This is a genomic window from Sphingopyxis sp., assembly GCF_034380315.1.
Lineage (GTDB): Bacteria > Pseudomonadota > Alphaproteobacteria > Sphingomonadales > Sphingomonadaceae > Sphingopyxis.
In genome coordinates this window covers 171,515-226,482 of the sequence record NZ_JAXMPB010000002.1, presented here as the reverse complement: position 1 = coordinate 226,482, position 54,968 = coordinate 171,515, and the positions used below count along the sequence as shown (strand labels likewise).

Genomic DNA, 54,968 nt, shown 5'->3' with positions numbered 1-54,968 from the left:
CAGCCAGGCGGCGCCATCCGGCCCGGCGGGCGGCTGCACATGATGGTGGATATTGCCGTCGCCGAGGTGGCCGAAGGAAAGGGCGCGAACGCCGGGAAAGGCGGCGGCGAGTCGCTGAGGATTTTCGGCGATGAAGGCGGGCATCCGCTCGACGGGCACGCTGATGTCGTGCTGAAGCGCAGGCCCCTCGGCGCGCTCCGCTTCCGAAATCGAATCGCGGATGCGCCAGAAATCCTCGCTCTCGCTGTCGTTCTTGGCGATGGCGGCATCATCGACCAGCCCTGCCGCAAGCGCGGCCGTCAATTCGGCCTCGATCGCGGCATTCAGCGCCGCATTGTCGTCGCCCGCAAGCTCGACAAGCGCATACCAGGGCGAGGATCGCGCGAGCGGCGAGCGTGTCTGGGGAATGTGGCGAAGCACGGCGTCGAGACAGCTGTGCGGCAGTATCTCGAATCCTTCGAGTTCGCGCCCCAGCGCGGCATCGAGGCGGCGGAGCAGGTGCAGCGCCGCCTCCGGCGTGGCCAGGCCCACCCATGCGGTTTGCCGCGCGGCATTCGCCGGCACGAGCCGCAGGCTGGCCGCCGTCACGATCCCCAGGGTCCCTTCGGCCCCGCAGAAAAGATGGCGCAGGTCATAGCCCCGATTGTCTTTCTTGAGCGGGGCCAGCCCGTCAAGGACGCTGCCGTCGGGCAATACGGCCTCGATCCCCGCGACCAGCGCGCGCATCGTGCCGTGGCGCAGCACCTGCGTTCCGCCGGCGTTGGTCGAAACGAGGCCGCCGATCGTCGCCGACCCCTTGCCGCCGAGCGTAAGCGGAAAGCGCAGCCCGTCGGCCAGCGCGGCGTCGTGAAAATGCGAAAGGATGACGCCCGCCTCGGCGACGGCGATCCGCGCATCGACATCCAGCGTTCGAATCCGGTTGAGCCGCCGGGTGCTGAGCAAAAGCTGATGCCCCGATGCGTCCGGCGTCGCGCCGCCGACCATGCCGCTGTTGCCCCCCTGCGGGACGATCGCGACCTGCGCCTCGGCGCACAGGCGCACGATCGCGGCGACTTCCGCGGTCGTGGCGGGCGATAACAGCGCCGGGGCCGCACCCTGATATTTGCCGCGCCAGTCGGTCAGCCAGGGCGCGATCGTCGCGGCGTCGGTGGTAAAGCCTTTCGGCCCCAGCAGGGATGCCAGATCGCCGAGCAGCGAGGCGGAGGGTGGGCGCGTCATGGCGGTTGGCTCCGGAAAAATGGCACGTCAGGGCGTGATGGGCCTCGACAGCAGTTCATTTGATGTTCAATCATGGCTGCTATTGGGGGCGATGGACGAATATTGAACTTTCGTCCAGCCGACATCGGAGCGGAAATTTTGGACATGCCGTATGACCGCATCGCGCACTGAAGGGGCGTTCGCATCGCCGTGTTGAGTTGGGCCGCCTTTCTGTTCGCGGGCGCCGGCCCCGTCGCCGACGCTGCGCCGCCGGAACCTTTGGTGTCGGTGGTGTTGCCGATCCCCGAATCCCAGACCGCCTCCTATTGGCAGATGGTGATCGAGCAACAGTTGATCATTCGCGTCCCGGCCCGTCGTTCGTCGCTCAACAATTTCGTCGCAACCCCGCGCGCCCCGACGCGCCCGCGCGAGCAACCGATTGTCTGGAAGGAAAAAAAGGCGCCGAAATGCGTCTCGATGCGCAATATTCTGGGGATGCAGGCGACACAGCGCGACAGCATCGACCTGATCACGCGGCAGGATCAGCGGCTGCGCGCCCGCCTGAATCGCGGCTGCCGCGCGCTGGATTTCTATGCCGGCTTCTACATGGAGGGGAATAAGGACGGAAAGCTGTGCGAAGGGCGCGACCAGATCCATGCGCGCACCGGCGCGAAATGCGAGGTCGACAAGTTTCGCCTTTTGGTTCCCGTCCCCCTGGAAGAGGATTGACGCTGCGCAACGAAAAATCGCGGCGTTTCGTCGGCTTTTCTTGACTTTTCCTCTTCGCTTGCCCAATGGCCCCGGCAGCAACGGCTTGCGTGGGACGCCGTGCTGAAACAATTTCCGGACATGATGACCCTATGAAATTTGCCGACATCGGCCTTTCCGACGAACTTTTGCGCGCCGTTACCGAAGCGGGCTATGACGAACCGACACCGATCCAGGCGGGGGCGATCCCCTCTGTCCTGATGATGCGCGACATGATCGGCATCGCCCAGACAGGGACCGGCAAGACCGCGTCCTTCGTTCTGCCGATGATCGACATTCTGGCGCATGGCCGGGCGCGGGCGTTGATGCCGCGCTCGCTGATCCTCGAACCGACGCGCGAGTTGGCGGCGCAAGTCGCGGAAAATTTTGAAAAATACGGAAAGTATCACAAGCTTTCGATGGCGCTGCTCATCGGCGGCGTCCAGATGGGCGATCAGGTAAAGGCGCTGGAAAAGGGCGTCGACGTGCTGATCGCGACGCCCGGCCGCCTGATGGACCTGTTCGAACGCGGCAAGATATTGCTGACCGGCTGCAATCTGCTCGTGATCGACGAAGCGGACCGTATGCTCGACATGGGCTTCATCCCCGATATCGAAAATATCTGTACCAAACTGCCGGCGAATCGCCAGACGCTGCTGTTCTCGGCGACGATGCCGCCGCCGATCAAGAAGCTGGCCGACAAATTCCTGTCGAACCCCAAGACGATCGAAGTCGCGCGTCCTGCCAGCACCAACGAGAATATCACCCAGTTCCTGGTCAAGACCAGCGAGCGGGGCAAGCGGGAAACCCTTCGCGGTCTGCTCGAAGAAGAAGATATCGGCACCGCGATCATCTTCTGCAATCGCAAGACCACGGTTCGCGAACTGGCGAAATCCTTGCAGCGCCATCGCTATCATGCGGGCGAAATCCATGGCGACATGGACCAGTCGAGCCGTATCGCCGAACTGGAGCGCTTTAAAAAGGGCGACATCAACATCCTCGTCGCCTCCGACGTTGCGGCGCGCGGTCTCGATGTAAAGGGCGTCAGCCACGTCTTCAATTTCGACGCGCCGTGGCATCCCGACGACTATGTCCACCGGATCGGACGGACCGGCCGCGCCGGGGCCAAGGGCCGGGCGTTTACGCTCGTCTCGCCCTCGGACGACGAGGCGATCGACAATATTCAAAAGCTGACCGGCACCAAGATCGATGTGCTGGCGCGCGCCGACAAGGGTGAAAAGCCCGGCGAAACATCGGACAATGCGGGCGATGCGGACGAGCGTCCTGCCCGCGGCAAGCGCGGCGCGCGTTCGGGCAAGGGCAAGGCCGAAGGCGGCGATCGCCCCCGCAAGGTCGATGCCGCAAAGGACAAGCCGGCTCGCCGCGATGACCGGCGGAAAGCGGCCCCGCGCCGCGAACGCGATGATCTCGACGGCCCCGACGATGGCTGGAACGGTCCGGTTCCGGACTTCCTGTCGGTCGGTTTCAACGGCTGAGAACACGGGCCACCGGAAACGGCGGCCCTCCTTCTCGGGACCCGGCGCTAGAGCCGGACGAGCATCTTTCCGATATTGTCGCCGCTGAACAGGCCCAGAAAGGCCTCGGGAGCGGCCGCGATGCCGTCTTGGACGGTTTCGCGCATCGTGACCGCGCCGCTCGCGATAAGCCCGCCCATGTCGGCGTAAAATTCATCGACGCAATCGGTGAACTGGTCGGTGTAGATAAAGCCTTCCATTCTGATCCGCGCCGGAATCGCCCGGATCAGATATTTCATCTCCTGCGCCCGACCGTCATTATAGACGTCGATCATGCCGCAGATCGCGAACCGCGCGAAATCATTGGCGGTCGCAAAGGCGGCGTCGAGGTGCTCGCCGCCGACATTGTCGAAATATACGTCGATTCCGGGCTTTTCGAGCGTGCGCAGCGCCGCGGCCAATTGGTCGAGGACAGGCCCGGCCTTGTAATCGATCGCCGCATCGGCGCCGAGCTCGCGGACCCACTCGCATTTCTCGGCGCCGCCAGCCGATCCGATCACCGTCATTTCGCGCGCCTTGGCGATCTGGACGACCGCCGATCCGACCGCGCCTGCCGCCGCCGAGACAAAGATGGTGTCTCCGGGTTTGGCCGCAGCGATACGCAGCAGCCCGATCCACGCCGTGCCGCCGGTCAGCCCCATGTTGTGGAGGAAGGTTTGCGGCGACATCCCTGATTGCAATGCCGCCTGGGGCAACTTGCGCGGCATCAGTTCCAGCCCGATCGCGCCCCCCTCGCGCCAGCCGCCCATGTGCAGGATGATGTCGCCGGGGGCAAAGCCGTCGAGGCGGCTCTCGATCACTTCGCCGATCGCGCCGCCGGTCATCGGCTGATCGATCTGGAAGCTCGCGGCATAGCTTTTGGCATCGTTCATGCGCGCGCGCATATAGGGATCGACCGACAGCCATCGATTGCGGACACGCAATTGCCCGTCGGCGAGCGGCGCGTCGGGAATGTCGCGAAGGGCGAAATTGTCAGGGGTCGGCAATCCTCGCGGACGGCTCGTCAAACACCATGCTCTTGCCATAGCTTACCCCCCTGATCCGGAAATGTGACCGATGGACAGGCTATTGGTCAGAAAGCCGTTGCCACTGTCAAGCTGTGTCGGTAAGACCCCGCCGGTCGCGGGGCCGTAGCTCAGATGGGAGAGCGCTGCAATCGCACTGCAGAGGTCAGGGGTTCGATTCCCCTCGGCTCCACCAGACCCGACCGACAATCGCCGCCGCGCGCGTCCATCGCATCCTTGTCCGACATCCGTTGTTCGCTCTATCGCCGTCTTTCGAGCCACCAGCTCTGGCGCCAGCCATAGGGGCTTGCGACGGCGACGCCGCGTGCGTCGGTGGCGGGGCGGAAACGAAAGCGTTCCTCGATCAGGCGACAGGTCGTGCTATCCAGCGCTGCATCGCCGCTCGACCGAACGGTCCGGCATCCGCTGACGCGCCCGCTGGGCTCGACGGTAAAGCGGACCTCGACATCGCCGCCGACCTTCGCCTGGCTTGCCGCGCGCGGATAGTCGCGGTCGCGAATCGTTCCGCTTTGCCAAATGGGGCGCGTACCCGCTCCGGACCCGTTTCCCGACCCTCCGGCGCCGGTGCCGTCGCCGCGTCCGCCCGCCCCCGATCCGGGGCCGGGATTGGGCGTTGCTCCGGCCGAATCATCGCGGCCGATCCCCGGTTGCGGGGCTGCGGCGACGGGGGGCGTCACGGGCGGCAGCTTGGGCTTGGGCGCCAGGACGGGTGCCGCTTTTGCCGTCTTGTTCGCGGCCGATGCCTTGCCGCTTGGCGTGTCGCGTGCGGCGGGGTCCGGTGTCGGGGCGGGTGTTGGCGCGGGGGGCGGGGCGGGGATCGATATGGCGGCGATCGTTTCGCTCACCGTCCGGACCATGTCGATGTCCAGCCCGCGCGCCAGGATGAACCCGGCCGCCGCGACGGCAAGCAGGGCCGCGGCGCCCGATGTCGCGCGCTGGCCCCCTGAAATTCGACCCGTATAGACCATGGCCTCTCTTTCGCGGGCGCAAGGGCGCTCGCCGAGGGGCCCGGTTTACAGGAAATCGTCTAACGTGGAGATGAACCGGTCGAACTGGTCGTGGTGCAGCCAGTGGCCCGCATTTTCGAACTCGATCACCTTGGCGGTATGAAAATGGGCGAGGCGGCCGTCGCGTTCGGGGTTCGATGCCCAGCTGTCCGCCCCGTAAAGCAACAGGGTCGGGCATGTGATGGCCGACCACAGCGATTCGATATCGGCCTGGGGCACGTCGAATCCCGACCAGATGTTCAGATAATTGTCGAACTTCCAGCTCCAGCTGCCGTCTTCGTTGCGGTTGATGCCGTGAACGGTCAGGTGGCGTGCCTGTTCGGGGGTCAGATAGGCATTTTCCGACATCATCCGGTTCAGCGCGTCGTCGAGCGTGGGATAGCGGCGCGGGATGCGTCCCGCCGCCTGGCGCTTCTCGTCGATCCATTTACGAAAGCGCGCGGCAAAGGGGGTGGCGGCGCGTTCGTCGAGCATCTTGGGGGAGGGGCCAAGCCCCTCGATCGCGACCAGCTTGCGGACATGGTCGGGATACAGGCCGGTGTAGCGCAGCGCGATATTGCCGCCCATCGAATGGGCGACGATCGTGACCGGCGCGAGGTCCAATTGGTGAACCAGCTGCGCGAGGTCATACACAAAGCCATACATATCGTAATTGCCGTCGGGGGACCACGCGCTGTCGCCATGGCCGCGCAGGTCGGGGGCGATGACATGGAATCGATCGCGCAGCCTTTGTGCGACCCAGTCCCAGTTGCGGCAATGGTCGCGCCCGCCATGCACCAGCAAAAGTGGCGGTGCCCCTTCGTTTCCCCAGTCGACATAGTGCAGTTTCAACCGCTGGGAAAAGAAGCTGTTCGAAGTCGGGCCGGTACTTGCCATCGCGTCGTCCTTGCTGTCTGTTCCAGTTTCAAAAGGCGACTGATCTCGATCCGTCAACCCCGCATGGCCGGGAAGGATCGAAATCTTTACGAAAGACACAAAGGAAAAAACCAATGAACACCTTCACCCCCCACCTGCTGGTAGGCAAGACCGCGTTTGTCGCGGGCGGCACGAGTGGGATCAATCTAGGCATCGCAAAGCGTTTCGCTGCGTTGGGGGCGAGGGTGGCGGTCGTCGGCCGTGATCCCGACAAGGCAGCACGGGCGGCAGCCGAAATCGGTGATGATGCGCTAGGGTTGTCGGCGGATGTGCGCGACTATGACGCGATTCGCGCCGCGATGGAGAGCATTGCGGATCAATTGGGTGCGCTCGATATCGTCGTATCGGGCGCTGCCGGGAACTTTCTGGCGCCGATCCTCGGAATGTCGGCAAACGCCTTCCGTACGGTGGTTGATATCGACCTCAACGGCACCTTCAATGTTTTTCGCGGCTGTCATGACCTGCTCAATCGACCGGGGGCCTCGCTGATCGCGATTACGGCGGGTCAGGCGGTCAATGCCGCCGTGCTACAGGCCCATGCTTGCGCGGCCAAGGCGGGTATCAATCAGTTGGTTCGGGTCCTGGCTCTGGAATGGGGACCGGATGTTAGGGTTAACGGCATTTCGCCGGGACCGATCGCGGACACCGAAGGAATGAAGCGCCTTGCTCCGGACGAAGCCGCACAGGAGGCGCATTATGCGCGAATTGCGATGAAACGATGGGGACGAATTGATGAGGTCGCCGAGGCTGCTGTGTTCCTCTGCTCCCCCGCCGCAAGTTATGTCACCGGGACGATACTCGACTGCGATGGTGGCAGCCAGATCGGCAATGCTTCGCGAATCGATCTCGCGCGAGGCATGACCTGATGGTCCGCGATTGGGTCAGGGATGTTCCCAAAGATAACGATAGGTGAAGTCGAACAGATCGACAGGGCGAAAAAAATCACCTGCCCAGAACATCTGATGCGTTTGCGGCGACAGGCGAACCTTTGCATCGCACGCCAGCTTTTCGACAAGGCTATACCAACTCGGCCGATAACCCGAGATCCACGGTCCCGCTTCGGTCGCCCGATCGATCTTGCCGTTGCGCATAAACGCATAGCCGTCGGCCATGCGCAGCCGGTACCCCGCGCAATCATACTGCAATGTATAAAAAACGAACTCGTTGCCTTGGCTATCTTCGGCAGTCTTGCTTTCATAGGCAACCATGACATCGATCTCGACGGGCGCGTCGCGGGCCGCACCCGTGGGCCGCGCCTTCATGTCGGCAAACCACAATCGACGGTTCGGCGCCTCGCCGGTTCCGAATACGCCATACCAGCATCGTTCCATGGTCGCGAGTTTGCAGTCGCGAAGATCTTCGACCGCGAGTTGCTGCCTTATCTGGTCGCGTTCCGCCTCGCTTTGATGGGCTTGAGCGGTGGCAGCCGGCACAACTGCCAGCAGCGCCGCGGCGGCGCGCAACAGCAGGGCGCTCATTCTATTTCTCCCAGGGCGGTCTGCGGTTTGTCGGGGCGTACGTCGACCACCTTGACGATAGGGTGGTCGAATTTCGACACCGTGTTCCGATAACGATATATCGGTTCGCTGACCGATGTGGCGCCGCTGATAAACCAGCCATTATAGTCAAAGAATGTTGTCGTTCGGACCTTGCCTGTGTCGTCGGCGGTGATGGTGGCGGCCTCATAGGGGACGGCAGTCATCAACAGATAGCGGCCAGGCTTTAGACCGCGAAAACGAAAGAAGCCGTCGTCGTCGGTAAAGGTGCGCGCCTTGTAGCGAGCGGCGACCCCAAGCTCGGTCGCGATGGCTGCGGGATTGTTACCGAACTTGCGAACTGCGGCATCGATGGCGGGGGTATGGGGAAAGAGGTACACGACCTCATTCTTCGTGACAATCCGCTCGGTTTTTCGCGTGGCGCGCTTCTTTTCGTCGATCTCGTAGCGGGTTTTGCCTGGGCGTCCCGAAAGGATATGCTCACCGACATTCATCGCCGCCTGGACGGACGCGGTATCTTCGGCCCGACTTGGCTGGGCGCTCGCTGGCACTGTGGACAAACCAAGCACGGCGGTGGCACTCGAAGCGACTAAGGCAGATAGGGGCAGGTTGGTCATGCCCGAAGCTGTAACAAGGTGGGGTCGTTCCTGTCCCGCCGGACGGCGCATTGGTACATTTGCGCGCGGCCGTGAGAAGGCTATCAGAACATTCTGGACAGCAAAAAGCCCGAGGGTCGAAAGACCATCGGGCTTTTGAAATGGTGGGCGTGGCAAGGATTGAACTTGCGACCCCTGCGATGTCAACACAGTGCTCTACCACTGAGCTACACGCCCACACGTTTGGGGTGACGCGGCCCTTAAAGGCGTTGGCGCGGGCTGGCAAGCCCTTCGCGCCCGCCGGGCGAAATTATTGTTGGTTTGATCGGTCTACGCGGCCAAACAGATTGTCGACCTCGCGCACCAGATCCTTGAGGTGAAAGGGCTTCGACAGCAGCTTCGCCTGAGGCACATTTTCTTCGGCGCGCAGCGATACCGCCGCAAAGCCGGTGATGAACATAACCTGGGTCTGCGGCGCGACCTTCGCCGTGTGCTGGGCAAGCTCGATACCGTCCATCTCCGGCATCACGATGTCAGACAGAAGCAGGTCGAACGTGCCCGAATCAATGTAGGGGACGGCTTCCGTCCCGCGATCAACCGCAGTGACATGATAGCCGGCGCTGGTCAGTGCGCGCGCGAGATACTCGCGCATCACATCATCATCCTCGGCCAGCAATATACGAATCATGCTGAGAAATTCCCCTGGTCCCGCCGTGGTGCCTCTCACCTTCCGTGCGGCATAATGCAACGAAGTGCGTAATAGCGCGAGAGATTTAACAAATTGCCGTGACACTGGATTTTCCGGATCACTTTTGTCACCCATGGTGCATGGCACCATCTTCCACCCCGTCCGCGGCTATTGCCGTCAACCGCCCTGTGTGCGCCGGACCGGTTGTCGTTTCGGTTCCGCACGCGGGACGCATCTATCCGTCCGCATTGATAGCGGCAGCCCGGGTGGACCAGAAGATATTGGAACGGCTGGAGGATCGCTGGTGCGATCGGGTGGCAAACGACGCATCTGGCGCCGGAGCTACTGTCGTTCAGGCGCTGTGGGCGCGGGCGGTGGCCGACTGCAATCGCGGCGAGGGGCAAATGGCTCCAGCCGAGGTTGCTGTGGCGCTGCGCCCGCAATTTTCGGCGCCAGGACGCAAGGAAAGGGCTGGCCTCGGTGTCGTTCCGACCCGGCTAGCAGAATCGGGGCCATTGTGGCGCCGCCCTATCGATGCCGCCGAACTCGCCTGGCGCCTTGAGGGCGTGCATCGCCCCTATCACATTGCATTAGAGGATGAACTCGATGTGGCCCGCCGCCGGCATGGCCATGCGGTTCTTATCGATTTGCACAGCATGCCGCCGATACCGGCTGGCCAGCCGGGACACGGAGCACGTATTGTCGTCGGCGATTGCTTTGGCGAATCATGCGATGATTGGCTGACCGAACTGGTCGTGGGCATGGCGACATCGCTGGACGTCGCGGTAACGCGCAATCAGCCCTATGCTGGCGGTCATATCGTTCGGCGTCATGGTCGTCCCGCCCGGCAGGTCCATGCCGTACAAATCGAAATTGACCGCACCCTCTATCTGACGCCTGATCGCTTGCCGGACGTTGCGCGTACCGCCTGGCTGGCGCGTTGGTTCGCCACCTTGGTTGGCGAGGCCGGGCAGGCATTTCCAAGGAACGCTCAGCCGATAGCAGCCGAATAAAAAACCACCTCGTGCGTGAAGCACGAGGTGGCCAGGGTCCAGGGAGGACGCACCCACGTCTTGCGACGGGGGTACTCACCGCGGTGGAAAGGGGGAAACCACGGCGGCGTAAGAGCAATCTAGGATGGGATGCATCCGGTTACAAGGGGCAGGGCGATTTCTCGCCCCGCCGCCCGTTCATGCGTCGAGTCGCATCAGCATGTTTTCGAATGGAAGCCCATGATCATCCTCCGGGCGCCTTGAGATTTCCCGAAAACCCAAGGCGTTGTAAAAGGCGCAGGCGCCCGTGTTGGCGGTATAGACTTCGAGCGACAGTTCGCCCTTCAGCGCGCGAGCGTGCGCAACCAGCGCGCGTCCGGCGCCGCGTCCCTGTACGTCGGGGTCGATGAACAGTCCGCCGATGAAGTTGTCGAGAAGCCCAACAAAACCGATCGGTTTCCCGTCGACGCAGGCGACCCAGTTTTCGGCTTTCTCCAGATAGACGTCCTCAATCAGCTTGCGCTGCTCGAGGATCGTTTCCTCGCCCAGGAAATTATGGGCTTTCAGCGATGCGCGATACCAGATCGACGACAGCTCGTCCTTGTCCGCAGCCTGATAGGCGCGGATCACTACGTCATTATTTTCCATGATGTTTCCACGAATTTTCGATGCGCAAAAATAGTATCGGCCCATCGGCCGACAATGTTTCCGCCGAAGCGGTCCAAATCTACTTTCTGCGCATCAAGCTCCGTGGTTGTCCGTCAGGCCCTGACAGGTCTGATCAGAAAAATAGACTGGTCGGGGAGAGAGGATTCGAACCTCCGGCCCCTGCCTCCCGAAGACAGTGCTCTACCAGGCTGAGCTACTCCCCGACCGATCGCTTGCACCGGCGGACCGGTGCGAAGGCAGGGCGGTCCTCTAGACGCGACTTTCGCGACTTTCAAGCGCCAATCGCGCGCGAGTACACATTGCCCTATAAAAGGCCGCAGCGACGGAAACTGAAATGGCCGCTGTTCACGAAAATCAGATGATCGGCCAGCTCGATTCCGAGCGCATTGAGCAGTTCTGCGGCTTCGCGCGTGCAGTGACGGTCGGCCTTGCTGGGCCAGGCGGCACCCGACGGATGGTTATGTGCCATCAGGACGCGGCAAACATTCGTCCCGGCAATGGCACGCCAGCAGCACGCAGGCACCCGGCATTTCGTGAGTTCGTGACCGCGCGCTTCTTCGCAATATTCCATCCGAAGAAGTCGCTGATGCCTATCAAAGGCCAAAAGCAACACGGCCTCGCGGCCTCGCGGAAAGCGCGGGCGCAACAGGTCTTGCGCGATCGAATCCTCCGACTGGCGTGGTACGAAACCGTGCCACATGGCCGAGTCCGGTACATGCTCGATCGATTCGGCGACAATCATGGCCGCAACCTGCGCGTATCGCGCGATGCGGCCAATCTCCATCTACGCCGTTACGGAGGTTGTCGGTCACGCCCTTGTCGTGCGGCGAGGTGCGCCGTAGCAAAGGGCAGCAAAGTTGGGAGCCTGTGTTGACTGATTCCGTCCATTATGAACTGCAATATCTCGATCTGATGCGTCGCATCTGGGAGGAGGGCGATGAGCGCGTGGATCGGACAGGCGTTGGTACGCGTTCGCTTTTTGGCCAAACGATGCGCTTTTCATTGCGGGACGATGCGATCCCGTTGCTGACGACCAAGCGCGTTTACTGGAAGACAGCGCTGCGCGAGATGTTGTGGTTCCTGACCGGCGATACGAATATTCGGCCGCTGGTCGCGCAAGGAGTGCGAATCTGGACCGATTGGCCGCTTGACCGCTTTCGGCGTGAAACGGGCGAAGTCATCTCGGCTGAGGATTTTGAAGCGCGGATATTGGGAGATGCCGATTTCGCAAGGCGGTGGGGCGACCTTGGCCCTGTGTATGGCCATCAATGGGTGAACTGGCCGCGCTATGAACCAGTGGGCGGCGGGCTGTTTCGGCGTGCCGAGCAGGGGTACGATCAAATTTCAGAACTGATCGAGTCGCTGCGGAGTAACCCCGGTTCGCGGAGGCATATCTTCACGGGCTGGAACGTCGCGGATATTGGCCGCATGGCATTGCCGCCCTGCCATATGACCTATCAATTCCATGTTCGCAGCGACGGCGGTTTATCGTGCCTACTGTTTCAGCGGTCCTGTGATTTGGGGCTGGGTTTTGCTTTCAACGTTTTCGAGGCCGCGCTTCTGACACGGATGATCGCACAGCAATGCGATCTGCATGCGCATGAACTGGTGTGGACCGGCGGCGACGTGCATTTGTATCTTAATCACGCCGATCTGGTGCGGCAGCAGGTCAACCGTATTCCGCATGGGGAACCGAAGCTGCGTATTCTCCGGCGACCGGAGACGATTTTTGCCTATCGTTTTGAGGATTTCCTTGTCGAATTCTACAGTCCGCAAGCGCATATCGCGGCACCTGTTGCAGTGTGAGACTGCCCATTGCACTCCGCAGGAGAAGGTAATAATATGTCGCTATATTGAAATATAACTAGACGGCGTGATGATTCGCGCTGAAGGGATGAAGATATGCCTGAAACGCATCGGCGTCCGGCGCGCAATTTGCCGCCATTGTCGCTCCACGTTCCCGAGCCGCGCTATCGCCCCGGGGATACCCCGGATTTCAGCGATATCGAAGTTCCTGCTGTCGAGGCTGCGCTACGACCGGAAGAAGCAGCCAAGCCCGACACGATGCGCGAGTTGTCATACGGACTCGTGCGTGTCCTTGATTTCGATAGTCAGGCGAAGGGCGCATGGGATCCCAAGCTGACGCCCGAGCGCCTGCGTGCGATGCTCCGCTATATGATGCTGGTTCGTGCTTTCGACGATCGGATGTTCCGCGCTCAGCGGCAGGGCAAGACCAGCTTTTACATGAAGTGTACCGGCGAAGAGGCTACCTCGGTTGCATCGACGATGGCGATCGATCGCGCCGACATGTGCTTTCCCAGCTATCGCCAGCAAGGCATTCTTATCGCGCGTGAATATCCCCTGATTCAAATGATGAACCAGATTTATTCGAACCGCGGTGACCATCTGCTCGGTCGCCAGTTGCCGATCATGTACTCAGCGCCCGAGTATGGCTTCTTCAGCGTTTCGGGCAATCTTGCCACGCAGTATCCGCAGGCGGTAGGCTGGGCGATGGCCTCGGCGTCCAAGGGCGACAACCGGATCGCGACGGTATGGTGTGGAGAAGGATCGTCGGCGGAGGGTGACTTTCACTCGGCGCTGACGTTTGCGGCGGTTTATAATGCGCCGGTTATTTTCAATGTGGTTAACAACCAATGGGCAATCTCCAGCTTTTCCGGCTTTGCCGGGGGTGAGCGGACCACCTTTGCGGCGCGTGCGATCGGTTATGGCATCGCCGGACTGCGTGTTGACGGCAATGATCCGCTGGCGGTCTATGCCGCGACGCAGTGGGCGGCCGACCGGGCGCGCACCAACAATGGACCGACGCTGATCGAGCATTTCACCTATCGCGCCGAAGGTCACAGCACCTCGGACGATCCCAGCGCCTATCGCGCCGCGCAGGAATATTCCGCCTGGCCGCTCGGCGACCCCGTGGTGCGGTTGAAGCAGCATCTCGAACGCCTGGGCGAGTGGGACGATGCGCGGCACGAAGCGCTTCGCACCGAGCTCGAGGAGATTGTGAAGACAACGCAGAAACAATCTGAAAAACTTGGTGTTTTGGGGCATGGCATGCACCAGCCCTTTGAAACCATGTTCGAGGATGTGTTCGAGGAAATGCCCTGGCATCTTCAGGAGCAGTGCGAACAGATGCTTGCCGAACAGCGCGCCAAGTTCGGTCCCGACTGGAGGCCGGAATGATGGTTGCTGAGGGTGAGGCTGCGATGAAAACCATGAACATGATCGAGGCGATCAACAGCGCCATGGACATCATGCTCGATCGCGATCCGAATGTGGTCGTGATGGGCGAGGATGTCGGTTTTTTTGGCGGCGTGTTCCGCGCCACGGCCGGCCTGCAGAAAAGGCATGGCAAGACGCGGGTGTTCGACACGCCGATCAACGAGTGCGGCATCATCGGGGTCGCGGTGGGCATGGGCGCCTATGGCCTGCGCCCCGTCCCCGAAATCCAGTTCGCCGATTATATCTATCCGGGGCTCGACCAGCTGGTCAGCGAAGCGGCCCGGCTGCGCTATCGTTCTGCGAATGATTTCATCTGTCCCATGACGGTGCGTACCCCCTTTGGCGGCGGCATCTTTGGCGGTCAGACGCACAGCCAGTCGCCCGAAAGCATCATGACCCACATCTGCGGGGTCAAAACCGTGATCCCGTCGAACCCTTATGACGCGAAGGGGCTGTTGATTGCGGCGATCGAGGACAATGACCCGGTCGTATTCCTGGAGCCCAAGCGCATCTATAACGGCCCGTTCAGCGGCTATTACGACCGTCCGGTCGAGCCGTGGTCGCGCCATGCGGCGAGCGCGGTGCCCGAGGATTATTATCGTATCGAACTCGGCAAGGCGGCGACGGTCCGCGAGGGCGAGGCGGTCACGGTGCTCGTCTATGGCACCATGGTTCATGTCGCCAAGACGGTCGTCGAGGAGCAGGGTGTCGATGCCGAGATCATCGACCTGCGCACGCTGTTGCCGCTCGACATCGGGGCGATCGAGGCGTCGGTGAAAAAGACCGGGCGCTGCCTGATCATCCATGAAGCGACCCGAACGTCAGGTTTTGGCGCCGAACTGGCTGCGCTGGTTCAAGAGCGCTGCTTTTATCATCTCGAAGCGCCGGTCGAGCGTGTGACCGGGTTCGACACTCCCTATCCGCACAGCCTGGAATGGGCTTATTTTCCTGGGCCGGTGCGTATCGCCACTGCGCTTGAAAAGATTTTGAAGGACTGACGCCATGGCTCGCTATTCCTTTCGTCTTCCCGATATCGGTGAAGGTATCGCCGAAGCCGAGATCGTCGCCTGGCACGTGAAAATCGGCGATCGCATCGAGGAGGATGCCCAACTCGCCGACATGATGACCGACAAGGCGACCGTCGAGATGGAATCGCCGGTTTCGGGCACCGTTGTCGAACTCGCAGGCGAAGTCGGCGAGATGGTGGCGATCGGATCGACGCTGGCGGTTATCGAAACCGGCGCCGAGGACGGTGCAACGGACGATCCATCGTCAGATAAAATTCTTGAAAAAGAAAATGTTGAGGAAGAGACTTTAACCTCGAAAGAGGTTGAATTTATAGATCCGCCGGTCGCTGTTGTGGTCCCGACCCCGACCCCGACCCCGACCCCGACCCCGACCCCGACCTCGGCCGCTGCTGCTGTTGCTGTTGCTGCGCCGTCAGCTGACCGTCATGTGCTTGCATCCCCTGCGGTTCGGGCTCGCGCGAAGGATTTGGGGGTCGACCTTGGCAAGGTGAGCGCCGATGGCGACCGCATTCGTCACGCCGACCTTGATGCCTATCTGCGGTACAATGCGGGGCAGGGGTATCACGCCCCGGGTGCCTCGCGCGCCCGCGCCGACGATCCGATCAAGGTGATCGGGATGCGCCGCAAGATCGCCGAGAATATGGCTGCGTCCAAACGGGCGATCCCGCACTTCACCTATGTCGAGGAAATGGACGTGACCGCGCTGGAAGCGATGCGCGCCGACCTCAATGAAAATCGCGGAAATCGACCGAAGTTGACGATGTTACCTTTTCTGATTGTCGCGATCTGCCGGACGGTCCCGGCGTTTCCGATGATCAATGCCCGCTATGACGATGAAGGCGGGGTGGTGACCCGGCATGGGGCAGTCCATCTGGGTATGGCAACGCAGACCGACGCCGGGCTGATGGTGCCGGTGATCCGCGATGCCCAGGACATGAATGTGTGGCAATTGGCGTCGGAAATCATCCGTTTGGCGGAAGCTGCCCGTACCGGAAAGGCCAAGGTCGAGGAGCTGACCGGCGGAACATTGACCGTCACCTCGCTGGGTCCGCTGGGCGGTGTTGCAACCACGCCGGTGATCAACCGCCCCGAAGTTGCGATCATCGGGCCGAACAAGATCGTCGAACGCCCGGTTTTCGATGGCGACGACATCCGCCGTGCCAAGCTGATGAACCTGTCGATCAGCTGCGACCACCGCGTCGTCGATGGGTGGGATGCCGCCAGCTTCGTTCAGGCGCTCAAAAAGCTGGTAGAAACGCCCGTACTGCTGTTTGCCGAGTAAAGTGATGTACGGGTGCGGAAATGCGCCCGATGGCACTCAGCGGCGCTTAAAATCGATTTTTTGAGGGGCGGGCATCGGGTCAAAGGCCGAGGCCCGCCAGACTGTGCTGGTCGAACTTCAGTTTGAAAGTGACGTAGGCGCCCGACCGCGAATAGCGGGATCCTTCGAAATCGCGGTCGCGAAAGCCTGAAAAATTGTAGCCGAATACAATGTTGACATTGTTTTTCGGCGCAATTGCGATGGTCGGCCCACCGGTCCAGGCAGCGGTATCGGCACCGGTTCCGACGCGCACCGTCCCCGATGCGCCAACATCGACATGCGCGCTGAGGTTGAAACGGACATCGGCACCGATCAGATTGGACCAACCGCTGACATCATCGGTGCCAAAGCGATCGAAACTATAGCGCGTGCCCCAGAACAGGCCGAATTCCGCGCGTTCCAGCCATTGCCGCTGGTCCGTGCCCAGGCGCCCCCGTTCGCCAAGCGGGCTCCAGTTCACCGAAAGACTGTTGAGCAGGCGGCGGCTTTCCGCATTGCCGTCGATGGTCAGTGCAGCGCCGCCGATGGGTCCCGGCCGCCCCGCGATCGCGTTTTGTACCTTGTCCAGCCGGACCTCCGCCTTGGTCAGCCATGAAAGGCTGGAGGCGGCGGGACGGTGCGCCCAACTGAGTTCGAGGCGCAGCGTTCTGGTGCTGGGCGCAGATGCGCCCCCGTCTGCCACCGTCCAGTTCAGCAACGCGCCGAGCGCCCGCCCTTCGCCCAATTGGCGCAAACCGCCGATCGTCAGGCCGTACCGATCGACGGTTTCGCCGCCCCGATATTCGGCACGGCCCGTCAACGTCCACCGTTCCGCGCGATAGGTCGCCCCGGCACTGATAGCTGTGAAATCCTCTGTTAACATCGCGGAATTTCCCAGAAAACCGCCTGATGCTATCGGATTGTTTACATTGACAACATCGGTGGAGGTGATGCCGCCAAGCGTTTTGTTGCCGTCCAGAGACAGATCGGCCGACCAGCGTTCGCCAAGCCGAAGTGATTGCGAAAGGCCATAGGCGGCGAAGCTGCGCGGCCCATATTCGCCGATCTGCTGGCGATTGGCGGTGGCTAGCAGACGCGCGCCGCCCCAGGGCGTTAGATCAAACCCGAGCCGCGCCGTACGAGCCCGCACGCTGCTGCCGTCCGCGATCTCGTAGCTTCCGATCAGATTGACGTCGCGGGCGACCGCAAAACGTGCGCCAAAGCGGTGCCGTGCCGGAAAATCGATGCTGGCATCCTTTCCATCCAGCGCAAATTCGGTTTGGGCGTCGAGTTCGAGCCGTTTTGCGAGCAGGCGCCGGGTCGCGCCGATCTGGACGATCGACGAACGGTTGTTCGTGCCGTCGGCCAGCCGGTCGGAAGTGTGGGTGAGGCCGGCCCTGAACGCCGTCGCATGGCCTTCATACTCGGCAAGCGCGCGGATCGCCCGGCGCCGCGTGGCCGCGACCGCATAATCCTCCTGCCACACGCTTGCGGTCAGTTTCAGGGCACGGCCAGCGCGCAGCCGCGCGTCGATTCCGACCTTGCGCAAACCGTCCTCGCCCCGGTTGAGCTGGCCGACGCCAAAGCCGTTGCCGCGCTCACGGGCATAGACCAACAGGTCGGCGTTCTTTCCATGATGCTCGACCTCCACCAGCCAGGCGGTTGCTGCGGCGCTCGCGCCGGCGACGGCAGCGCGCCGCTTGGCGTCGGAAAATGCCAGTTCTGCGTGGATTTCGGTCTCGGCATACGGTTGATAGCGCAGGTCGATGCCCCCCAGGTCGGTCCGCATATCATTGTCGCCATCGCGGATCAGCGTTGCACCGACCTGCAGGCGTTCGTCGTCGCTGCGATAGCGGATGCGCGCGCCCGCGTTCACGACGCGTTCGGCTACGCCGGTGGTTTCATAGTCAGCGACGATGAACTGGGGATCGAGCCCTGACGACCGGCTGAGCAACGGCGAGCGGAACCGGATGGTTCCGGACGAATAATCGATGTCATAATCAATATGTCGCGTCATATTAACGCTGTTAACTATGCGTTCGCCGTGAAATCTGTCGCGGGTTTCGATCCGGATCCGTTCGCTGTTCGGTACGATATCGCGCGCGCCGAGCCGATAGGGGCCGGCCAGTCCGCTCCCCTGAATTTCGTCGCGGCGAAAGCGGTGCGGGGTATCGGCCACAAAGACCGAGGCGGCCACATTTTTGCCTCTGTACTCCGCTTTTCCGCCATTCAGCGCGCGTTGATAGCGCGCAAGCCGGGGTTCGGCGATGCCGGTTTCGAAGTCGCCGAACATGGCATAGAATTGCGGCCGTTCGAGGCGAAGATAGAGTTTGCGGACCGACACCGCGTCATGGCGCGTTTCATTCCGGTCAGCATAGATGGTGTAATAGGCCCGCGGATCGATGACCCCGCCGAACCGGGCGTCATCCTCGTCCTTGTCGCTGTCATACGCCAATGTCATCAGCCACTTTCCGCGAACGCGGCCCTTGGCATAAAGAGCGAGACGGGTGTCAACATGGAGCGTGTCGAGCGTTTCGGCCATCGTCTCCATGCGGTCGTCCAGCATGTTGTATCCAAGGGTGCCCGCCGCAAAGCCGACGACGGTCCACGGTCGATCGCCGGGGTCGAGCCAGGCTTCCAGCGCCTGTTTCCGTTCTGCGCCGTCATCCCGAAAAGCGAAGTCGATGGTGATCGTGCCCGACGCCGTGGTGGGCTCCAGCGCGATATAAGCCATTCCATCGTCGCCCTCGACCCGCCATGTCGGCCTGGCGCGTTCCAGACCGGCGAGTTGGCGGGCCTGTTGCGCGTCGACCTCGACGGCAGGGAAATAGGGGGAGGGGACGCCAAACTCGCCGGTCAGACCGTGCCGAACGGGCATGCCGGCGCGGTCGGTCAATCGAACGGCGATGACCGGTCGGGTGACGCCGTCGGCGACCAGCAACGATTGCTCTGGCACCAAAGTCGCGCGCATCGGTGTGATCGAATAATGGACATCGCGGCTCAGTCGCGCGGTGATAACGTCGTTAACATCGCGGATATCGGCGCTGAGGCGGTTGCGTCCCTCTTCAATCTCGATCCCGCGCCACAGGCTGACCGCGATCGACCCGTCGGGCGATTTCTGCGTCCCTTCGAAACTGAGCGGATCGACGGGTTTGCCGTTGATGCGCAGCGCTATGGTCTGGCCGGGCAGATGCTTGATCGCGGCGCGAATAGCTTTCGCACGCGGATTATGGTCTGGTGCGGGGAAGATCCAGCCTATGCCGGCGGCTTGCCCTGCCAGCCAGTCGCGCCCGGCACCCGCGGCCTCGGCATCGCCCATGGGTTGCGGGCGCGTCAGCGGCGCAAACCGGGCCGGGGCACGGGGCGGCGCGGCCTCGGCGCGGAAATCGGCGCGTTTCAGCGACCCGCCGCGCCCTTCGACAAAGCGGGAGATCGCGCTTCCGGCCGACTGGGGCGATTGGGCGCAATCGACCGCCTGACGATCGAGGGGCAATGTCGAGGGGTCGATCTGCACCACATGAAGCCCGGGGCGGACGCCTTCGAAATGATAGCGGCCATCTTCGTCGGTGACGGCATAGCTGCCGTCTTGCATCATCACGCGAACTCCGCCGATTCCTGCGGCCTGCTCCGGATCGATGCGGCAACTGCCATCGGTGATACGACCGATGATCGTCATGCGATCGGCAATCCGGTCGCGCTTGATCGCCACGACGGCTTCGGCCACGTTGCTGGACGATCCGCGGTCATCGGCGGCCGTTGCGCGGTTCAGCGCGCGTCCGGGCCGGGCCGTTACCGAAATTTCGGCTAGATAAGTCAGCAAGACGCTCTTCGACGGAGCGATCGCTGGAATGGTGATGGTAAAGTTGCGGCCGTCCGGTGACGGATTCATGGCCATGTGAACGCCGTCAACACGAAGGCTCTCTGCGCGCAGGCGTATTCCAGCGGGCAGGATATCGCGAACGGTGACGGCGCCGGTAAAGCGCCGGGCGTCGCGATTGCTGATCTCGATGCGATACTGGATGATATCGCCCGGAACGGCGACATCGGTCGATGCGGTCTTGCGAAGCACCAGGGGCAGCCCTGGTTGATCGACGGGAATGTCGACGCGAACCGGGGCCGGGCTGTCGAGCGTGAAGGGGCGTCCATAGCTCGCTGCCGAAATTGCAAAGGCTTCGCCATTGTCGGGACGGCGGAGCGGCGCGAGGCTGGTAGGGTCGGATGCGGACGGCGCCTTGAAAGGCGCCGGGGGCTCGACCAGCAGCCGATAGGTTCCGGGCGCGACGAAGGGAAAGCGGTAGTCGCCCGGCGGGACATCGTAAACCGTTCCGCCTGCATCGGTCACGCGTTCGCCGGTCACCACGGTCGATGGATAGGCGGAAACGCCGTCGTCGCCGTAAACGAGGGCAGGCTGGCCGGTCGCGGCATCGAGCAGCGTGACCCGGCTGCCCGGTACCGCAGCGCCGTCGCCGCTGTCGAACACGATCCCGAACGGGTCGACCAGAAAATCGATCGCGGCGAGGGCGACGAGGTTGCTGCTGTCGAGGGCGGTTACGCGGAGCGACAGATGGCTGCCGGACCGGACCGAAAGGCGGCAGTCGCCCGGAACAATGGCGGGGGGGATGCCGACCGTCGGGATGATGCCTGTGAATTTCCCGCTGTCCGCGGCGGTTTCGGTAAGGATGATCTGTTCGCGGTCGCCATTCTCGAGTTCCAGAAGACCGGGCAGGGTGTCGGCAATCGTGGAATCGCGATTGGCGGCCGCGAGTTCCAGTCCGACGACGAGCAGCTCACCCGCATGGAAGCGATCGGTCCGATCGAGGGAGGCGGGAGCCGTCGGCAATCCGGCATAGACGCCGCCGATCGGAATCATCGACGTTGTGCCGCGTTCCGCTGGTCCGGCCACAACGCAGGCGGTCGGCGACACCGGCATTGCTACTGTGCCGCCTCCCCCCGTCATGCGATAGGTCGTGATCGTCGGCGCCGGGGCAGGGCGGGGCGTCACGGCGATATCGACCTGGTTCGAACGGATATGCGCGGCCGCCCCACCGGCAGTCCAGTCAGCCGACGCAGTGTTGGAAATCAACTGCGCATCGGCGGGCATGCCGAGCAGCAAAGTTGCTGCGGCCGCTGCAAGTCCGGCAAAGGACAGGTGTTTTCGGATGGGGCGCATGATCGCGATCCCGGAGGGAGGGCGCGCGCTTCGGCCGCTTGTGCCAGCGCGCGCGCCCGATCCCGGACGGGTTAGTTGACGGTGGCCTGGAAGATCAGCGTGCGGGTCGCGCCAGCGGCAACGCTGGCAATCGTGCCCGATACGATCGGTGCCGCATAGCTGCCGCCCGCGACGCCATCGGCGTTACACGTCCCGCCGGTGACAGTGCCGTTGAGGCGGATCGTGCCCGCCACGAAGGACAATTGCCCCGGAACACTGTCGTTGATCGTCACCGACGACGCATCGGCCCCGCCGCCCGCATTGGCGACGGCAATACAATATTCGACCGTCGCGCCGGGGATCATCTTGGGATTGCTGGTCCCGTTGAAGGGATCCGAGACAACCCGGCTTGACTTTGTGACGGTCAGCGTGGCGGTGCGGACGGTGTAGTCGTCGGCGTCGCTGTGCGAGGCGTCGCGATTGCCGTCGTTGACGCCGATGCCATCGGCAAAGACCGTATCCTTGCCCGCCGTGTTCGCGCCGCTCGTCTGGCTGACGGCCGCGCCCTGCGTCCCGCCGCCGCCGCCTTCGAGAGCGGTGGCGCGAAGCTGGACGCCCGCGATTGCCCCGGTGGCAAGGCCCGTCGGGATATCGGCCACGACGAAAAGACGGATCGGCGTGTCGGGCGCCAGTTCGTCGATATAGGTCACGAGCGCATCGCCAGGGTCGTAACTGCCGACGGTGCCGGTCGTGCCATTGTCCCGATAGACGCGGACATTGGTGACGTTGAAGGTGTCGGTGCCGCCATGCGTGGCGGTGCCACCGACGATCTGCGATGCCGTCAACAGGAAGTCGAGTATTTCGTTCGAGCTGTTGGTCAGTTGAAAGGTCGTTACGGCGCTGGTTTCACCGGGAACAACGAATGTGGTGGCATCTGCCACTTCTTCGACAAGGAGGTTTATCTTGCGGTCGACGACAAAGCTGTTCGACGCGCTCTGCTGTCCCTGTGCGACGCCGCCGACCTGATAGTCGACGGTTGCGGTATTGGTAACGGAGGTACCCGCGGTCGTCCCGGCCGCCATGGCCGGGATGCTGGCGGCGCCCCACAGCGCCGCCAGTCCGAGAGTGCCCATGTAAGTCAGCTTGCTGGTCATGCGCTGAACTCCAAGGCTATGTCGGTTGCCTGATCCCCACCGCCGACAACCATTAAGCGGTTTGTTTCAGGAGGTTATTTGACAACCCCCCGAAACAGCAGTTTCCCGGTTCCCCCGGCTGGAATGGGCTTTTGAAACGCCCAGCGAACATGGGTGACGTCGGCGGGCTGCGCCGCGCGGCGCGATCCGTCGGCCATGGCGATGGTCAGTTCGGGAAGCGGTCCCCACTGTCTGCCGCCGTCGACCGAAACCAGGGGCTGCGAATCCCCGGCATCGGTAAATCGCACCGCCGACGGCATGGGATTGGTAATCACGAACTTGTCCGCGGCTTGGGCACCGGCGTTGCGATAGTTGAGCACGAAGACGAGTCGGTCGCCTGGAACAACGACTTTCGGTTCCTCGAGCAGAACGCGCTGGCGCCCGTTGGCGTCGGTTTGCACCCGTTCGACAAAGACGCTGTTTTCGAGCGCGACCTGATTGGCGGCCAGAGCCGGAACCGACACGAGTGTTGCGGACAAGAAGAGCAGGGCGTTACGCATGTACGTCTCCATCAATTGATAGTGGTACGGAAAGTGACGGTTCGGGTCTGTCCGCCAGCGATGGTTCCAAGAGCGACGCTGATCGCCGCGCCGTTGTAGGTGCCGGCGTCGCCGTCGGCATTGTCGGTCAGGCCGCTGCCGCCGAGCGTCATCGAGCCTGCGACATAGCTGGTGTCCGCTGGAATATTGTCGTTGATCGTCAGCCCGGTGACCGAGCCGCTTCCCGCCACATTGGCCGTGATCGTGTAGGTTATGACAGCGCCGGGCACCGGATCGCTGCCGCCAAAGGGATCGGCCACCGATGCGCTTTTGATAAGCGCCACGGTCGCGGCGGACACGGCGTAGGCGCCGCTGTCTTCGCCATCGGCACCGGTCGCGCCGACCACAGCATCCCCGCCGCCTTCGCCCGCACCGGCAAAGCTGGTGCCAGGCGTCCCGGTGCCCGTGTTGGCGGCCGCAACCAGGCTGACGATACCGCGATCGCCATCCCCAACCGTGGCTGGCGTCGCCGCGACGACGAAAATTGTCGCGCTCTGTTCGGGGTCGAGCAGCGGGCCGTTCGAACCCGCTATATATAGGGTGTCGGTCGCGGGATCGAAAACGCCATCACCATTGTCGATATAGATATGCGTGACGCTGGGATCATAATCGTCGCCGCCGGCATTCGCGATGGGTGTCAGGGTGAAGGCTTCCTGTCCGTTACCCTTGTTGGTCACGGAAAAAGTCAGCCGCTGGCTCGTCGCCCCCGGAGCTGTCGGAACGTCGGCGGGATCGTTCGATGCCACGGTGACATCGAGCAATTCGTCGACAAGCAGGTCGATCTTGTTCGAATCGACGCTTTGCGTTCCGGCCCCATTGTCGAAGCTGGCGGTGGCGGTGTTGCTGATCGTCGAACCGGCACGGGTTCCCGCAGCCTGAGCGCTCGGCACGAAGGCCGCAGCCGTCGCGGCCGCGATAATGAAAAGAGAGGATGGAAGAAGCCGATGGTTCTTCGCGCCCCCCACAGGCGCTGATACCATGTTGCATACTCCGAATGGCTGGTCCTGCGCCATTCATCCGGGAAAAAGGGAAACTTCTAGTTAAAGCGTCGGCAGGAATTGCGTTTCTGTTCCATTATGGGACGGCGAAGCGATTGGGGTGGCGCTTTCTCTGGCCGCTGGCGCCAACGCCGAAGGTCGCGTAGGAACGGGGCTGGCAATGAAAGGAGCAGGAGACGTGGCCGAGGACAGGGGGACGAGGGACCAGCGCCCGCCGCGGATCAGTCCCCTGCAACAGATCGAGATCGACGATTTCCGCCGCGATCGGCTGCTGGCGGCGTTGACGCTCATTCTGGGTGCCGCCTTTTGCCTGGGTCTTCCCTTCGCGCTCCAGGCCGGAGCGGAGTTTTTCCTTCCGCTGACCGCCGCGATCGTGATCGCGATCGCGCTGGTGCCGTTGCTCGAGTGGCTTGAACGGCGCGGCGTGCCATCCAGCCTTGCATCTTTTCTGTCGCTTGCAGCCTTTCTTGCGCTGGTCAACGCGGCCCTTGCGATCATCGTGGTGCCGGCCACGGGCTGGTTCGCCCGCCTTCCCGAATCGATCCCCCGGATTCAAAGCAATCTGGCGCCGCTGATCGACTTTTATTCGACGCTGCAGAAATTTGTCGATCGAACCTTGATGTCGGTGGCGAGCGGGACCGAGGCAACGGCGCAGGCCGTGGCCGCCACGGCGCCGACCTCGGTGGTCGATTATTTCATCTCTGCGGCGCCCGCGGCGGCGATCCAGCTTTTTTTCGCGGTGCTCGTCATCTTCTTCTTCCTGGCGGGGTGGACACGGCTGCGCAAAGGCACGATCCGCCGGCGGGGCAGCTTTGACGGTGCGATGCAGACGGCCCGCGTGATTCAGAATGTCGTCGATGCCACCGCCGATTATCTGGCCACCATTACGATGATCAACGCCGTGCTGGGCCTGATCGTCGCATTGCTGTTGTGGGCATTGGGCATGCCGTCGCCTTTCATGTGGGGCGGAATCGTCAGCATGTGCAATTTCGTGCCCTATCTGGGACCGATCGTCGCGGCTGTCCTGTTGGGACTGGGCGGTCTGATGACTTTCGACGCGGTCGGCATCGCGCTTTTGCCCGCAATCATCTTTATCGGTGTGCACACGGTCGAGGCGAATCTGATCACGCCGCTGGTGCTGGGCAAGCGTTTGACGATCAATCCCTTGCTGATTCTCGTCTCTTTGAGCTTTTGGGGATGGGTGTGGGGCGCCCCCGGTGCGTTGCTCGCGGTTCCGCTGCTGCTTATTTTGCAGACGGTACTGCAATCCACCGGGACACCGGATTTGGCGGGTTTCCTGTTCGAACGGGGCACGCTGACCACCGCGCAGGAGATGCGCGACCGATTAAATCGAAGCGAGAATGAAAGCGACGGTTGACAGGTCGGGGCGCGGCGCATATTGGCGCGTCTCCCAAGCCCAAGCGGGTGTAGCTCAGTTGGTTAGAGCGCCGGCCTGTCACGCCGGAGGTCGCGGGTTCGAGCCCCGTCACTCGCGCCATTTCCTGTCTGTTATCAGCAGGATGGCGCGCTTGGTTTCAACGAAGGTACAAGTGGACGCCGCCCCTTTTGGGGCGGCTTTCCGCGTTCAGCGGTCAGCGCTTTTCGGGTTCAGCTGCGCCAGCAGCCCAGCTCCATCCAGCGCAGCAGCGGCTTCAGCGGAAGTATCCAGACAATTCCTGCCGCCAGATAGAAAATGGCCTGAACCAGCACCGGCCAGGCGCCGACCCACGGGGACAGGCTGCCGATGATGATCGCCCAGACGAGAATCAGGGTCAGAATCATCGCCATGCCTACGGGCTTGCGCCAGCTGGGTTGGGGATTCGCGGGTTCGTTACTCACAGCCTGTCTCCAAAACGCATGAACTCCTGCTCGGTCAGCACCGCGTCCAGTGGGGCGTCGGTCGATTCGACCGGGACCGAGTCGATTTCCTGTACCGCCCACCCGATCCCGATGCGCAGCGCGCCGGGATGAGAAGCGAAGAAGCGGTCATAATGGCCGCCGCCCTGGCCAAGCCGCCCGCCTGTCCGATCGAACCCGACCAGCGGGCAAAGAATCAGGGTTGGCTGAACCTCGGCGCTGTCATCGGCGGGCTGCGGGGTGCCCCAGGGGCCTTTCGTCAAGGGAGCTGCTGGATCCCACCGCCGGAAGTTCATCGTCGCAACGCGCGCGGCGTGGTAGGGCAGGGCGATATCGAACCCGCCCAGCATGGGCAGGATGTCCGGCTCGTCACCCCAGGCGGCATAGGCGCCGACAATTTGATGTTTGCTGGCAATTGCGAGCAGGGGCGCGGGAAGGGCGCGAAACGCGACCATGCGGGCCATGTCGCCCAGTCCCTCGGCAAAATGGCGTCGCCGAAAGCGCAGTCGCTCGCGAAGTCTGGCCTTTTGCTCGACCGGGTCGGCCGACATGTCGGTCATGGCCGTCTCCGGGCTTTCTCAGGCTGCTTTCCAGCGGGTTGGCGGGACCACCATGGGGTCGTTTGCCGGAAAATCCTCTGACGCCAGTAACGTCAGGTGGGGGCCATGTACGTCGGACCAGGGTCCGGGCAGGGACGGCTCCCTTGGATGATGTATCGCCTCAGGGATATTCGCAGCGGCTCGTGCCGGGCAGTACCCGCCGCCGCCTATGTAGGCGCGCCCTGCGCCGTGCTCAAGCGCTTTGCGTGTCAGGCAAGGCGCTCGACCTCTGCCGCCAGCGTTTCGATGCGATCCGCGATCGCCAGCAGCGCGCGATCGTGGGACGGGCGCGCGGACGGGACGGTTTGCGGCCCGGCTGGCGGCGCGGCTGGCGACACGGGCTGGCTTTCCGCCGCCTTCCTGAGGGCGGCGATTTCTGCTCGAGCGTTTGCGAGCTCGCCGCGAACCTCCGCCTCGCGGCTTTCGGCGAGCGCGACGGCGGCGCGCAGCGAATCGGATTGCGGCTCGGCCTTGTTGACGCGCGCCTTTGCCTCCAGCGCTTCGTCGGCCAGCATCAGCGCCGAAAACAGCAGCTGCCGCACTTCGGTGCCGCCGGTGATGCCGCGCGCCTTTTCATCGACGATGGCGGCGAGCTGAATGAGCTGCTGCTCCTGCCCGTCGGCGCAATGGACGTCATAGGCGCGTCCGGCGATGGTCAGGCGGACATCAGCCACGATCAGCCTCCGCTATCAGTCGGTCGAGCTCGCCGATAACCGCTACAACTTCGGCTTTTAGCGCCGATTGTTCGGACGTCGGTGGTGGTATCGGCGCCGCCGCAGGGCGGCTCGCGCGATCGGACAGCGCCTTTTCGATGCGGCTGAGCGCGCGCTCGATACGCCCGATGGCCAGGCTGGATTCGTCGAGATCGAGTTCCATGCCCAACAGGTTAGCAGTCGGCACAGGCCGGTGCAATTGCCTGTCGCGACCGGCCTGTCGCCGCCGGACCGGTACGGAAGGGCGGGATTTTATGCGCCGGGCGGTTGACTCCTGTCCCCACGGCCGCAAAGGGCTTTCCGCATCACATCCGGGTGCCAGGTCGAACCCCGGCGCCCGCCCGACAGCCCAGCCAATTCCGGGGGACAAATGACACTGCCCGAACGCCAGCTCGCCAACGCGATCCGCGCGCTTTCGATGGACGCCGTACAGGCCGCGAACAGCGGTCATCCGGGGATGCCGATGGGCATGGCCGACGTTGCGACCATTCTGTATTCGGACTATCTGAAATTTGATCCGGCCGCGCCGCGCTGGGCTGATCGCGACCGATTCGTCCTGTCCGCCGGGCACGGATCGATGTTGGCTTATGCAACGCTGCACCTCGCTGGCTATGCGCATCCGACGATGGACGAGATCCGCAACTTTCGTCAGCTCAGCAGCCCGTGCGCGGGCCACCCGGAGAATTTCGAGCTCGCGGGTGTCGAAACCACGACCGGTCCGCTGGGGCAGGGGCTCGCGACATCGGTAGGCATGGCGATTGCCGAACGGCACCTCAATGCGCTCTATGGCGACGATCTGGTCGACCACCGGACCTGGGTGATCGCTGGCGATGGCTGCCTGATGGAAGGCATCAACCACGAAGCGATCGGGCTCGCCGGGCATTTGCAGCTCGGGCGATTGATCGTGCTGTGGGACGACAACAAGATCACCATCGACGGCGCCACCGACCTTTCGACCAGCGAGGATGTGCAAGCCCGCTATGCGGCGACCGGATGGCACGTCGAAAGCTGTGACGGGCATGATCCCGCCGATATTCGCCGCGCGATCGATGCGGCGGTTGCAGATCCGCGCCCGTCGCTGGTCGCCTGCCGCACCGTGATCGGCTTCGGCGCGCCCAACAAGCAGGGCACGTCGGCGACCCACGGCTCGCCGCTCGGTGCCGATGAAATCGCCGCCGCGCGCGAAGTGCTTGGCTGGACGGCCGAACCGTTCGTGATCCCGGCCGACATTGCCGAGGCGTGGAAAGGCTTCGGCGCGCGTGGTCGATCGGCACATGCCGAATGGTCGGAACGCCTTGCAAATAGCGAAGAGAAAAAGGAATTCGAAGATCGACTGGCCGGAAATGTCGTGCCCGGCGCGGCCTTCAAGGCTTATGTTGATTCGCTGGTCGCCGAACCGCCGAAGGTGGCAACGCGCAAGGCGTCGGAAAACACCCTGACGGCGCTGACGGCCGATATCGCGTCGCTGATCGGTGGAAGCGCTGACCTGACGGGTTCCAACAATACCAAGACTTCATCAACCAAGCCGCTGACAAAAGGCGATTATTCTGGGCGCTATATTTATTATGGCATCCGCGAGTTCGGCATGGCTGCGGCGATGAACGGCATGGCGCTGCACGGCGGCCTTATCCCCTATGGCGGCACCTTCCTCGTGTTTGCCGACTATTGCCGCGCCGCGATCCGCCTGTCGGCGCTCCAGCGTCAGCGCGTCGTCTATGTGATGACCCACGACAGCATCGGGCTGGGGGAAGATGGCCCGACGCACCAGCCGATCGAGCATCTCCAGTCGCTACGCGCGATGCCGAACCTGCTCGTGATGCGCCCCGCCGATGCGGTCGAAACCGCCGAATGCTGGGCGCTCGCGCTCGCGCAGCAGGCGCGACCGACTTTGCTCGCGCTGACCCGTCAGAATCTGGCGCCGCTGCGTCATGACGTCACGGAAAACCTGTGTGCCAAAGGCGGTTATCGCCTCCGCGCCGCGGCGGCTGCGCGCAAGGTCGTGCTGGTCGCAACCGGGTCGGAAGTGTCGTTGGCGCTGGATGTGGCCGACAAGCTTGAGGCCGCGGGCCAGGGCGCCGACGTGGTTTCGATGGTCTCGACGGAATTGTTCGACGAACAGGATGCCTCCTATCAGGCCGATATCCTGCCTGATGATGCGCTGATCGTCTCGATCGAGGCAGGCACCACCTTTGGCTGGGAACGCTACACCGGCCGCGACGGCCTGCGTTTCGGCATCGACAGCTTCGGCGCCTCGGCCCCGATCGACGACCTCTACTCGCATTTCGGCCTGACCGCCGACGCAATCACCCCCCAGATCATGGCAAAGCTCGGCGCGTAAGCACCGGCGATACCCCTCGCAGAAAGGACGTTTCGACATGGCAGTAAAAGTCGCAATCAATGGTTTTGGACGCATTGGCCGCCTGGTGGCCCGCGCCATCCTCGAACGCCCGGATTGCGGGCTCGAACTGGTCGCGATCAACGACCTTGCCGACGCCAAGGCCAATGCGCTGCTGTTCAAGCGCGACAGCATCCACGGCCCGTTCCCCGGCGATGTGTCGGCGGATGGCGACACGATGGTGGTGAACGGCAAGGCGATCCGCGTGACCAAGGAGCGCGACCCCGCCAACCTACCGCATGCCGAACTCGGTATCGACATCGCCCTGGAGTGCACGGGTCTCTTCACCGACGCCGAAAGCGCGGGCAAGCATCTCGCCGCCGGTGCAAAGCGCGTTTTGATCTCCGCGCCGGCAAAGGGCGTCGATCTGACCGTCGTTTACGGCGTGAATCATGACAAGCTGACCGCCGATCACAAGATCGTTTCGAACGCCAGCTGCACCACCAACTGCCTTGCCCCGGTTGCCAAGGTGCTGAACGACAGCGTCGGGATCGAACGCGGCCTGATGACGACGGTGCACGCCTATACCAACGATCAGAAGATCCTGGACCAGATCCACAGCGACATGCGCCGCGCGCGTGCCGCGGGCATGTCGATGATCCCGACCACTACGGGCGCTGCCCGCGCGGTCGGTGAAGTCCTGCCCGAACTGAAGGGCAAGCTCGACGGTTCGGCGATCCGCGTCCCCACCCCGAATGTCAGCCTGGTCGACCTGACCTTCACGCCGAAGCGCGACACGAGCGTCGAAGAGGTCAATGCGATCCTGAAGGATGCGGCCGAAGGCGCGCTGAAGGGCGTCCTGGCCTTTTCCGACGAACCGCTGGTATCGATCGATTATAACCACTGCCCGGCCAGCTCGACGATCGACAGCCTTGAAACGGCGGTTCTCGAAGGCAAGCTCGTTCGCGTCGTCAGCTGGTACGACAATGAATGGGGCTTCTCGAACCGCATGGTCGATACCGCCGGGGTGATCGCGAAGCTGATTTAAAGCTGTCTATGTGCCCCCGCTTCGGCGGGGCACAACGACAATTGGAGCAAGAATATGGCCGATTTCAAGACCCTCGATGACATTGGTGATGTGACGGGGAAGCGGATACTGGTCCGCGTTGACTTGAACGTCCCGATGATCGACGGTGCGGTCAGCGACGCAACGCGGCTTCAGGCCGCGGTGCCGACGATCCGCGAATTGTCGGCCAAGGGGGCGATCGTCCTTTTGCTTGCCCATTTCGGTCGCCCCAAGGGTGCCAAAAATCCGACCCAGTCGCTCAGCCTTGTTATGGGCGGCCTGGAAGACGTGCTCGGCCATTCGGTGATGTTCATCCCCGATTGCATCGACGAAGGGGCGAAAGCCGGGATCGCCGTGCTGGCTCCCGGTGACGTTGCGGTGCTTGAGAACACACGCTTTCACCCGGGCGAAGAAAAGAACGACCCCGCTTTTGCTGACGCGCTGGCTGAAGTCGGCGACATCTATGTCAACGATGCATTTTCCGCCGCCCATCGGGCGCATGGCTCCACGGAGGGGGTCGCACGGCGACTTCCGGCTTTTGCCGGACGCGCGATGGAAACCGAGCTGAAGGCGCTCGACGCCGCTCTTGGCAATCCCGCGCATCCGGTCGCCGCGGTGGTGGGCGGTGCCAAGGTTTCGACCAAGATCGACGTCCTGCGCAATCTGGTCGGCAAGGTTGACCATCTGATCATCGGCGGCGGTATGGCAAACACCTTCCTTGCTGCGCGCGGGGTTGATGTCGGAAAATCGCTTTGTGAACATGACCTTGTCGATACCGCCAACGCGATCTTCGACAGTGCGGATGCTGCGGGCTGCACCATCCACCTGCCGTATGATGTCGTGGTGGCTAAGGAATTCGCTCCCAATCCGCCGACCCGCACCGTCAACGTTCACGAGGTCGCGGCGGACGAGATGATCCTCGACGTTGGCCCCGCCGCCGTCGAAGCGCTGGGCGATGCCATCAAGAATTGCCGTACGCTGGTATGGAACGGCCCGCTTGGCGCGTTCGAAACCCCGCCGTTCGATACGGCGACTGTCGCGCTGGCACGAACCGCCGCGGCGCTGACCCGCGAAGGGTCACTGACCTCGGTTGCCGGCGGCGGCGACACCGTGGCGGCGTTAAATCATGCTGGGGTCGCGGATGATTTTACTTTTGTTTCAACGGCAGGCGGCGCTTTTCTCGAATGGATGGAAGGCAAGCCGTTGCCAGGGGTGGAAGCGCTGGCGCGATAAGCGCTGATCGGGCACCAGCCTGTTTTCGGCAATGTACTTGGCGGTCGAAGACGCCGCGATTTCGATCGTCAGTGGTATCGGAGAGTGTCACGCGGTCCAGCGGCATCCGATCGACGTGATATGCCGCGCCTGTTTCAGGCGCTGAGATTATTGGGCAATACCCGCCGCCCGCGCATTGCATCCGATCGGGCGGGGGGCTATGCGCGCCATCACATACGTATGCAAATAACCGGAGACGTTATGACGACCGCCAATGCCGAGATGCTGGAACAGATCAAATCGGGGCAGGGCTTTATCGCCGCACTCGACCAGAGCGGCGGTTCGACGCCCAAGGCGCTGAAGGGCTATGGTATCGGAGAGGATGCCTTTTCCAATGACGAGGAAATGTTCGGCCTGATCCATGCTATGCGCAGTCGCATCGTGACCGCGCCCTGCTTCAACGGCGAAAAGGTCATCGGTGCGATCCTGTTCGAGCGCACCATGGATGGCGAAGCGGACGGAAAAGCGGTGCCGACCTTGCTTTGGGAACGCGGCGTCGTACCGTTCCTGAAGGTCGACAAGGGGCTGGAGACCGAGGCCGATGGCGTTCAGTTGATGAAGCCCAATCCGGACCTCGACGCATTGTGCGAGCGTGCGGTTGCGAAGGGTGTTTTCGGCACGAAGATGCGCAGCGTCGTAAACCTCGCCAACCCTGCCGGGGTGAAGGCGATTGTTGAACAGCAGTTTGCGGAGGCGGCACGCATTGCCGGGCATGGCCTGGTTCCAATCATCGAACCCGAAGTGAATATCAAGAGCGGCGAACGCGATGGTGCGGACCGGCTGCTGCTCCAGGAACTGACCGCGGCACTCGACAATTGGGACGGCGCCCCGGTGATGCTGAAACTGTCGATTCCCGCCGAGGCGAATTTGTTCGCTTCGCTGGTCGATCATCCCAAGGTGCTGCGCGTCGTTGCCCTGTCGGGCGGCTTCGCCCGCCCCGAGGCTTGCGCCGAACTGGCCAAAAATCGCGGTATGATCGCAAGCTTCAGTCGCGCGCTGCTCGAAGATTTGCGGCACCAGATGGACGACGCCCAGTTCAACGCCTCGCTTGGCGGTGCGATTGACGAAATTCACGCGGCCTCGGTCGCCTAACGACATGGCCGCGGCGCTTTCGCCCCGGCTTCAGCAAATAGTGGAAGCCCTGCCGCTTGCGGCGGGGCTTCGTATTTTGGAGATAGGGTGCGGTCCGGGCGCCGCGTCGCGCGCCATCGCTCAGCGGATCGGCACGGGACATATCCTCGGGATCGACCGATCGGCCAAGGCCATCGCCCAGGCGGCCGCGCAATCGGCCGAACTGATTGCGTCCGGGCGGATGTCCTATCGGCATGTCGCCATCGAGGATCTTGAACTGGAACCGGGGGAGGCGCGTTATGATTTCGCCTTTGCCGTTCGTGTCGGAGCGCTTGACGGCCGCCATCCCGCAGCGGGCCTTGCTGCCACCACCCGGCTGAAGGCCGTGCTGAAGCCCGGAGGGCGCCTGTTCATCGATGACGGCAATCCCCTTCGCGAGGTTGATATCGGAGGCGGGGTATGAACGAGCCGACCTGGAGCGCGGTCGATGCATATATCGGCGACAAGCTGCTCGGCGATGATCCTGCCTTGTCCGCGGCCTTGGCTTACAACCGCGAGCAGGAGCTTCCGCCGATCGACGTGTCTCCGGCTCAGGGAAAGATGCTGTTCCTCCTGGCCCAGATGGCGGGTGCACGTCATATCCTGGAGATCGGGACGCTCGGAGGATATTCGACGATCTGGCTTGCGCGGGCGCTGCCCGATGATGGCCGGGTCGTGACGCTGGAAATCGATCAGCGCCATGCGGATGTCGCGCGGACCAATCTGGAACAGGCCGGGCTGGCGGACAAGGTCGATATTCGGGTGGGGGACGCGCATGACAGCCTGGCGGCGATGGTCGGTGAACCGCCCTTCGACTTCGTGTTCATCGACGCCGACAAGCAAGGAAATGCCGCCTATGTCGATGCCGCCATCCGCCTGGGACGGCGGGGTGCGACGATCGTTGTCGACAATGTCGTGCGCGAAGGTGGCATCCTTGACCCCGCAAGCGACGATCCCCGAATAGAGGGCACCCGGGCCTTGTTCGACATGCTGGCGGGCGATCCCAGAATCGACGCGACCGCGGTGCAGACGGTCGGCGTGAAAAAGTGGGACGGTTTCCTGTTGGCGCGCCTTTGCTGACCCACGCCTTGCGCGTTCGGATCACATCCTTATGCTTTTGGGGATGGGAAGGGGGTCTTTGATGTTTCGCAATTTCCTGTTTCTGGCGGGTGTTGGTATCGCGCTGGTGGCGATGCCCGCCTCGGCGGCCAAGCGTCCCGAGCTTCGCGGGGTCATGGATAATATTTTCGCCTTCCTCGACCTGCCGGACGAGGTGCTCCGCGAACTGGATGCCACGAATCCAACTATCGGTGTGTCGGTCGATGTCGATCCGCAGGGGCGTGCGGTGTCCTGCGTGCCGGCCGTGGGGAAGGGCCCCGCCTATCGGGTCGCGGCGTGGTTCTGCGGCAAGCTGCGAGAACCAGGCAGGGTTCCCTTCATTCCGGCGATGGACGATAATCGTCGGCCCGTTGCCGGGAAATGGTCGCTATACATGAAGTGGTCGAATATTGAGCGGCGCTAGAATCCGCCGTCGAAACGCATCGAAAAACGATAATCGGCAGGAGCGATCACGCTGTCCGCCCTCTTGGCAGGAAGAACCGATTCGAGCAGCAGGCTGCCGTCGGCGATCTGCGAGCGTTCGCCGAGCGTCACTTCGAAGGGCTTTTTCTCGCCCGTCGGACGCAGCCACAGCATTTTGACGCGCACCCGGCCCGCCCAGACGCATAGCGTGCCGACGGGGCAGCGACTGTCTTCCAGCACCGCGACCGGCTGGATGATCGGGCCGTCGGCAAAGGCCGCCTGGCCCAGCGCGACGTTGCGCCCATTGGGAAGCGGGGTCGGTTGATTGGTGGTGGCGCAGCCCGACAGGGTCAAGGCGGCGAGCGCGGAAGATAAAAGGGGCAATGCGTTCTGCATTTGCCCGCCAATGGCAGCATCGCTATGAACCCGCCATGACCACGATCACCTGCCAGCTTTACCTGATTTCGCCGCTAGATGTGGGGGAGGATTTCCCCGCCAAACTTGCCGAAGCCCTGTCCGCTGCGCCGGTCGCGGCGTTCCAGTTCCGGGTCAAGGGGGTGAATCAGCATGAGGCGGCTCGGCTAGCGGAACCCCTTCAGGCGATTTGCGCCGACCACGACGTCGCTTTCATCGTCAATGACGATATGGCGCTGGCCAAGCGGATCGGTGCCGACGGCGTGCATCTGGGGCAGGGCGATGGCGACCCGCGGGAAGCGCGGCGCCTGCTCGGCCCCGATGCGCAGATTGGCGTTACCTGCCATGCAAGTCGGCATCTGGCGATGGACGCTGGAGAGGCGGGAGCGGACTATGTCGCGTTCGGCGCCTTTTTCCCGACCACGACCAAAGAGGTGGAGCATCGCGCCGAACCCGAAATTCTGCGCTGGTGGCAGGGATTGTTCGAACTGCCCTGTGTGGCGATCGGCGGCATAACGCCGGAGAATGCCAAGTCGCTGGTCGATGCGGGGGCCGATTTTCTGGCTGTATCGAGTGCGGTCTGGACCCATGCGGAAGGGCCCGGTGCCGCTGTGCGCGCATTTGACGCGATTTTGTCAGCTCGGCCTATTGACTAGGCGGCGTTCCGCACACCCCGCATGGGGCGAGGGGAGCTTGCGGCGGCTTCGCGGCCTGCGCTCCACCCGAACAGACCGGCACAGGGGGCAGAGCCGCGGAGCGGTTTCGTATCGACCGGTCGAATGGGGGCGGGGCTGCATTTGGTGGTCATCATGCGTTGCTCTATGACAGCGGGCCTTCCCCGGTTATTGGATCGATGCGACAAAGCCGTTTCAGCGGGGCGCTTTTGGCGCAACGGTCCAATCGGCTTGCCTCTGACGTTTCTGGAAGCTAAGGGGCCGCTTCTATGACCGGCGCGCCGATGCGCGTCGGCGGCTCTTTCCATCCTTGTTGAATGTGAGTGTGCGCGATGAAGATCACCGGCGTTGAAATCCGTCCCGGCAATATTATCGAATATGAAGGCGGCATCTGGAAAGTCACCAAGATCCAGCACACCCAACCGGGCAAGGGCGGCGCCTATATGCAGGTCGAAGCCAAGAATCTGATCGACGGCCGCAAGCTGAACAATCGCTTCCGCAGCGCTGATACGGTCGAAAAGGTCCGTCTCGACACCAAGGATTTCCAGTATCTGTACGCCGAAGGCGACGATCTGGTGTTCATGGACAAGGATACATACGAGCAGATCATCATTTCCAAGGACGTCGTCGGCGAAGCCCACGAATTCCTGCAGGACGGTATGGAGGTTGTCCTCGAACTGTGGGAAGAGCGCCCGATTTCGGTCGAACTGCCCGAACAGATCGAAGCCACGATCGTTGAAGCCGACGCCGTGGTGAAGGGACAGACCGCATCGTCGTCGTATAAGCCCGCGATTCTCGACAATGGCGTGCGCGTGATGGTGCCGCCGCATATCACCAGCGGCACGCGCATCGTGGTCAACGTCTATGACCGCGAGTATGTCCGCCGCGCGGATTGACGAAGATCACCCCCGCCAAGGCTGGGGTCGTTATGGATTGATATTGCCGACAGCGATCCCGGTTCTCGCCGGGATGACGTGTTGGAGGGAAGCATTATGGCCATTTCCGGCATCATTACCGTTATGGAACGCGCCGCGCGCAAGGCCGGCACCAAGCTGCGCCGCGATTTCGGCGAAATCGAACATCTGCAGGTGTCGCAAAAAGGGCCGGCGGATTTCGTGTCCAAGGCCGATCAGGCCGCCGAGCGTACGCTGTATGACGAACTGACCCATGCGCGTCCGGGCTGGGGTTTTCTGATGGAAGAAGCAGGCGAGATCGAGGGGGACCCCGGCAAGCCGCGCTTCATTATCGATCCGCTCGACGGCACCTCGAACTTTTTGCACGCCATTCCGCAGTTCGCGATTTCGATTGCCGTGCAGGAGCCCAAACTCGGCGGCGGCTGGGGCGACATAACCGCCGGGCTGATCTACCAGCCGATCACCGACGAAAGCTATTGGGCAGAGCGCGGCCGTGGCGCATGGTTGCACGACCGGCGGCTGCGGGTATCCTCGCGGCGCAATCTTAACGAAAGCCTGATCGCCACCGGCATTCCCTATATGGGGCACGGCAATATGGCTCAGTGGAGCCGGATTTTCGGTGCGGTCGCCCCCGAAGTCGCGGGCATTCGTCGCTTTGGAGCGGCCAGTCTCGATTTCGCCTGGGTCGCAGCGGGGCGTTTCGACGGTTTCTGGGAAAGCGACCTGTCGATCTGGGATGTCGCCGCCGGCATGTTGCTGGTGCGCGAAGCCGGCGGTTTCGTCAGCGATTTTCGCGGTGGTGATCGCGCGATCGAGCGCAGCGAATTCATTGCGGGCAGCGGGGCTGTCCATTCCAAGCTGCAAAAGCTTGTGGCGGGCGCACTGCGCAACGCCTGACCGACTTAATCGGTCTTCCCCGTTCCTGGCGTCTTGGCGCTGGGGCGGGGATTCGCCCGTTCGAACACATATTCGTCGAACCGCGACATCAACTCGAGCCAGATGTCGATATTGTCCTTGAACAGGTCGCTGGACATCGGCCTGCCGTCGAAATTGACGTCCATTTCCAGAACAGCGTCGCCGTCACCGTCAACATAGGCGCGTCCAAATCGGTAATCGCGCGACCATGCGTTGATCCGCTCCAACGGAAAGGGGCGACCGATGGTGAAGCCGATATAGAATTGGATGGCCGAGCAGGGCGTCGCACGCACGCCTTCGCCGCAATCGAAAAAATAGACCAGAAATTTCCGGTCCTGATAACCGGACACAATGTAGCGATCGCCGCTTTCGTCGGTCTTGATCTCTGCCGGACGGTCGGCTGCCTTGAGCGCTTCGGCGATGGCGTGCGGTTCGGGGTGGACCTGGCCGGTCGAAGCCTGCGCGGCCTCTGCTGCACGCGCTGGGCGTTCGGCATATGCGGACTGGGTGATTGCCGCCGCCAGCGACAACCCCAGAACGCGCCGTCTCCACCCCTCTCGCATCGATGGTCCTATTTTTCGAAAATGAACTCGCGGTACGAATCCATCAGCGAAGCCCAAGTGTTGAAGCTTTCGCCGACATTCTCGCGCGGAAGGCCCGCGAAATCGAGGTCCACGTCCATTTCCAGCACCGGGTCGCCATCGCCGTCGCGATACGCGCGCGCAAAGCGCTTTTCTTTGTTCCACTGGTTGAGCCGTTCGAGGTTGACGTCCTTGGCGTCGCTGAACCCCATATAATATTGCAGCGTCTTGCAATTCTTGTTCTCGGTGCAATTCATGAACAGCACCAGGAACTTCAGGCCGTCGCGGTTGCTTTCGATATAAGGGTCGTCGCCGTCCTTGCTGACGAGCGTGGCGGGCCAGCCACGCGATTCGATTATCTTCTTAATCGTATCGGGGTTGGTCGCATTGACCAGTTCGGCCTGTGCCGGCGTAGCAGCAAAAAGCGCGGCAGCGCTGGCCGCGACAAATGTACCAAAGGCAAAATCTCGCATGAAAACTCCCCAGAATTGAACCCGGTCCGGGATAGCCCGGCCTCGCAACCCGCAGTCGGCCTATCACAGTCGGGTCGGGCCTCGCCAGCGCCCTTTCTCCCGGCCAGCGCAAAGGGCATAATTTCCTGCCCGCAGTGCTTGCGACCTGTGGCGCGCTGGCCTAAAGCGCCCGCAACGAAGGGTGGCCGACCACCCCGATAGTTGCACAACTGGACTGCGAGTTCCCATGGTCGATCTGACGCAATATCTGCCGATCCTGATCTTTTTGGTCATCGCCCTAGGTCTGTCCGCCGCGTTCGTCTTTCTCCCCATGGGGGTGGCAAGGCTGACGGGCGCGCACAAGCCCGACCCGGCCAAGCTGACGGAGTATGAATGCGGCTTTCCCGCTTTTGAAGATGCCCGCAGTCAGTTTGACGTGCGATTCTATCTGGTCGCCATTCTGTTTATCATTTTCGACCTGGAGGCCGCCTTTCTCTTTCCCTGGGCGGTTAGCCTGGAAGAGATCGGCTGGGCCGGTTGGGCGACGATGATGATTTTCCTGGCCGAACTTGGTGTCGGCCTGATTTACGCATGGAAGAAAGGGGCGTTGGATTGGGAATGAGCAACAGCACCATCCTGATGCCCGGCCAGATGCCGGTGGCGCCCGGGACTGATCCCGATATGGGCTATTTTAACGATCTCAATAACGAGATCGGCGACAAGGGCTTTCTCGTCACCTCGACCGAGGATCTGTTCAACTGGGCGCGTACCGGTTCGCTCTGGTGGATGACCTTCGGTCTCGCCTGTTGTGCGGTCGAGATGATCCACGTCAACATGCCGCGTTATGACATGGAACGGTTCGGCGCCGCGCCGCGCGCATCGCCGCGCCAGTCCGACGTGATGATCGTCGCGGGCACTTTGTGCAACAAAATGGCCCCGGCGCTGCGCCGCGTTTACGACCAGATGTCGAACCCCAAATATGTCATTTCGATGGGCAGCTGTGCCAATGGGGGCGGTTATTATCATTACAGCTATTCGGTGGTGCGCGGCTGTGACCGTATCGTGCCCGTGGACATCTATGTCCCCGGATGCCCGCCGACCGCCGAGGCTTTGCTCTATGGCGTGATGCAATTGCAGCGGAAAATCCGCCGCACCGGGACGATCGAACGCTGATGACCCATCCCGCTCCCCTTGTTGCCCGCCGCGAAGGCCTGGGCGCCGATCTGGCGAAATTGCTGGGCAAGGATTTGCTCGCGCATGATTTTGCCGCCGACGAAGACAGCGTGACGGTGCGCCGCGAAGCCATCGAAGGCGTCATGGTGATGCTGCGCGATGAGCTGGAATATCAGCAGCTTATGGAGATTGCCGGGGTCGATTATCCCGACCGCGCCGAGCGGTTCGAGGTTGTTTACCACCTGCTGAGCGTCACCCGGAACCACCGCCTGCGCGTCCGCGTCGCGACCGATGAGGCGACCCCGGTGCCGACGATCGTGACGGTATGGCCGGTGGCCGGCTGGCTCGAACGCGAAGTGTTCGATATGTATGGTGTTCTGTTTGGTGGCAATCCCGACCTGCGCCGTATTTTGACCGATTATGGCTTTCAGGGACACCCGCAGCGCAAGGATTTCCCGCTGACCGGCTATGTCGAGATGCGCTATTCCGAAGAGGATAAGCGCGTCGTTTACGAACCGGTGCGGCTGGCGCAGGATTTCCGCAGCTTTGACTTCCTCAGCCCGTGGGAAGGCGCCGATTATGTGCTGCCGGGCGACGAAAAGGCCGGCGGAACCGGCGAGGCGCCGGGCAAGGGCGCCCCGACCCCGATGACCGCCAAGCAGGTGGAAAAGGCGGACGAGAAGGCCGCCGGCAAGGCTGTCGATGCCGAAAAGGCGCCGCCGCCGCCGACGCCGAAGACCACCGATAGCCCCGCGCAGACCGGTGCGGGCGCGAAGGCCGACAAGGCCGCCGCCAAGCCGAGCAAGGATGGCGCCAAGGCGAAGGCTTCGGCCAAGGCCAAGACGCCGGCAACCGCCAAGGCCGAAAAGGCGCCCGCCAAGCCGCGCAAGCCCAAGGCGCCCAAGGATTCAGGAGGTGACGCATGACCGACGCTCCGCAGGTCAAGCATCACGGCAGCGACATGTTCGAAGGCTATCCGGTCGATACGGCCGATACCGCCGGCGATCAGGTCGTCACCAATTACACGATCAACTTTGGCCCCCAGCATCCGGCGGCGCACGGCGTGCTGCGCATGGTGATGGAACTCGACGGCGAGATTATCGAGCGCGTCGATCCGCACGTCGGTCTGCTCCATCGTGGCACCGAAAAGCTGATCGAGTATAAGACCTATTTGCAGGCTTTGCCCTATTTCGACCGGCTCGACTATTGCTCGCCGCTGGGCATGGAGCACAGCTATGTGCTGGCGATCGAAAAGCTGCTCGACCTCGAAGTGCCCGAACGCGCGCAGTATCTGCGCGTGTTGTTCGCCGAGCTGACGCGCATCTGCAACCATATGCTCAACATCGGCAGCCACGTCATGGACGTTGGCGCGATGACGCCGAACCTGTGGGTGTTCGAGCTGCGCGAGGATTGCCTGAACTTCTTCGAACGTGCGTCGGGTGCGCGAATGCACAGCGCCTATTTCCGTCCCGGCGGGGTCCACCAGGATGTGCCCGAAAAGCTGCTCGTCGATATTGGCGAATGGTGCGAGACGCGCCTGCCCAAGCTGTTCGGCGACGCGATGAGCCTGGTGATGGACAATCGCATCTTCAAGCAGCGCAACGTCGATATCGCGACGGTGAGCAAGCAGGATGCGCTGGCCTGGGGCTTTTCCGGCCCGATGATCCGTGGCAGCGGCATCGCGTGGGATTTACGCAAGTCGCAGCCCTATGACGCCTATGCCAAGATGGATTTCGAAATTCCGGTGGGGACGAAGGGCGATTGTTACGACCGCTTCATCGTGCGCGTGCAGGAAGTCTATCAGTCGGCGAAGATCATCAAGCAGTGCCTGCGCGACATGCCCAGCGGCCCGATTGCCAGCCTCGACCGCAAGGTCGTGCCGCCGAAACGCGGCGAGATGAAGCAGTCGATGGAATCGCTGATCCATCACTTCAAGCTTTATACCGAAGGCTTTCACGTCCCGGCGGGCGAAGTCTATGTCGCGACCGAAAGCCCCAAGGGCGAATTCGGCGTCTATCTGGTCAGCGACGGCACCAACAAGCCGTACCGCTGCAAGATCCGCCCGACGGCGTTTTCGCACCTGCAGGCGATGGATTTCATGTGCAAGGGCCACATGCTCGCCGACACCACCGCAATCATCGGCGCCATTGACGTCGTATTTGGAGAGTGTGACCGCTAATGGCCGACGCACCCAATATCCCAGACGAAGCCGAAGTCCGCGCGCGCTGGGGCGCTTTTGCGTGGACCAAGGAAAATGCCGAGAAGGCGAAGGCCGTCATCGCGCGCTATCCCGCGGGGCGCCAGCGTTCGGCGGTGATGCCGCTGCTCGACCTCGCGCAGCGGCAGGTCGGCGCCGAAACACAGACGCAGGGCTGGCTGCCCGTACCGGTGATCGAATACGTCGCCGCCGCGCTCGATATGCCGTTCATCCGCGCCTATGAGGTCGCGACCTTCTACACCATGTACAATCTCGCGCCCGTCGGCCGTTATCATGTCCAGGTGTGCGGGACGACGCCGTGCCTGCTGCGCGGGTCGGACGATGTCATGGCCGCGTGCAAGAACCGCGGCATGGTGAAGGGCAAGACCACGCCCGACGGGTTGTTCACGCTGACCGAGGTCGAATGCATGGGCACCTGTACCAACGCGCCGATGGTCCAGATCAACGACGATAATTTCGAAGACCTGGATTATGACAGCATGACGCGCATCCTCGACGATCTGGCCGCGGGCAAGGCGCCCAAGGCGGGCACGCAGAATGCCCAGCGTCACACGAGCGAGCCCGAAGGCGGCCCGACGACGCTGAAGGACATGGTGTCGTCAAACCACGACTATCGGAAGGAGTGGTAAGCGATGCTCGCCGACAAGGATCGCATCTTCACCAACCTCTATGGCTTTCAGCCGTGGAACCTGAAATCCGCGCAGGCGCGCGGCGATTGGGACAAGACCAAGGATTTGATGAGCCGCGGCCAGGACGCGATCATCGAGGAAATCAAGGCGTCCGGCCTGCGCGGCCGCGGCGGCGCGGGTTTTCCGACCGGGCTCAAGTGGAGCTTCATGCCGAAGGAGCCGCGCGCCGAACGCCCGAGCTTCCTGGTCATCAACGCCGACGAGTCCGAACCCGGATCGTGCAAGGACCGCGAGATCATCCGCCACGATCCGCACAAGCTGATCGAAGGGGCGCTGATCGCGGGCTATGCGATGCGCGCGCGCGCGGCCTATATCTATATCCGCGGCGAGTTCATCCGCGAGGCCGAGACTTTGTTCGCGGCAGTGCAGGAGGCGTATGACGCCGGCCTGCTTGGGAAGAATGCGGCAAAGTCGGGCTATGATTTCGACGTCTTCGTCCATCGCGGCGCCGGGGCCTATATTTGCGGCGAAGAAACCGCGATGATCGAAAGCCTGGAGGGCAAGAAGGGCCAGCCGCGTCTGAAGCCGCCGTTCCCGGCGGGCGCGGGCCTTTACGGCTGCCCGACGACGGTGAACAATGTCGAAAGCATCGCGGTCGTCCCGACGATCCTGCGGCGCGGCGCGCCCTGGTTCGCAAGCTTTGGGCGCGAGAACAACAAGGGCACCAAGCTTTTCCAGATCAGCGGCCATGTCAACAAGCCGTGCGTCGTCGAAGAAGAGATGGGCATCACCTTCCGCGAACTGATCGACACGCATTGCGGCGGCATTCGCGGCGGCTGGGACAATCTGCTCGCGGTGATCCCGGGCGGTTCGTCGGTTCCGCTGGTTCCGGCGGCCGAGATCATGGACGCACCGATGGACTTCGACGGGCTGAAAGCCGTCGGTTCGGGCCTCGGCACCGCCGCCGCGATCGTGATGGACAAATCGACCGACGTGGTTCAGGCGATCAGCCGCATCAGCTATTTCTACAAGCATGAAAGCTGCGGCCAGTGCACGCCGTGCCGCGAAGGCACCGGCTGGATGTGGCGCGTGATGGAGCGGCTGCGCACCGGTGACGCCGACATCAGCGAGATCGACACTTTGTTCGATGTGACCAAGCAGGTCGAGGGCCACACCATCTGCGCGCTCGGCGATGCTGCGGCGTGGCCGATTCAAGGCCTGATCAAGCATTTCCGCCCCGAAATCGAACGCCGCATCCGTGAGAATGGCGGCGCGCTGGAGGCAGCCGAATAATGCCTAAAGTTACCGTAGATGGCGTAGAACTCGACGTGCCGCAGGGCGCGACCGTTCTGCAGGCGTGCGAGATGGCGGGGAAGGAAATTCCGCGCTTTTGTTACCACGAGCGCCTGTCGATCGCCGGCAATTGCCGCATGTGCCTGGTCGAAGTCTCGCCCGGGCCGCCGAAGCCGCAGGCGTCGTGCGCGCTGCCGACCGCCGAAGGGCAGGTGATCAAGACCGACAGCCCGATGGTCAAGAAGGCGCGCGAAGGGGTGATGGAGTTTCTGCTCATCAACCACCCGCTCGACTGCCCGATCTGTGACCAGGGCGGCGAATGCGATTTGCAGGACCAGTCGGTCGCCTATGGCCGCGGTGCCTCGCGCTATGACGAGAATAAGCGCGCCGTGACCGAGAAATATATGGGGCCGATCGTCAAGACGGTGATGACCCGCTGTATCCAGTGCACGCGCTGCGTCCGATTTGCGGAGGAAGTCGCGGGGGTCGAGGATATCGGCGCCATCTATCGCGGCGAGAATATGCAGATCACGTCGTACCTCGAGCGCGCCGTGGCGAGCGAGCTGTCGGGCAATGTCGTCGACCTGTGCCCGGTCGGCGCGCTGACGTCGAAGCCCTATGCCTTTGAAGCGCGGCCGTGGGAGCTTACCAAGACGCTCGGCATCGACATGAGCGACGCGGTCGGCACCAATGTCCGCATCGACAGCCGCGGGCGCCAGGTGCTGCGCGTGCTGCCGCGCGTCAACGACGACGTGAACGAGGAATGGGCGAGCGACAAGACGCGCCACCATGTCGACGGCCTGATCCGTCGCCGCCTCGACCGCCCCTATGTCCGCAAGGACGGTGGGCTCGTCGAAGCGAGCTGGGCCGAAGCCTTTGACGCGATCAAGGCGGCGAACGCCGGATCGTCTGTGGCGGCGATCGCCGGCGACATGGCCGATTGCGAAACGATGTTCGCGGCCAAGGCGCTGGTGAATGCGCTGGGCTCGACCCTGCTCGAAGGGCGCCAGACCGGGCTCGACTATGACGTCACCAGCCTGTCGGCGGTCAATTTCAACACGACCATCGCCGAGGCTGAAAATGCCGATGTGATCCTGCTCGTCGGCACCAATTTGCGCTGGGAAGCGCCGCTGATCAACACCCGCATCCGCAAGGCGGTGTGGAAGAAGGGGGCAAAGGTCTTTGCGATCGGCCCCGAAAAGGATCAGACCTACAAGGTCGAATGGCTCGGCGACGATGCCGCGCTGGTCGCGAAGCTGCCCAAGGCAGCGGCCGACGCGCTGAAGGGCGCCGAACGTCCGCTGATCATCCTTGGCGGCGGCGCGCTCGCGGTGCCCGGCGTTCATGGCGCCGCGCTGGCGCTCGCGAAGAGCGTCGATGCGGTCAAGGACGGCTGGAACGGGTTCAGTGTCGTCCATATGGCGGCGAGCCGCATGGGCGGGCTGATGCTCGGCTATGCGCAGCCCGGCGGCATCAAGGATATTGTCGCGGCCAAGCCGAAGCTGGCCTTTTTCCTCGGCGCCGATGAGGTCGATTTCACGGCCTTTGCCGATACGCTGAAAGTCTATGTCGGCCATCATGGCGACAAGGGCGCCCACGCCGCCGACGTCGTCCTGCCCGCCGCGGCGTGGACCGAAAAGGATTTCACGACCGTCAACACCGAAGGCCGCGTCCAGCGCAGCGACAAGGCGGTGTTCGCGCCCGGCGACGCGCGCGAGGATTGGAGCATTTTCCGCGCGCTCGCCGATGCGCTGGGCGTGAATGTCGGTTTCGACAGCTTTGACGCCTGCCGCGCCGCGATGGTCGCGGCGGTGCCGGCGCTCGGTGTCGAAGGGCTGGCCGATTATGGCTGGTCGGCACCCAAGCTCGATGCAAAGCCTGAGGCGCGCGCGATCCCGTCGCCGATCAAGGATTTCTATCTCACCAACGCCATCTGCCGCGCGTCGCCGACGATGCAGCGCTGCTCGGACGAACTGATCCATGGCGCCCAATTTGCGGAGGCCGCGGAATGACCCCGGTGCATGCCATTGCGTCCATGCTGTTCGTCGGCATGGGCTATGCCGTGTGGCGTGGTTTCAATCCGCGCGGCAAATCGGAAAAGCCGGGCCCGCATAACGGCTGGCGTAACCAGGACGGGGCAGGGCGATGACCGAATTTTTCCAATCCCTCGGCATGTCCTATGAATGGGCGTGGGGCGTCGCGACCGTCGCGGGCATCCTGCTCATCGCGTTGCCGCTGATGCTCAGCGTTGCGATGATCATCTATGCCGACCGCAAGATCTGGGCGGCGATTGCGCTGCGCCGCGGTCCGAACGTCGTCGGCCCCTTTGGCCTGCTCCAGTCGTTCGCCGATGGCCTGAAAGTGTTCCTGCAGGAAACGATCATCCCGTCGAGCGCGAACCGCGGCCTGTTCCTGATCGCGCCGATCATTACCTTCACCGTCGCGCTGCTAGCCTGGGCGGTGATCCCGTTCAATTCGGGCGCGGTGCTCGCCGACATCAACGTCGGGCTGCTCTATATCCTCGCGATCTCGTCGCTCGGCGTTTATGGCGTGATCCTGTCGGGCTGGGCGTCAAACTCGAAATATCCCTTCTTTTCGGCGCTGCGCGCGTCGGCGCAGATGATCAGCTATGAAGTGTCGATCGGTTTCATCCTGATCGGGGTCGTCCTGTGGGCCGACAGCTTCAACATGAACGAGATCGTCAAGGCACAGCAGGGTCACGGGCTGGGGATCGTCAACGCCTTTGGCTTCAACCTGCTGCTCTTTCCGCTCGCGATCATGTTTCTCATTTCGGCGCTTGCCGAAACCGCGCGCGCGCCGTTCGACTTGACCGAAGCCGAAAGCGAGCTCGTCGCGGGCTATCAGACCGAATATTCGTCGATGAGCTTCGCGCTCTTCTGGCTCGGCGAATATGCCAATGTGCTGCTGATGTGCACGCTCAATGCCATCCTGTTCTGGGGCGGTTGGCTGCCGCCGATCGATTGGGCGCCGCTTTATGCCGTGCCGGGCATCGTCTGGCTGTTCGCGAAGATCCTGTTCTTCTTCTTCGTCTTCAGCTGGATCAAGGCGACCGTCCCGCGCTACCGCTATGACCAGCTGATGCGGCTGGGCTGGAAGATCTTCTTGCCGATCTCGCTGATCTGGGTCTTCCTTGTGTCCGGTTATCTGATGCTGACGAGGTATGGGGCATGATCGGGGTTCTCGCACTGACCATCGAAACACCGCCAGTTCACAAATTGGCCGCTCCGGTTATCAATCTGGAGGCGCACTGCCAGATGTATACAAAAGGGCAGGCCCAGTATGATTTGCGGGCCTCACTGAAAGCTGTTCCGGGACAAGGGCATCAGTGGAAATTGGACGGTCCAGCCAGTCCCTACCCGATATTTGATGGGAACGGCTGGCCGGGGCGCAATATCGATTCCCGAACATATCAGTTTGATGTGATCAAGGATCGGAAGCGCTATCGCTATGCCCTGCGCATGGCATATTCGGGTTTCATCAGGGATGAGCCGACAGCCAGAAATGCGGTCATGACTGTATCGGAAGACCGTGACGATACATTTCTATTTGTCGCAAGCGGTATTTGCGACGTTGAAACTTCGAGGCAGTCTATTCAATGACCATCGCCCACTTCGTCAAAACCTTCACCCTCTGGGAGTTTGTGAAGGCGCACGCCCTGACGCTGAAGTACTTCTTCAAGCCGAAGGCGACGATCAACTATCCGTTCGAGAAGAACCCGCTGAGCCCGCGTTTCCGCGGCGAGCATGCGCTGCGGCGTTATCCGAACGGTGAGGAACGCTGCATCGCGTGCAAGCTGTGCGAAGCGGTGTGCCCGGCGCAGGCGATCACGATTGAGGCCGAGCCGCGCGACGACGGTTCGCGCCGCACGACGCGCTATGACATCGACATGACCAAGTGCATCTATTGCGGTTTCTGTCAGGAAGCCTGCCCGGTCGATGCGATCGTCGAGGGGCCGAACTTCGAATTCGCGACCGAAACGCGCGAGGAACTGCTGTATGACAAGGCCAAGCTGCTCGCCAATGGCGACAAATGGGAACGCGCGATCGCGGCGAATCTTGCCGCCGACGCGCCCTATCGATAAGGCGCGCCGCACATGATTCAGCTTATCGCCTTTTATCTTTTCGCCACCATCGTCATCGCCGCCGGTGCGATGGTGATTTTCGCGCGCAACCCGGTCCACAGCGTCATGTGGCTGATCCTCGCCTTTTTCAACGCGGCGGGGCTGATGCTGCTCGCGGGCGCCGAATTCATCGCGATGCTGCTTGTCATCGTCTATGTCGGGGCGGTCGCGGTGCTGTTCCTGTTCGTCGTGATGATGCTCGACATCGACTTTGCCGAACTGCGCGCGGGTTTCGTCCGCTATCTGCCGCTTGGCGCGCTGGTCGCGATCATCCTGGCGGCCGAGCTGATCTTTGCGGTCGGCGCATGGAGCGCGGGCGGGGTCGATCTGGCCGCGCGCACCGCGCCTGCCGTGACCGACAAGAGCAATATCCAACAGGTCGGCGAGCTGCTGTACACGCGCTACATCTTTCTGTTCGAGGCGGCGGGCATCGTCCTGCTCGTCGCGATGATCGGCGCGATCGTGCTCACCCATCGCCAGCGTGGCGGAGTGCGGGCGCAGAATATCGGTCAGCAGGTGCGCCGCCGTCCGCAGGATGCGACGCGCCTTGTCGATCCGGGCACCGGGCAGGGGGTTGAACTGTGATTTCCGTCGGCCATTATCTTGCCGTTTCGGCGGTACTGTTCACGCTGGGCGTGCTCGGCATCTTCATCAACCGCAAGAATATCATCGTCATCCTGATGGCGATCGAACTGATCCTGCTTGCGGTGAACATCAATCTGGTCGCGTTCAGCGCCGCGCTGGGCGACATGGTCGGCCAGGTGTTCTCGATGTTCGTGCTGACCGTCGCTGCCGGTGAGGCGGCGATCGGCCTCGCCATTCTTGTTGTCTATTTCCGCGGCCGCGGCACCATTGCCGTCGACGATGCCAACCGGATGAAGGGGTAAGCCGGTGATTCAGGCGATCGTATTCCTGCCGCTTCTGGCGGCGCTTGTCGCAGGCCTTGGCCAGCGCGTTATCGGCAACACGGCGTCAAAGCTGGTGACGACCGGCGCGCTGTTCACAAGCTGCGCGCTCAGCTGGCCGATTTTCCTGTCGTTCATCGGCGGAACCGGCGAAGCAGGCGTCGTGCCGGTCTTGCACTGGGTCACGTCGGGCACGCTCAGCTTTAATTGGGAATTGCGGGTCGATGCGCTGACGTCGGTGATGCTCGTCGTCATCACGACCGTATCGGCGCTCGTCCACCTTTATAGCTGGAGCTATATGGAGGAAGACCCGGACCAGCCGCGCTTCTTTGCCTATCTCTCGCTTTTCACCTTCGCGATGCTGATGCTCGTGACCGCGAACAATCTGGTCCAGATGTTCTTCGGCTGGGAAGGCGTGGGCCTCGCATCCTATCTGCTCATCGGCTTCTGGTACAAAAAGCCGAGCGCCAATGCCGCCGCGATCAAGGCGTTCGTCGTCAACCGCGTCGGCGATCTTGGTTTCATGCTTGGCATTTTCGGCACTTTCCTGGTGTTCGGGACCGTTTCGATCCCCGAAATTCTGGCCGCTGCGCCGGGCATGGCGGGATCGACGATCGGTTTCATGGGCATGCGCCTCGACACGATGACGATCCTTTGCCTGCTGCTGTTCATCGGTGCGATGGGCAAGTCGGCGCAGCTTGGCCTGCACACATGGCTTCCCGACGCGATGGAAGGCCCGACCCCGGTGTCGGCGCTGATCCATGCCGCGACGATGGTGACTGCCGGCGTGTTCATGGTCTGCCGCCTGTCGCCGATGTTCGAAACGAGCGAAGTCGCGCTGGGCGTCGTCACCTTTGTCGGCGCTGCGACCTGTCTGTTCGCGGCGACCGTGGGCACGACACAGTGGGACATCAAGCGCGTCATCGCCTATTCAACCTGTTCGCAGCTTGGCTATATGTTCTTTGCGGCGGGTGTCGGCGCCTATGGCGCGGCGATGTTCCACCTGTTCACGCACGCTTTCTTCAAGGCGCTGTTGTTCCTGGGTGCCGGTTCGGTGATCCATGCGATGCATCACGAACAGGACATGCGCTATTATGGCGGCCTTCGTAAGCATATCCCGATCACCTATTGGGCGATGATGATGGGTACGCTGGCGATCACCGGCGTCGGGATCGTCAATGTGTTCGGCTTTGCCGGCTTCTATTCCAAGGACGGCATCCTTGAGGCCGCCTTTGCTGCCGGCGGCGGCGGCCAGGTCGCTTTCTGGGTCGGCATCTTTGCCGCGCTGCTGACCAGCTTCTATTCGTGGCGCCTCGTCTTCCTGACCTTCCACGGCAAGCCGCGGTGGGAACAGAGCGAGCATATCCAGCACGCCGTTCACGACCATCATGGTCATGAAGGCCATGAGGCGCATGATCATGCCGCCCACGGCCACGCACATGACAGCGACGGCACGGCGGGCTATCACCCGCATGAAAGCCCCTGGCCGATGCTGGTGCCGCTGGTGGTGCTGTCGATCGGCGCGGTGCTTGCCGGCTATTTGTTCAAATATCCGTTCATCTATCCCGAAGAAGGCCTGGCCTTCTGGAACGGCAGCCTTGCCTATGACGCGCATCTGATGCACGCCGCGCACGAGGTTCCGACCTGGGTGAAATGGACGCCCTTCACGGTGATGGCGATCGGCCTGTTCCTTGCCTGGAACAGCTACATCCGCAATCCGTCGTTGCCGGCGAAGTTCGTGGAACAGTTCAGCCTGCTGCACCAGTTCCTTTATAACAAATGGTATTTCGACGAGTTGTACAACGTGCTGTTCGTAAAGCCCGCCTTTGCGATCGGCCGCTTCTTCTGGAAGCGCGGTGACGAAGGTACGATCGATCGCTTCGGCCCCGACGGCGCCGCGGCGCTCGTCCAGGGTGGCACAAGGCTCGCGGTGCGGCTGCAATCGGGTTATGTTTATGGATATGCGTTCGTGATGCTGCTGGGGCTTGTCGGCCTTGCCAGCTGGGCCATGGTGAATTTCCTGTGAGCGGCGGTATGGGCATGCTTTCGCTGATGCTGGCGGTCCCCGCGATCGCCGCCATCGTCTGTCTGTTCGTCGCCGACAAGGCGGCGCGCTGGACCGCGCTTGGCGCGACGCTGATCAATCTGGCGCTGGGCATCATGATGTGGGCGCAGTTCGACGTCGGCGGTGCGCAGTGGCAGTTCACCGAACGCGCCGACCTGTTCGGCCGTTTCCAGTGGGCGCTCGGCATCGACGGTATGGCGCTGATGCTGATCATGCTCAGCGTCTTCCTGATGCCGCTGTGCATTCTTGCCAGCTGGGACGCGATCAGCAAGCGCGTCGGCCTGTACATGGCGATGTTCCTGGCCATGGAGACGATCATGATCGGCGTCTTTGCGGCGCAGGACCTGATCCTTTTCTATATCTTCTTCGAAGCCGGGCTGATCCCGATGTATTTCATCATCGGCATCTGGGGCGGCCAGAACCGCATCTATGCGGCGTTCAAATTCTTCCTCTACACGCTGCTCGGCTCGGTGCTGATGCTGATCGCGATGATCGCGATGATCCGCGAGGCGGGGACGACCGAGATTCCGGTGCTGCTGAACTATGACTTCCCGGTCGAGATGCAGACATGGCTGTGGCTGGCCTTTTTCGCCAGCCTGGCGGTCAAGATGCCGATGTGGCCGGTCCACACCTGGCTTCCCGACGCGCACGTGCAGGCGCCCACAGCAGGGTCGATGATCCTGGCGGGCGTTCTGTTGAAGATGGGCAGCTATGGCTTCATCCGCTTCATGATGCCGATGTTCCCCGACGCATCGGCGCAGCTGATGTGGCTGGTGTTCATCCTGTCGATGATCGCGGTGGTTTATACCAGCCTCGTTGCGCTGGTTCAGAACGACATGAAGAAGCTGATCGCTTATTCGTCGGTCGCGCACATGGCGATCGTCACGGCAGGCCTGTTCGCCTTTAACCAGCAGGGGATCGAAGGCGCGCTGATCATCATGCTCAGCCATGGTGTCGTGTCGGCCGCGCTCTTCTTCTGTGTTGGGGTGATCTACGACCGCCTGCACACCCGCGAGATCGACCGTTACGGCGGGCTTGCGGTGAACATGCCGGCCTATGCGATCTTCTTCATGCTGTTCACCATGGCGTCGATCGGCCTTCCGGGCACCAGCGGCTTTGTCGGCGAGTTTCTGAGCCTGCTCGGCATTTACGAAGCGTCGAGCCTTGTCGCCTTTGTCTGCACCACCGGCATCATCCTGGGTGCCGCCTATATGCTCTATCTTTATCGCCGCGTGGTTTTCGGCGATCTCACCAAGGACGATGTGAAGGCCATGACCGACCTCAATCCCCGCGAATGGGCGATCATGGCCCCGCTCGCCGCCGTGGCGCTGTGGATGGGTGTCTATCCCGAAAGCTTCCTCGCGCCGATGCGCGGCGACGTGACGACGGTGGTGGCGCGGCTTGCGCCCGCCAAACCTGCGGGCGACGCGCATCTTGCGATGGGCAAGCCAAAGGCCGCGGCTGACGGCGAAGCGCATGGCGAAGGTGCTGCCCAGGGCGGCGGTCATCACGGGGGAGGCGTCCAATGACCGCCGATCTCGCGCTCATCTGGCCCGAACTGATCCTGACGATCGGCGGGCTCGTCACGCTGTTGCTCGGCACCTTCCTCGGCGATCGCCAGGTCGGCACCTATCAGCTCAGCGCCATGCTCACGCTCGCCGCCGCGGCTGCGGCGGTGGTCGCGCTGTTCGGGGTCGATACGACGGTTTTTTCCGGCACGCTGTCGGTTGACGGTTTCGGCGGTTTCGCCAAGCTGCTGATCTATGCCGCGAGCTTTGTCTGCGTGCTGATCGCTCCGCGTTTCTTCGGCAGCGCGATGCGCGCCGAATATCCGACGCTGATCCTGTTCGCGGCGCTGGGCATGGGCATCATGGCCTCGTCGCGCGATCTGGTGACGCTCTATATCGGGCTCGAACTCAACAGCCTCGCCGCCTATGTCCTCGCCAGCTTCATGCGCAGCGACGACCGGTCGAGCGAAGCGGGCCTCAAATATTTCGTTCTGGGCGCCCTGGCATCGGGGATGCTGCTCTATGGCATTTCGCTGCTCTACGGCTTCGCGGGCAGCACCGAATTCGCCAAGATCGCGGCCGCGATGAGCGGTGAGATCAACATCGGCCTGCTGTTCGGGATCGTCTTCGTGATCGCAGGGCTGGCGTTCAAGATCAGCGCGGTGCCGTTCCACATGTGGACCCCCGACGTCTATGAAGGCGCACCGACCCCGGTGACGACCTTCTTCGCCAGTGCGCCCAAGGTGGCGGCGATGGCGCTGATGACCCGCGTGGTGATCGACGCGATGGGTCCGGCGATCGGCGCGTGGCAACAGATCGTCATCTTCCTCGCGCTCGCCTCGATCATCCTCGGTGCGGTCGGCGCGATCGGGCAGAAGAATATCAAGCGCCTGCTGGCCTATTCGTCGATCAACAATGTCGGTTTCATCCTGATCGGCCTTGCGGCGGGAACGCAGCAGGGGGTCGAGGCGGTGCTGACCTATCTGGTCGTTTACGTCGTCACGACGATCGGCGCCTTTCTGGTCGTGCTGCAACTGCGCGATGCCGACGGCAATCAGGTTGAAAGCATCCCGGCGCTCGCGGGCCTGTCGCAGCGTCGTCCCGGCCTTGCCGCGGCGATGGCGGTATTTCTGTTCAGCCTGGCCGGCATCCCGCCGCTCTTTGGTTTCTGGCCGAAGTATCTGGTGTTCGAGGCGGCGGTAAACGCCAACCTCGTGCCGCTGGCGGTCGCAGGTATCGTCGCCTCGGTGATCGGCGCCTATTATTATATCGCGATCATCAAGACGATGTATTTCGACGACAAGTCGGACGTCGAAATGCCCGCGGGTGACAGCGTAATCGTCGAGGATGCGGTGATCACGGCCAGCGCGCTGTGGCTGTCGGTTGTCGGCTATCTGTTCATTCCGGTTCTGGCGGTGGTTTCGGCCAGCGCCGCAGCGGTGCTGTTCTGATCCCGCCGATCGAGCGGATTCAGCAGACTGGCTCTACCAACGCCGACCTGCTGGCGCGGCTGGCGGGCGGCGAACATATCGGCGAGGGGCATTGGCTCGTCGCCGATCGTCAGACCGCCGGGCGCGGCCGTCTCGGGCGGGCCTGGGGCGATGGCCAGGGCAATTTCATGGGCTCGACCGTCGTCCATCTGACGGCAAGCGACCCTTCGCCTGCGACGCTGTCGCTGGTCGCCGGGGTCGCGCTGGCCAAGGCGGTGATCGCTCTGGCACCGGGTCTGGGCTTTCAGCTTAAATGGCCCAATGATCTGTTGATCGATGGCGCGAAGTGTGCCGGTATCCTGCTCGAGCGGACGGGCAACAGCGTTGTGATGGGGATCGGCGTCAACCTGCTCGTCGCCCCCGAACTGCCCGACCGCCCCACCGCGACGCTGAAGAGCCTGGGTGCCGATGTCGACCGCGACCGTTTCGCCGAGCTGTTGGCGGTGTCGATGATCGACACGCTGTGGGCATGGCGACAGGAAGGTACCGGGGCGATCGTAAGGGCCTGGTTGCCCTATGGCCATCCGGTGGGGACGCCGCTGCGCGTGTCGGAGCAAGAGGTCGACGGCTATTTCGACGGGTTGGCGCCCGATGGTGCGCTACGCTTGCGCCGCGCCGACGGCGAGACCATGGTGATTCACGCCGGTGACGTCGAACTGCGGCGCCCGGTGAGGGAAGGGGACTAGCCCGTGCTGCTTGCCATCGATGTCGGCAACACCAACGCCAAATTCGCGCTGTTTCGCGGCGCCGAACTGCTTGCGCGCTGGCGCATCGCGACCGACGATCGGCGCACCGCCGACGAATATGCCGTC

57 protein-coding genes and 4 tRNA genes (2 of these 61 running past the window's edge) are annotated in these 54,968 nt (G+C 62.6%); 39 read left to right on the top strand and 22 right to left on the bottom strand.

Going from position 1 to position 54,968, the window contains the following annotated elements; all coding sequences use genetic code 11:
* On the bottom strand, positions 1–1,218 hold the 5' portion of the coding sequence (locus U0S50_RS04140; RefSeq protein ID WP_322307494.1) for an FAD-binding oxidoreductase. Its footprint begins 207 nt before the window's first position; 1,218 of the gene's 1,425 nt are visible here — the first part of the coding sequence; it begins with the start codon at positions 1,216–1,218; its stop codon lies beyond the left edge, outside the window.
* 189 nt (positions 1,219–1,407) lie between these two features.
* Here U0S50_RS04140 and U0S50_RS04135 point away from each other — a divergent pair, with 189 nt between their 5' ends.
* Complete coding sequence (locus U0S50_RS04135; RefSeq protein WP_322307493.1) at positions 1,408–1,926, top strand: hypothetical protein; 519 nt, start codon at positions 1,408–1,410, stop codon at positions 1,924–1,926.
* A gap of 131 nt (positions 1,927–2,057) precedes the next feature.
* Positions 2,058–3,440 carry a DEAD/DEAH box helicase gene (locus U0S50_RS04130; RefSeq protein ID WP_322307492.1) on the top strand — a complete coding sequence of 461 codons (1,383 nt, stop codon included), beginning with the start codon at positions 2,058–2,060 and terminating at the stop codon, positions 3,438–3,440.
* Between the two features lie 47 nt (positions 3,441–3,487).
* Here U0S50_RS04130 and U0S50_RS04125 read toward each other — a convergent pair whose 3' ends face one another.
* Positions 3,488–4,504 (bottom strand): NADP-dependent oxidoreductase, encoded by a 1,017-nt coding sequence (locus U0S50_RS04125; RefSeq protein WP_322307491.1) that lies wholly within the window; start codon positions 4,502–4,504, stop codon positions 3,488–3,490.
* Positions 4,505–4,603: 99 nt separating this feature from the next.
* Here U0S50_RS04125 and U0S50_RS04120 point away from each other — a divergent pair.
* A tRNA-Ala gene (locus U0S50_RS04120) sits at positions 4,604–4,679 on the top strand.
* A gap of 64 nt (positions 4,680–4,743) precedes the next feature.
* Here the strand turns inward: U0S50_RS04120 and U0S50_RS04115 are convergent.
* Positions 4,744–5,472, bottom strand: coding sequence for a TonB family protein (locus U0S50_RS04115; RefSeq protein WP_322307490.1), 729 nt, complete (start codon positions 5,470–5,472; stop codon positions 4,744–4,746).
* 45 nt (positions 5,473–5,517) lie between these two features.
* A complete protein-coding gene (locus U0S50_RS04110; protein ID WP_322307489.1) occupies positions 5,518–6,387 on the bottom strand; it encodes an alpha/beta hydrolase in 870 nt (289 codons plus the stop codon).
* A 113-nt stretch (positions 6,388–6,500) separates the two neighbouring features.
* Here U0S50_RS04110 and U0S50_RS04105 point away from each other — a divergent pair, with 113 nt between their 5' ends.
* Complete coding sequence (locus U0S50_RS04105; RefSeq protein ID WP_322307488.1) at positions 6,501–7,292, top strand: SDR family oxidoreductase; 792 nt, start codon at positions 6,501–6,503, stop codon at positions 7,290–7,292.
* A gap of 15 nt (positions 7,293–7,307) precedes the next feature.
* Here the strand turns inward: U0S50_RS04105 and U0S50_RS04100 are convergent, their stop codons facing one another.
* From U0S50_RS04100 to cpdR, 4 genes are all read right to left on the bottom strand, one after another.
* Positions 7,308–7,904, bottom strand: a complete 597-nt coding sequence (locus tag U0S50_RS04100) for a hypothetical protein (protein ID WP_322307487.1) — start codon at positions 7,902–7,904, stop codon at positions 7,308–7,310.
* Positions 7,901–8,539 carry a hypothetical protein gene (locus U0S50_RS04095; protein WP_322307486.1) on the bottom strand — a complete coding sequence of 213 codons (639 nt, stop codon included), beginning with the start codon at positions 8,537–8,539 and terminating at the stop codon, positions 7,901–7,903. The genes U0S50_RS04100 and U0S50_RS04095 overlap by 4 nt, the downstream gene beginning before the upstream one ends.
* A 141-nt stretch (positions 8,540–8,680) precedes the next feature.
* Positions 8,681–8,755: transfer RNA gene (locus U0S50_RS04090), tRNA-Val, on the bottom strand.
* Between the two features lie 73 nt (positions 8,756–8,828).
* Entirely contained in the window at positions 8,829–9,206 is a 378-nt protein-coding gene (gene cpdR, locus U0S50_RS04085; RefSeq protein WP_322307843.1) for a cell cycle two-component system response regulator CpdR, read from the bottom strand.
* A gap of 140 nt (positions 9,207–9,346) precedes the next feature.
* Here cpdR and U0S50_RS04080 point away from each other — a divergent pair, with 140 nt between their 5' ends.
* Positions 9,347–10,219, top strand: coding sequence for an N-formylglutamate amidohydrolase (locus U0S50_RS04080; protein WP_322307485.1), 873 nt, complete (start codon positions 9,347–9,349; stop codon positions 10,217–10,219).
* 177 nt (positions 10,220–10,396) lie between these two features.
* Here U0S50_RS04080 and U0S50_RS04075 read toward each other — a convergent pair whose 3' ends face one another.
* The 3 genes from U0S50_RS04075 to U0S50_RS04065 all read right to left on the bottom strand — a co-directional run bounded on the left by U0S50_RS04075 (position 10,397) and on the right by U0S50_RS04065 (position 11,609).
* Positions 10,397–10,846 carry a GNAT family N-acetyltransferase gene (locus U0S50_RS04075; protein WP_322307484.1) on the bottom strand — a complete coding sequence of 150 codons (450 nt, stop codon included), beginning with the start codon at positions 10,844–10,846 and terminating at the stop codon, positions 10,397–10,399.
* Positions 10,847–10,993: 147 nt separating this feature from the next.
* Positions 10,994–11,070 (bottom strand) — tRNA-Pro (locus tag U0S50_RS04070).
* A 101-nt stretch (positions 11,071–11,171) separates the two neighbouring features.
* Positions 11,172–11,609: a JAB domain-containing protein gene (locus U0S50_RS04065; protein WP_322307483.1), complete on the bottom strand. Its 438-nt coding sequence runs from the start codon at positions 11,607–11,609 to the stop codon at positions 11,172–11,174.
* Between the two features lie 128 nt (positions 11,610–11,737).
* On the opposite strand from U0S50_RS04065, the gene thyA reads away from it, so the two are divergent.
* From thyA to U0S50_RS04045, 4 genes are all read left to right on the top strand, one after another.
* A complete protein-coding gene (thyA, locus tag U0S50_RS04060) occupies positions 11,738–12,673 on the top strand; it encodes a thymidylate synthase (protein WP_322307842.1) in 936 nt (311 codons plus the stop codon).
* A gap of 96 nt (positions 12,674–12,769) precedes the next feature.
* Complete coding sequence (locus tag U0S50_RS04055; protein WP_322307482.1) at positions 12,770–14,065, top strand: 3-methyl-2-oxobutanoate dehydrogenase (2-methylpropanoyl-transferring) subunit alpha; 1,296 nt, start codon at positions 12,770–12,772, stop codon at positions 14,063–14,065.
* A gap of 32 nt (positions 14,066–14,097) precedes the next feature.
* On the top strand, positions 14,098–15,102 hold the full coding sequence (locus U0S50_RS04050) for an alpha-ketoacid dehydrogenase subunit beta (RefSeq protein ID WP_322307841.1): 1,005 nt from the start codon (positions 14,098–14,100) through the stop codon (positions 15,100–15,102).
* A gap of 4 nt (positions 15,103–15,106) precedes the next feature.
* Positions 15,107–16,414 (top strand): dihydrolipoamide acetyltransferase family protein, encoded by a 1,308-nt coding sequence (locus U0S50_RS04045; protein WP_322307481.1) that lies wholly within the window; start codon positions 15,107–15,109, stop codon positions 16,412–16,414.
* 79 nt (positions 16,415–16,493) lie between these two features.
* Here U0S50_RS04045 and U0S50_RS04040 read toward each other — a convergent pair whose 3' ends face one another.
* The 4 genes from U0S50_RS04040 to U0S50_RS04025 all read right to left on the bottom strand — a co-directional run bounded on the left by U0S50_RS04040 (position 16,494) and on the right by U0S50_RS04025 (position 24,203).
* Positions 16,494–21,602, bottom strand: a complete 5,109-nt coding sequence (locus tag U0S50_RS04040; RefSeq protein WP_322307480.1) for a hypothetical protein — start codon at positions 21,600–21,602, stop codon at positions 16,494–16,496.
* Positions 21,603–21,673: 71 nt separating this feature from the next.
* Positions 21,674–22,735 (bottom strand): hypothetical protein, encoded by a 1,062-nt coding sequence (locus U0S50_RS04035; protein ID WP_322307479.1) that lies wholly within the window; start codon positions 22,733–22,735, stop codon positions 21,674–21,676.
* 74 nt (positions 22,736–22,809) lie between these two features.
* Complete coding sequence (locus U0S50_RS04030) at positions 22,810–23,274, bottom strand: hypothetical protein (RefSeq protein ID WP_322307478.1); 465 nt, start codon at positions 23,272–23,274, stop codon at positions 22,810–22,812.
* 11 nt (positions 23,275–23,285) lie between these two features.
* Positions 23,286–24,203, bottom strand: a complete 918-nt coding sequence (locus U0S50_RS04025; RefSeq protein WP_322307477.1) for a hypothetical protein — start codon at positions 24,201–24,203, stop codon at positions 23,286–23,288.
* Between the two features lie 268 nt (positions 24,204–24,471).
* Between U0S50_RS04025 and U0S50_RS04020 the strand changes: the two genes are divergently transcribed.
* Both U0S50_RS04020 and U0S50_RS04015 read left to right on the top strand, forming a co-directional pair.
* On the top strand, positions 24,472–25,689 hold the full coding sequence (locus U0S50_RS04020) for an AI-2E family transporter (RefSeq protein ID WP_416194952.1): 1,218 nt from the start codon (positions 24,472–24,474) through the stop codon (positions 25,687–25,689).
* 43 nt (positions 25,690–25,732) lie between these two features.
* Positions 25,733–25,809, top strand: a tRNA-Asp gene (locus U0S50_RS04015).
* A gap of 110 nt (positions 25,810–25,919) precedes the next feature.
* Here the strand turns inward: U0S50_RS04015 and U0S50_RS04010 are convergent.
* From U0S50_RS04010 to U0S50_RS03995, 4 genes are all read right to left on the bottom strand, one after another.
* The gene (locus U0S50_RS04010) at positions 25,920–26,150 is read right to left on the bottom strand and encodes a DUF2842 domain-containing protein (protein ID WP_322307476.1); all 231 of its coding nucleotides are present in this window, start codon (positions 26,148–26,150) and stop codon (positions 25,920–25,922) included.
* Complete coding sequence (locus U0S50_RS04005) at positions 26,147–26,728, bottom strand: 5-formyltetrahydrofolate cyclo-ligase (RefSeq protein ID WP_322307475.1); 582 nt, start codon at positions 26,726–26,728, stop codon at positions 26,147–26,149. Before U0S50_RS04005 ends, U0S50_RS04010 begins: the two co-directional genes overlap by 4 nt.
* A 248-nt stretch (positions 26,729–26,976) precedes the next feature.
* Positions 26,977–27,441: a cell division protein ZapA gene (zapA, locus tag U0S50_RS04000; RefSeq protein WP_322307474.1), complete on the bottom strand. Its 465-nt coding sequence runs from the start codon at positions 27,439–27,441 to the stop codon at positions 26,977–26,979.
* Positions 27,434–27,667 (bottom strand): hypothetical protein, encoded by a 234-nt coding sequence (locus U0S50_RS03995; RefSeq protein ID WP_322307473.1) that lies wholly within the window; start codon positions 27,665–27,667, stop codon positions 27,434–27,436. Before U0S50_RS03995 ends, zapA begins: the two co-directional genes overlap by 8 nt.
* 183 nt (positions 27,668–27,850) lie before the next feature.
* On the opposite strand from U0S50_RS03995, the gene tkt reads away from it, so the two are divergent.
* The 7 genes from tkt (at position 27,851) to U0S50_RS03960 (ending at position 34,785) form a co-directional block, all read left to right on the top strand.
* Positions 27,851–29,818 (top strand): transketolase, encoded by a 1,968-nt coding sequence (gene tkt, locus U0S50_RS03990; protein ID WP_322307472.1) that lies wholly within the window; start codon positions 27,851–27,853, stop codon positions 29,816–29,818.
* 37 nt (positions 29,819–29,855) lie between these two features.
* Positions 29,856–30,863 (top strand): type I glyceraldehyde-3-phosphate dehydrogenase, encoded by a 1,008-nt coding sequence (gene gap / locus U0S50_RS03985; protein ID WP_322307471.1) that lies wholly within the window; start codon positions 29,856–29,858, stop codon positions 30,861–30,863.
* A gap of 54 nt (positions 30,864–30,917) precedes the next feature.
* A complete protein-coding gene (locus U0S50_RS03980) occupies positions 30,918–32,114 on the top strand; it encodes a phosphoglycerate kinase (protein ID WP_322307470.1) in 1,197 nt (398 codons plus the stop codon).
* A 240-nt stretch (positions 32,115–32,354) separates the two neighbouring features.
* Positions 32,355–33,245 (top strand): fructose bisphosphate aldolase, encoded by an 891-nt coding sequence (locus U0S50_RS03975; RefSeq protein ID WP_416194951.1) that lies wholly within the window; start codon positions 32,355–32,357, stop codon positions 33,243–33,245.
* Positions 33,246–33,249: 4 nt separating this feature from the next.
* Entirely contained in the window at positions 33,250–33,687 is a 438-nt protein-coding gene (locus U0S50_RS03970; protein WP_322307469.1) for a class I SAM-dependent methyltransferase, read from the top strand.
* Positions 33,684–34,343 carry an O-methyltransferase gene (locus tag U0S50_RS03965; RefSeq protein WP_322307468.1) on the top strand — a complete coding sequence of 220 codons (660 nt, stop codon included), beginning with the start codon at positions 33,684–33,686 and terminating at the stop codon, positions 34,341–34,343. The genes U0S50_RS03970 and U0S50_RS03965 overlap by 4 nt, the downstream gene beginning before the upstream one ends.
* A 61-nt stretch (positions 34,344–34,404) precedes the next feature.
* Positions 34,405–34,785 (top strand): hypothetical protein, encoded by a 381-nt coding sequence (locus U0S50_RS03960; protein ID WP_322307467.1) that lies wholly within the window; start codon positions 34,405–34,407, stop codon positions 34,783–34,785.
* Here the strand turns inward: U0S50_RS03960 and U0S50_RS03955 are convergent.
* Entirely contained in the window at positions 34,782–35,180 is a 399-nt protein-coding gene (locus U0S50_RS03955) for a hypothetical protein (RefSeq protein ID WP_322307466.1), read from the bottom strand. The genes U0S50_RS03960 and U0S50_RS03955 overlap by 4 nt on opposite strands.
* A 35-nt stretch (positions 35,181–35,215) precedes the next feature.
* Here U0S50_RS03955 and thiE point away from each other — a divergent pair, with 35 nt between their 5' ends.
* The 3 genes from thiE (at position 35,216) to U0S50_RS03940 (ending at position 37,683) form a co-directional block, all read left to right on the top strand.
* Positions 35,216–35,854 carry a thiamine phosphate synthase gene (gene thiE / locus U0S50_RS03950; protein WP_322307465.1) on the top strand — a complete coding sequence of 213 codons (639 nt, stop codon included), beginning with the start codon at positions 35,216–35,218 and terminating at the stop codon, positions 35,852–35,854.
* A 350-nt stretch (positions 35,855–36,204) separates the two neighbouring features.
* Positions 36,205–36,768, top strand: coding sequence for an elongation factor P (gene efp, locus U0S50_RS03945; protein WP_322307464.1), 564 nt, complete (start codon positions 36,205–36,207; stop codon positions 36,766–36,768).
* Positions 36,769–36,864: 96 nt separating this feature from the next.
* Positions 36,865–37,683 (top strand): inositol monophosphatase family protein, encoded by an 819-nt coding sequence (locus U0S50_RS03940; protein WP_416194950.1) that lies wholly within the window; start codon positions 36,865–36,867, stop codon positions 37,681–37,683.
* 5 nt (positions 37,684–37,688) lie between these two features.
* Here the strand turns inward: U0S50_RS03940 and U0S50_RS03935 are convergent, their stop codons facing one another.
* Together U0S50_RS03935 and U0S50_RS03930 are read right to left on the bottom strand one after the other, a co-directional pair.
* Complete coding sequence (locus U0S50_RS03935) at positions 37,689–38,264, bottom strand: YbjN domain-containing protein (protein WP_322307463.1); 576 nt, start codon at positions 38,262–38,264, stop codon at positions 37,689–37,691.
* Positions 38,265–38,272: 8 nt separating this feature from the next.
* Positions 38,273–38,755 carry a YbjN domain-containing protein gene (locus U0S50_RS03930; protein ID WP_322307462.1) on the bottom strand — a complete coding sequence of 161 codons (483 nt, stop codon included), beginning with the start codon at positions 38,753–38,755 and terminating at the stop codon, positions 38,273–38,275.
* Between the two features lie 226 nt (positions 38,756–38,981).
* Here U0S50_RS03930 and U0S50_RS03925 point away from each other — a divergent pair, with 226 nt between their 5' ends.
* The 18 genes in view from U0S50_RS03925 to U0S50_RS03840 are tightly spaced (at most 35 nt apart) and all read left to right on the top strand, a layout consistent with a single transcriptional unit that may run on beyond the window.
* Entirely contained in the window at positions 38,982–39,356 is a 375-nt protein-coding gene (locus tag U0S50_RS03925; protein WP_322307461.1) for an NADH-quinone oxidoreductase subunit A, read from the top strand.
* A complete protein-coding gene (locus U0S50_RS03920) occupies positions 39,353–39,907 on the top strand; it encodes a NuoB/complex I 20 kDa subunit family protein (RefSeq protein ID WP_416194949.1) in 555 nt (184 codons plus the stop codon). Before U0S50_RS03925 ends, U0S50_RS03920 begins: the two co-directional genes overlap by 4 nt.
* Positions 39,907–40,833 carry an NADH-quinone oxidoreductase subunit C gene (locus U0S50_RS03915; protein WP_322307460.1) on the top strand — a complete coding sequence of 309 codons (927 nt, stop codon included), beginning with the start codon at positions 39,907–39,909 and terminating at the stop codon, positions 40,831–40,833. Before U0S50_RS03920 ends, U0S50_RS03915 begins: the two co-directional genes overlap by 1 nt.
* 35 nt (positions 40,834–40,868) lie before the next feature.
* Positions 40,869–42,086 carry an NADH-quinone oxidoreductase subunit D gene (locus U0S50_RS03910; protein ID WP_322307836.1) on the top strand — a complete coding sequence of 406 codons (1,218 nt, stop codon included), beginning with the start codon at positions 40,869–40,871 and terminating at the stop codon, positions 42,084–42,086.
* Positions 42,086–42,754 (top strand): NAD(P)H-dependent oxidoreductase subunit E, encoded by a 669-nt coding sequence (locus U0S50_RS03905; RefSeq protein WP_322307459.1) that lies wholly within the window; start codon positions 42,086–42,088, stop codon positions 42,752–42,754. The genes U0S50_RS03910 and U0S50_RS03905 overlap by 1 nt, the downstream gene beginning before the upstream one ends.
* A gap of 3 nt (positions 42,755–42,757) precedes the next feature.
* Positions 42,758–44,047, top strand: coding sequence for an NADH-quinone oxidoreductase subunit NuoF (nuoF, locus tag U0S50_RS03900; RefSeq protein WP_322307458.1), 1,290 nt, complete (start codon positions 42,758–42,760; stop codon positions 44,045–44,047).
* Positions 44,047–46,059, top strand: a complete 2,013-nt coding sequence (nuoG, locus tag U0S50_RS03895) for an NADH-quinone oxidoreductase subunit NuoG (protein WP_322307457.1) — start codon at positions 44,047–44,049, stop codon at positions 46,057–46,059. The genes nuoF and nuoG overlap by 1 nt, the downstream gene beginning before the upstream one ends.
* Entirely contained in the window at positions 46,056–46,196 is a 141-nt protein-coding gene (locus U0S50_RS03890) for a hypothetical protein (protein ID WP_322307456.1), read from the top strand. Before nuoG ends, U0S50_RS03890 begins: the two co-directional genes overlap by 4 nt.
* On the top strand, positions 46,193–47,239 hold the full coding sequence (nuoH, locus tag U0S50_RS03885; RefSeq protein ID WP_322307455.1) for an NADH-quinone oxidoreductase subunit NuoH: 1,047 nt from the start codon (positions 46,193–46,195) through the stop codon (positions 47,237–47,239). The genes U0S50_RS03890 and nuoH overlap by 4 nt, the downstream gene beginning before the upstream one ends.
* Positions 47,236–47,667 (top strand): hypothetical protein, encoded by a 432-nt coding sequence (locus U0S50_RS03880; RefSeq protein WP_322307454.1) that lies wholly within the window; start codon positions 47,236–47,238, stop codon positions 47,665–47,667. Before nuoH ends, U0S50_RS03880 begins: the two co-directional genes overlap by 4 nt.
* Positions 47,664–48,149, top strand: a complete 486-nt coding sequence (gene nuoI / locus U0S50_RS03875) for an NADH-quinone oxidoreductase subunit NuoI (protein ID WP_322307453.1) — start codon at positions 47,664–47,666, stop codon at positions 48,147–48,149. Before U0S50_RS03880 ends, nuoI begins: the two co-directional genes overlap by 4 nt.
* A 12-nt stretch (positions 48,150–48,161) precedes the next feature.
* Positions 48,162–48,773 (top strand): NADH-quinone oxidoreductase subunit J, encoded by a 612-nt coding sequence (locus U0S50_RS03870; RefSeq protein WP_322307452.1) that lies wholly within the window; start codon positions 48,162–48,164, stop codon positions 48,771–48,773.
* Positions 48,770–49,075, top strand: a complete 306-nt coding sequence (gene nuoK, locus U0S50_RS03865) for an NADH-quinone oxidoreductase subunit NuoK (RefSeq protein ID WP_322307451.1) — start codon at positions 48,770–48,772, stop codon at positions 49,073–49,075. The genes U0S50_RS03870 and nuoK overlap by 4 nt, the downstream gene beginning before the upstream one ends.
* A gap of 4 nt (positions 49,076–49,079) precedes the next feature.
* Positions 49,080–51,119, top strand: coding sequence for an NADH-quinone oxidoreductase subunit L (gene nuoL, locus U0S50_RS03860; RefSeq protein WP_322307450.1), 2,040 nt, complete (start codon positions 49,080–49,082; stop codon positions 51,117–51,119).
* 8 nt (positions 51,120–51,127) lie between these two features.
* Positions 51,128–52,687, top strand: coding sequence for an NADH-quinone oxidoreductase subunit M (locus tag U0S50_RS03855; protein WP_322307449.1), 1,560 nt, complete (start codon positions 51,128–51,130; stop codon positions 52,685–52,687).
* On the top strand, positions 52,684–54,117 hold the full coding sequence (gene nuoN, locus U0S50_RS03850) for an NADH-quinone oxidoreductase subunit NuoN (protein WP_322307448.1): 1,434 nt from the start codon (positions 52,684–52,686) through the stop codon (positions 54,115–54,117). The genes U0S50_RS03855 and nuoN overlap by 4 nt, the downstream gene beginning before the upstream one ends.
* Positions 54,039–54,842, top strand: coding sequence for a biotin--[acetyl-CoA-carboxylase] ligase (locus U0S50_RS03845; RefSeq protein ID WP_322307447.1), 804 nt, complete (start codon positions 54,039–54,041; stop codon positions 54,840–54,842). The genes nuoN and U0S50_RS03845 overlap by 79 nt, the downstream gene beginning before the upstream one ends.
* 3 nt (positions 54,843–54,845) lie before the next feature.
* Positions 54,846–54,968: the start of a type III pantothenate kinase gene (locus U0S50_RS03840; RefSeq protein WP_322307446.1), read on the top strand. The gene runs 663 nt beyond the window's last position; the window shows 123 of its 786 coding nt (coding positions 1–123); it begins with the start codon at positions 54,846–54,848; its stop codon lies beyond the right edge, outside the window.

What these genes read in the sequence shown, in the direction of transcription:
- U0S50_RS04130 (WP_322307492.1), top strand. Translation starts at nt 2,058, where the DNA reads ATGAAATTTGCCGACATCGGCCTTTCCGACGAACTTTTGCGCGCCGTT.
- U0S50_RS04125 (WP_322307491.1), bottom strand. Translation starts at nt 4,504, where the DNA reads ATGGCAAGAGCATGGTGTTTGACGAGCCGTCCGCGAGGATTGCCGACC.
- U0S50_RS04115 (WP_322307490.1), bottom strand. Translation starts at nt 5,472, where the DNA reads ATGGTCTATACGGGTCGAATTTCAGGGGGCCAGCGCGCGACATCGGGC.
- U0S50_RS04110 (WP_322307489.1), bottom strand. Translation starts at nt 6,387, where the DNA reads ATGGCAAGTACCGGCCCGACTTCGAACAGCTTCTTTTCCCAGCGGTTG.
- U0S50_RS04105 (WP_322307488.1), top strand. Translation starts at nt 6,501, where the DNA reads ATGAACACCTTCACCCCCCACCTGCTGGTAGGCAAGACCGCGTTTGTC.
- U0S50_RS04100 (WP_322307487.1), bottom strand. Translation starts at nt 7,904, where the DNA reads ATGAGCGCCCTGCTGTTGCGCGCCGCCGCGGCGCTGCTGGCAGTTGTG.
- U0S50_RS04095 (WP_322307486.1), bottom strand. Translation starts at nt 8,539, where the DNA reads ATGACCAACCTGCCCCTATCTGCCTTAGTCGCTTCGAGTGCCACCGCC.
- cpdR (WP_322307843.1), bottom strand. Translation starts at nt 9,206, where the DNA reads ATGATTCGTATATTGCTGGCCGAGGATGATGATGTGATGCGCGAGTAT.
- U0S50_RS04080 (WP_322307485.1), top strand. Translation starts at nt 9,347, where the DNA reads ATGGCACCATCTTCCACCCCGTCCGCGGCTATTGCCGTCAACCGCCCT.
- U0S50_RS04075 (WP_322307484.1), bottom strand. Translation starts at nt 10,846, where the DNA reads ATGGAAAATAATGACGTAGTGATCCGCGCCTATCAGGCTGCGGACAAG.
- U0S50_RS04065 (WP_322307483.1), bottom strand. Translation starts at nt 11,609, where the DNA reads ATGATTGTCGCCGAATCGATCGAGCATGTACCGGACTCGGCCATGTGG.
- U0S50_RS04055 (WP_322307482.1), top strand. Translation starts at nt 12,770, where the DNA reads ATGCCTGAAACGCATCGGCGTCCGGCGCGCAATTTGCCGCCATTGTCG.
- U0S50_RS04050 (WP_322307841.1), top strand. Translation starts at nt 14,098, where the DNA reads ATGAACATGATCGAGGCGATCAACAGCGCCATGGACATCATGCTCGAT.
- U0S50_RS04045 (WP_322307481.1), top strand. Translation starts at nt 15,107, where the DNA reads ATGGCTCGCTATTCCTTTCGTCTTCCCGATATCGGTGAAGGTATCGCC.
- U0S50_RS04040 (WP_322307480.1), bottom strand. Translation starts at nt 21,602, where the DNA reads ATGCGCCCCATCCGAAAACACCTGTCCTTTGCCGGACTTGCAGCGGCC.
- U0S50_RS04035 (WP_322307479.1), bottom strand. Translation starts at nt 22,735, where the DNA reads ATGACCAGCAAGCTGACTTACATGGGCACTCTCGGACTGGCGGCGCTG.
- U0S50_RS04030 (WP_322307478.1), bottom strand. Translation starts at nt 23,274, where the DNA reads ATGCGTAACGCCCTGCTCTTCTTGTCCGCAACACTCGTGTCGGTTCCG.
- U0S50_RS04020 (WP_416194952.1), top strand. Translation starts at nt 24,472, where the DNA reads ATGAAAGGAGCAGGAGACGTGGCCGAGGACAGGGGGACGAGGGACCAG.
- U0S50_RS04005 (WP_322307475.1), bottom strand. Translation starts at nt 26,728, where the DNA reads ATGACCGACATGTCGGCCGACCCGGTCGAGCAAAAGGCCAGACTTCGC.
- tkt (WP_322307472.1), top strand. Translation starts at nt 27,851, where the DNA reads ATGACACTGCCCGAACGCCAGCTCGCCAACGCGATCCGCGCGCTTTCG.
- gap (WP_322307471.1), top strand. Translation starts at nt 29,856, where the DNA reads ATGGCAGTAAAAGTCGCAATCAATGGTTTTGGACGCATTGGCCGCCTG.
- U0S50_RS03980 (WP_322307470.1), top strand. Translation starts at nt 30,918, where the DNA reads ATGGCCGATTTCAAGACCCTCGATGACATTGGTGATGTGACGGGGAAG.
- U0S50_RS03975 (WP_416194951.1), top strand. Translation starts at nt 32,355, where the DNA reads ATGACGACCGCCAATGCCGAGATGCTGGAACAGATCAAATCGGGGCAG.
- U0S50_RS03970 (WP_322307469.1), top strand. Translation starts at nt 33,250, where the DNA reads ATGGCCGCGGCGCTTTCGCCCCGGCTTCAGCAAATAGTGGAAGCCCTG.
- U0S50_RS03965 (WP_322307468.1), top strand. Translation starts at nt 33,684, where the DNA reads ATGAACGAGCCGACCTGGAGCGCGGTCGATGCATATATCGGCGACAAG.
- U0S50_RS03960 (WP_322307467.1), top strand. Translation starts at nt 34,405, where the DNA reads ATGTTTCGCAATTTCCTGTTTCTGGCGGGTGTTGGTATCGCGCTGGTG.
- U0S50_RS03955 (WP_322307466.1), bottom strand. Translation starts at nt 35,180, where the DNA reads ATGCAGAACGCATTGCCCCTTTTATCTTCCGCGCTCGCCGCCTTGACC.
- thiE (WP_322307465.1), top strand. Translation starts at nt 35,216, where the DNA reads ATGACCACGATCACCTGCCAGCTTTACCTGATTTCGCCGCTAGATGTG.
- efp (WP_322307464.1), top strand. Translation starts at nt 36,205, where the DNA reads ATGAAGATCACCGGCGTTGAAATCCGTCCCGGCAATATTATCGAATAT.
- U0S50_RS03940 (WP_416194950.1), top strand. Translation starts at nt 36,865, where the DNA reads ATGGCCATTTCCGGCATCATTACCGTTATGGAACGCGCCGCGCGCAAG.
- U0S50_RS03935 (WP_322307463.1), bottom strand. Translation starts at nt 38,264, where the DNA reads ATGCGAGAGGGGTGGAGACGGCGCGTTCTGGGGTTGTCGCTGGCGGCG.
- U0S50_RS03930 (WP_322307462.1), bottom strand. Translation starts at nt 38,755, where the DNA reads ATGCGAGATTTTGCCTTTGGTACATTTGTCGCGGCCAGCGCTGCCGCG.
- U0S50_RS03925 (WP_322307461.1), top strand. Translation starts at nt 38,982, where the DNA reads ATGGTCGATCTGACGCAATATCTGCCGATCCTGATCTTTTTGGTCATC.
- U0S50_RS03920 (WP_416194949.1), top strand. Translation starts at nt 39,353, where the DNA reads ATGAGCAACAGCACCATCCTGATGCCCGGCCAGATGCCGGTGGCGCCC.
- U0S50_RS03915 (WP_322307460.1), top strand. Translation starts at nt 39,907, where the DNA reads ATGACCCATCCCGCTCCCCTTGTTGCCCGCCGCGAAGGCCTGGGCGCC.
- U0S50_RS03910 (WP_322307836.1), top strand. Translation starts at nt 40,869, where the DNA reads ATGTTCGAAGGCTATCCGGTCGATACGGCCGATACCGCCGGCGATCAG.
- U0S50_RS03905 (WP_322307459.1), top strand. Translation starts at nt 42,086, where the DNA reads ATGGCCGACGCACCCAATATCCCAGACGAAGCCGAAGTCCGCGCGCGC.
- nuoF (WP_322307458.1), top strand. Translation starts at nt 42,758, where the DNA reads ATGCTCGCCGACAAGGATCGCATCTTCACCAACCTCTATGGCTTTCAG.
- nuoG (WP_322307457.1), top strand. Translation starts at nt 44,047, where the DNA reads ATGCCTAAAGTTACCGTAGATGGCGTAGAACTCGACGTGCCGCAGGGC.
- U0S50_RS03890 (WP_322307456.1), top strand. Translation starts at nt 46,056, where the DNA reads ATGACCCCGGTGCATGCCATTGCGTCCATGCTGTTCGTCGGCATGGGC.
- nuoH (WP_322307455.1), top strand. Translation starts at nt 46,193, where the DNA reads ATGACCGAATTTTTCCAATCCCTCGGCATGTCCTATGAATGGGCGTGG.
- U0S50_RS03880 (WP_322307454.1), top strand. Translation starts at nt 47,236, where the DNA reads ATGATCGGGGTTCTCGCACTGACCATCGAAACACCGCCAGTTCACAAA.
- nuoI (WP_322307453.1), top strand. Translation starts at nt 47,664, where the DNA reads ATGACCATCGCCCACTTCGTCAAAACCTTCACCCTCTGGGAGTTTGTG.
- U0S50_RS03870 (WP_322307452.1), top strand. Translation starts at nt 48,162, where the DNA reads ATGATTCAGCTTATCGCCTTTTATCTTTTCGCCACCATCGTCATCGCC.
- U0S50_RS03855 (WP_322307449.1), top strand. Translation starts at nt 51,128, where the DNA reads ATGGGCATGCTTTCGCTGATGCTGGCGGTCCCCGCGATCGCCGCCATC.
- nuoN (WP_322307448.1), top strand. Translation starts at nt 52,684, where the DNA reads ATGACCGCCGATCTCGCGCTCATCTGGCCCGAACTGATCCTGACGATC.